Raw genomic sequence first — 55,988 nt, 5'->3', positions numbered from 1 at the left:
GACAAAAATACCGACAAGGTCGAGAATTTCAGACACGTTGGATGTTTTTACCGGATCGGCGGCATGGCCGCGGCATGGTAGTGCTCGGCCATGAGCACCCGCAGTTTCCGCGTGAACAGGAACAGCGCCGCCCCGGCCGCGATCGCCATGATCGCCAGCACCAGGTAGTACATCGGGTCGGACAGGTAACGGGTGAGCCGCCCCGTCTGGCCGCCGACCGCGTCGCCCACCGACACCGCGATGAACCAGATCCCCAGCATCTGCCCCTTGAACGCCTCCGGCGCCAGCTTCGTCGTCACCGACAGCCCGACCGGGCTCAGCGACAGCTCGCCGAACACCTGGATCAGGTAGACCAGCACCAGCCACCACACCGACACCCGCCCGCCGGTCGCCAGCCCGGCGGCGATCGCCATCACCACGAAGCTCAGCCCCACCATGACCAGCGCGAACCCGAACTTCTGCGGCGTGCTCACCCGCACCCCGAGCTTCACCCACAACGCCGCGAACACCGGCACGAAGATCATGATGAACAGCGGGTTGAACGACTGCGTCGTCGCCGCCTGGATCGGCACCCCGAACAGCTCCAGCCGGGTGTGGTCGGCGGCGAAGAACAGCAGCTTGCTCGGCGCCAGGTCGTAGATCATCCAGAAGATCGCCGCCGCCACGAACAGCCAGATGTAGGCCTTCATCCGGCTGCGCTCCTCGTCGGTGAGGCTGTGGCTGCCCAGCAGGATGTAGGCGAAGTAGACCACCGGCACGATCAGGATGACGATCGTGATCGCCAGCGCCAGGCGGTCGATGGTGAGCGTGCCCGTGGCCGCCCACGCGCCGAGCGCGACGGCGGTCACCGCCACGCCCGCCGCGGTCGCCCGGCCGAACCGGCGGCGCTCGGGCGGCGTCAGCCGCACGCCGGGACGCTCCCCGACGCCGCGCAGGTTCCGGCCGCCCCAGACGTACTGCAGCAGGCCGAGGGCCATGCCGACGGCGGCGGCGCTGAAGCCCAGGTGCCAGCGGTCGCCGTCGGCCAGCCAGCCGACGACGAGCGGCGCGAAGAAGGCGCCCAGGTTGATGCCCAGGTAGAACAGGGAGAAGCCGGCGTCGCGGCGGCCGTCCTCGTCCTCGCCGTACAGGCGGCCGACCATGACCGAGATGTTCGGCTTGAGCAGGCCCGTGCCGCTGATGATGAGCAGCAGCCCCAGCCAGACGAAGAACGACGTCGTCACCGGGATCGCCATGCTGATGTGGCCCAGCATGATGACGAACCCGCCCCAGAACACCGACCTGCGCGCCCCGAGCACGCGGTCGGCGATCCAGCCGCCGGGCAGCGCCACCAGGTAGATCAGCGCCCCGTAGACGCCGACCACCGCCTGCGCGGTCTCCTGCGACATGCCGAGGCCCTTGTGGGCGGGCGAGGCCGCCATGAACGTGGCCAGGATCGCCCGCAGGCCGTACCAGCTGAAGCGTTCCCACATCTCCGTGGAGAACAGGGTCGCCAGCCCCCAAGGATGCCCGAAGAAGGTCCTTCCGCCCTTGCTCATGCCCGTCCCCCCGAGACACGTACGGCACCTGAACGATCACTCTACGTGACCGGGCCGACTGTTTCCCGCGGGGGTCTTGCCGCTGCCCAGAGGGTGTGGTGCGATGCATGCCACCTGTGCAAGTGATTACTGACTGGAGGCGGGTGCCATGGCCGAAGTCCTCGACGTACGGGCCGACATCGAGCGGGAGATCGCCGGTCGCACCGTCTGCGAACAGCTCAGGCAGGTCGCCGCCGAGCACCCCGACGCACCCGCGTACTCCGACCCCGAGGGCTCCGGCGGCTGGACCACGGTGACCTACGGCCAGGCGCGGCGGCGCATCCTGGAGATCGCGGCCGCCTTCGCCGCGCTCGGCCTGGAGCGCGGCGAGTCCGTCGCGATCATGATGGTCAACCGCAGCGAGCACGTGCTGGCCGACCTCGGCGCCGTGCACGCCGGCGGCGTGGGCTGCACCGTCTACTCCACCTTCGCGCCCGACCAGATCGCGTTCGTGGCCGCCGACGTGGGCGCCCGCTTCGCCGTGCTGGGCGGCCCCGCCGAGCTGGCCCGCTGGCGGCCGGTGCTCGACCGGCTCGACGGCCTGCGCCGGATCATCATGCTCGACGGCGCCCCCGACGACGAGCGGTTCCTGTCCTGGGCCGACTTCCTCGACCTGGGCCGCGCCCGCCTGGCCGAGGACGAGGCCGCCGTCGAGGCCCGCGCCCGCGAGGTGGCCGCCGGCGACGTCGTCACCGTGCTCTACACCTCGGGCACCACCGGCATGCCCAAGGGCGTGCCGCTCACCCACACCAACGTCTTCTACGAGGCCGCCGCCACCGACCGCATCACCTCGCTGCCGACGCACGGCACCCAGATCTCCTACCTCACCTACGCCCACATCGCCGAGCGCATCCTCAGCCTCTACCTCCCGCTGGTCAAGATCTCGCACGTGCACTTCTGCACCGACCTGGCCAACCTCGGCGCCACGCTCGGCCAGGTCAGGCCGATGATGTTCTTCGGCGTGCCGCGCGTGTGGGAGAAGATGATGGCCCGGCTGCTGGCCGTGCTCGCCACCCAGCCGCCCGAGCAGCAGGCCGCCGTACGCGAGGCCATGGCGGCCGGCGCCGCCTACGTCGAGGCCGGCCAGTACGGCGGCATGATCACCCCCGAGATCCAGGCCGCCTACGACAAGGCCGACGCGGCCCTGCTGTCCGTCGTCCGCGGCATGATCGGCTTCGACCGCGCCGAGTGGACCGCGACCGGCGCCGCCCCCCTGCCCGCCGAGGTCCAGCACTTCTACGCCGGCCTCGGCCTCAAGGTCATCGACGTCTACGGCATGACCGAGACCACCGGCGCCTTCACCGGCAACAGCCCCACCTGCTACCGCCTGGGCACCGTCGGCAGGGCCGAGCCCGGCGTCGAGGTCCGCATCGCCGAGGACGGCGAGATCCTCACCCGCAGCCCGCTCAACACCGGCGGCTACCTCAACCGCCCCGAGGCCACCGCCGAGCTGCTCGACGACGACGGCTGGCTGCACACCGGCGACATCGGCACGGTCGACGACGACGGCTTCTACCGCGTCGTCGACCGCAAGAAGGAGCTCATCATCACCGCCGGCGGCGAGAACGTCTCGCCCGCCGAGATCGAGAACCACCTCAAGGAGCACCTGCTCATCGGCCAGGCCCTGGCCTACGGCGACAACCGGCCGCACCCGGTGGCCGTCCTGACCCTCGACGGCGAGACCGCGCCGGGCTGGGCGCAGGCCCGCGGCATCGCCTTCACCTCCCTGGCCGAGCTGGCCGAGCACCCCGACGTCCTGAAGGAGGTCGCCGCCGCCGTCGAGGCCGCCAACGCCAGGCTGGCCAGGGTGCAGCAGGTCAAGCGGTGGGCGCTGCTCGGCACCGAGTGGACCGCCGAGACCGAGGAGCTCACGCCGAGCCTGAAGCTGAAGCGGCGCGTCATCCACGCCAAGTACGCCGACGTCATCGAGTCCCTCTACGGCGAGGCGGGCTGACCCGCGGCCCCGGCGGCCCTGTCGGCTTTGCCATAAGGGGTGCGTGTCGCGGTCCTGGTCATGACCGGGCGGTTCCTAGCGTCTCGCTCATGACCAGAAGCCTCCTTCTCGTCTCGCTCGCGGCGGGGTCGCTCACGGCGCCCGTGCCTGCGTATCCCGCCGCGACCGAGCTCGCCATCCGCGCCATCACCGTACGGCCCGCGAACCCGGTCGTGGGGGCCCACGACTCGGTGAGCCTGGTGATCGACGTGATCGCGCGGGGCGCGCGCGGCAAGAACGGCGTCACCGTCAAGGTCGAGCCCGGCGCCCCGCCCGGCCCGCTGCTGTCGGCCAAGCCCCCGGTGGAGGACGCCTCCGACCTCCCGCCCGCCGCCGAACCCGGCCTCCAGCCGCCGGTCGTTTCCTGGCCCGAGTCGTCCTCCTCGCCCTCGGGGCCCGGGTCGTCGTCGGCGCCCGCCGAACCCGCCGAATCCGCCGGGTCCGCAGAGCCAGCCGGGTCCGCAGAGTCAGCCGGGCCCGCGGGGCCGTCCGGATCGTCGGCGTCGCCGGCCGGCCCGGCCGCCGCCGCGCCGGGGAGCGCGTACGCGAACCCGGCCTCCGGCGGCCCGGTCGAGGGGCTGCGGGCCCTGATGCCGCTGCCCCTGACGGTCGCCGCCGAGCCCGGCATCGACCTGCAGAAGACCCCCTCCACCGGCGCGCCGCCGCCCCGGCTGGTGTGGCGCCAGGGGGCGGTTCCGCCGGCCCGGATGGCGGCCGACTGGCAGACCTGGCGTTTCCTGCCCGACAAGAAGCTGAACCGCTTCTACCCGACCGGCACCTGGACGATCAGCGCCACCGCCAGGGACGCCGACGGCGCCACGGTCACCGAATACGCCTCCTTCGAGCTCAGGAGGGCGACCAGGCTGTCGTCCGTCCGGGTGGAGAGGTCGCCGAAGTCCGCCGGGGGTGTGCGCCTGCGCGGCTCGCTGACCAGGATCGACCCGCGCGGCTTCACCGACTTCGGGCCGTACGCCAAACAGCGGCTGCGCCTCCAGTGGCGTGGGGAGGGCTCGCCGGCCTGGGAGGACGTGGCCGAGACGACGACCGACGCGGCCGGGGCCTTCGTGCAGACGGTGCCGCCCAGGAGAGGCGGCCTGTGGCGCGTGCACTTCCCAGGAAACCCCCACTATGCGCCATACACCACTAAACCCCGACAAATCGCCAGTTAGCGTAATAAAACACGCGCAAAAAGCTGCCGGGGTATTTGTCGTTATCCAATTGTGATGTGTCGTATCGCAACTTTTCTTTACCCTTCAGCGTCATTAGGCGTTGACGTGTCCCGTCCCTGGGGCGCGTCCGAGACGGGGAAGGATTTGTTTTTGATGATGCGACGTCTAGCCGCCGGACTGGCCGCGGCAGCCCTGGGCGCCACGATGGTGGCCACGGCCGCCGCGCCCGCCCTGGCGGACCCGGACCCCGATCCCGACTTCGCGGGCGGGAGCACGAGCCTCCAGCTCGACGTCAACCCCGAGCCGGCGCGGCGCGGCAGGGCCCTCGACATCCAGGGCAAGCTGTCGGTGTCCTGCGACGAGGACTACATCAGCGGGTTCGTCGCGGTGCACCACGCCGACTACTGCAAGGACAGCGAGCGCTGGCACCGTCTGGCGTGGAAGCGGGTCGTGATCCTCTTCCAGGCCGACGGCAGCGGCGAGTGGGACTACGTCGAGACGGTGCGGACGAACCGGGACGGTTCCTTCCGCACCAGCGAGCGGGCCTACACCTCGGGCACCTGGCGTGCCGTCTTCGAGGGCTCCAGGTACCTGGCCCCCTCCGAGGGCAAGGACTGGGTGAAGGTCTACGGCGGCCGCCGCCACTAGCGACACCAGGCGCAAGCCGCCACTGGCGACACCAGGCGGAAGCCCGGCCTCGCGGCCGGGCTTCCGGCATGTCCGGGGTGGTTCCCAGGCCCGCCGTCGCCGGGCGGCGGGGAGCTGCGGACGGCGCGTGCCCTGGCGGCGCCAGTTCAGTAACCCACGGCGACCTGAACCCGGTGGTGCCGCGGGTCCTCGATCTCCGCCACCACCGCCGCCGCCAGATCGGCGTAGGAGAACACCGGCCCGCCCTCCTCGGCAGCCATGACCTGGTCCCCGCCGAACCGGTGCCGTCCGCTGCGCTCCGCCCGGTCGTCCAGCACCACCGGCGGCGGCGCGATCACCACCCAGTCCAGCGCCCCGCCCTCCTCGCGGAACACCTCCAGCTCGGCGGCGTGCCCGAGGGAGAACGTCCGGGCGTCCTCGGGGAAGCCGGGGGTGTCCACCAGCCGCGTGCCCGGCGCGACCTCCAGCAGGGTGCCGATGCCCACCGCCACCAGCCGGGGCACGCCCGCCGCGGCCAGCCCGCCGGTCAGCGCCCGCGCCGCCGCCGTGTAGAACTCCGCGGACGGCACGTCCAGCCGGACACTCGCCTGCACCGCCACGTCGTGCCCCGCCGCGACCGCCGCCACGCTCTCCCGGTCGGTCACGTCACCGGCGACCACGCGCACGCCGTCGCCGGACGGCCCCGCGTACCGGGCCGGGTCGCGGACCACGGCCGTCACCTCGTGCCCGCGCTCCAACGCCTGCCCGACCACCCGCGCGCCGGTCCGTCCACCGCCGCCGAAAACCACGATCCTGCTCATCGTCCACCATTCCGTCCAGCGGCCGGCACACCCGGCCGCCCGGCAGACGGTAGACGCCCGACGGTCACTTCCCGCAACGATAGTGAGCCTGCGCCGCCTAGCATGGACGCCATGGCCGAACCCCTTGACCCCGACATGTTCGCCGCCTGTACCCACGTCGCCCCCGTCCGCGTCGGCGACAAGTGGACCGCCAAGATCATCCGCTGTCTGGAGCAGGGCCCGAGACGCTTCACCGAGCTGCAGGTCCCGCTGCGCGGCATCACCCCGAAGGTCCTCACCGCGTCCCTGCGCGCCATGGAACGCGACGGCCTGCTCACCCGCACGGCCTACCCCGAGATCCCGCCCCGCGTCGAGTACGCGCTGACCCCCCTCGGCCGCAGCCTGCTCGCGCCCATGGCGGCCGGCTGCGAGTGGTCCAGGCGGCACCTGTCGGAGCTCATCGACGCCCGCGAGTCCTGGCACGCCGCCCACCCCTGACGGCCCCCGCGGAATCGATCACCGGCGCGGCGCGTTGCCCGCCAGGGACGGGCGGGCGGTTTTGAGCGCCGCGCGACACCCGTCGTAGTCTGGCTCTCTGGCGAAACGGACAGGAGGTGACGCCCCATGTTGCGAGACTCGTTCGGACGGGTGGCCACGGATCTGCGGGTGTCCCTCACGGACAAGTGCAATCTGCGCTGCACGTACTGCATGCCGCCCGAAGGGCTCGACTGGCTGCCCAACGCCCAGCTGCTGACGGCCGACGAGATCGTCCGGCTGGTGCGCGTCGGCGTCGAGCGGCTGGGCATCACCGAGGTGCGCTACACCGGCGGCGAGCCGCTGCTGCGGCGCGAGCTGGTCGACATCGTCGCCCGCACCACCGCCCTCGGCCCGCGTCCCCAGGTGCTGCTGACCACCAACGGCATCGGCCTGGCCCGCCTGGCCGAGCCGCTGGCGAAGGCCGGCCTCGACCGGGTCAACGTCTCCCTCGACACGCTCGACCCGGCCACGTTCAAGCGGCTCGCCCACCGCGACCGGCACGCCGACGTCATCGCCGGGATGGCCGCCGCCGACGCGGCGGGCCTGCGCCCGGTCAAGGTCAACGCGGTGCTCATGCGCGGCGTCAACGACCACGAGGCCGTGCCGCTGCTGCGCTTCTGCCTGGAGCGCGGCTACGAGCTGCGCTTCATCGAGCAGATGCCGCTCGACGCCCAGCACGGCTGGACCCGCGAAGGCATGATCACCGCCGACGAGATCCTCGAACGCCTCTCGGCCGCCTTCGACCTGACGCCCGACGACACGGAGCAGCGCGGCAGCGCCCCGGCCGAGCGGTTCCTGGTCGACGGCGGCCCGGCCCGGGTCGGCGTGATCGGCTCGGTGACGCGCCCGTTCTGCGGCGCCTGCGACCGCGTCCGGCTCACCGCCGACGGCCAGGTGCGCAACTGCCTGTTCGCCACCGAGGAGTCCGACCTCAAGACCGCCATGCGCGCCGGCGCCTCCGACGACGACCTGGCCGCCCGCTGGGTCGCCGCGGTCGCCCGCAAGCGCGCCGGGCACGGCATCGACGACCCGTCCTTCCTCCAGCCGTCCAGGCCGATGTCGGCCATCGGCGGCTGACGTGCCCTTCGACCCCCTCGCCCCCCTCGACTTCTTCGACGCGGTCGTCCTGGCCGGGGGAGCGGCCCGCCGGCTGGGCGGCGCGGACAAGCCCGGCCTGGCCGTCGGCGGGCGTCCGCTGGTCGAGCGGGTGGTCGCGGCGGCGTCCGGCGCGCGCCGCACAGTCGTCGTCGGGCCGCGCCGGGAGCTGCCCGGGGTCGTGTTCACCCGGGAGGACCCGCCGGGCGGCGGGCCCGTCCCCGCGCTGGCCGCCGGGCTGCGCGAGGTCGACGCGCCGTGGCTGGTGCTGCTCGCGGGCGACCTGCCGTTCCTGACGGCCGCGCACGTGCGGGAGCTGCTGGCGGCGGCCCGTCCCGGCGCGGGGGCGGTCATGGTCGACGACGACGGCCGCGAGCAGTGGCTCGTCGGCGCCTGGCCGGTTGCGGAGCTGCGGGCGGCGCTCGCCGCCTACACCGGGCGTTCCCTCAAGGGCCTGCTGGGCCCCCTGACCGGAACGCGGCTGGCCTCGCCGGGCCGGCCGTGGTTCGACTGCGACACGATGGACGACCTGAAGGAGGCTCGCATGAACGTACTCGCCGAGTGGACGGCGCTGGTGTGCAAGGAGCTGGGCGTCGACCCCGCCCGGGTGGACCGCGACCTGGTCCTCGACCTGACCAAGGAGGTCGCCCACGGGGTGGCCAGGCCCGCCGCGCCGCTCACCGCCTACCTGCTCGGGCTGGCCCAGGGCGCGGGAAGCGCCCCCGAGGACGCCGTCGCCAGACTGATCACATTGGCGAAGAACTGGGAGCAGGCGACCACCGAGACGCTGACTGACGGCTGACACTCGAACGAACTCTTGAAGTCAAGCCGACCGCTTCCTCCAGATTTCCTGTGAATTGCGAGGAGGAGGCCGGTGTAAACGATTTCGGGAAAGCGGTCCTATCGGACTCCGGCCGGCGCGGGGGACTGATCGTCCAATGCAAAGGGCTGGCCAGGAAAAGGGCGACGCCGGGTGGTTACGGGGGCAAACCACCCGGCGTCGCTTCATCGGCGTTCCGACGGGGGCCCGGAACGCCGGCACCAGCACTCCGACGGGGGACCGGAGCGCTTGCCTAAAGCGTACACCTACAACCCATGGGATGCGTCAAGACTTAGTCACGACCCGATCTCGCGTCGATGCAGCGGTATCTCGGTTTGGTTAGCCTCGGGGGACTGAAAGTCGGGCGGCGGCGCGCCCTCGCTGCGCTCATTGGCCCCGATTACGGCAATGTATGGCAAAAACACTGCCCCGGCGATGAACAGCAGCCGGTAGGGCCACGGCACCGGCACCACGACCGCCAGGATCAGGCAGATCGTCCGGATGCCCATCTTGATCAGGTAGGCGACCTCACGCTTGCGGATGTCGGCCGTCAGCGAGGGTCTGGCGTCGGTGACCTGGTGGACGTCCGGCTTCTTGCGCCACCCCTTCATACCTTCCACGGTAGACCTCGTACGGGCAGGGCGCGACGGCGCGGCCGGGCGATGAGGAGGGTCATGCGATCATGGCCTTCGAGTAAGGAGGATGGGGAGATGACGGATCGAACGTATCGGGTCACTGAGATAGTCGGCACGTCGGGGGAGAGCCTTGACCAGGCCATCCGCAACGGCCTCCAGCGGGCCTCGCAGACCCTGCGCCACCTGGACTGGTTCGAGGTCACCGAGATCCGCGGCCACCTCGACGGCGGCGAGATCGCGCACTACCAGGTGGGCATGAAGGTGGGCTTCCGCCTGGAGGACTCCTGACCGTCCCCGGACGGCCCGGGGCCGGCGCCCCGGCCCGCTGACAGCCGTCCCGGCCCCGGCCCGCCCTCCGGCCCGCTGGGAGCCTCACGGACGGCCGCCGGCACGACGACGCCCGCCGCCCCGCTCGATTCGCGGGACGGCGGGCGCGTACGGCCGTGATGGACGGCCGTGATGGACGGCCGTGATGCGGGCGAGGGTCAGCTCGCCTGGCTGACCGTCGACATGTTGAAGTCCGGCACCCGCACCGGCGGCATCACCGTGCGCTGGAAGTAGTCATTCCACTCGCGGGGCAGCGTGCGCTCGGCCGCCCCCACCTCCGTGACGCGCCCGAGCAGGTCGACCGGGCTCTCGTTGAACCGGAAGTTGTTCACCTCGCCGACGACCTCGCCGTGCTCCACCAGGTAGACGCCGTCGCGGGTGAGGCCCGTGACCAGCAGCGTCTGCGGATCGACCGCCCGGATGTACCACAGGCAGGTGACGAGCAGCCCGCGCCGGGTGGAGGCGATCATCTCCTCCAGCGAACGGGCGCCCTCCGCCGGGCCGGACATGACCAGGTTGTCGATGCCGGGCGTCACCGGCAGCCCGCTCAGCTCGGCCGAGTAGCGGGTCTGGAGCAGCGACTCCAGCCGGCCGTCCCGGATCCAGTCGGTCGGGCCCAGCGGCAGGCCGTTGTCGAACACCGAGGCGTCGCGGCTGGAGGCGTGCGCGGTGACGAACGGCGCGCACGAGATGCCCGCGGCCCGTGGATCGCTGGACAGCGTGATCGGCAGCGTGGCGAGCTGCTCGCCCACCCGCGTGCCGCCGCCCGGCCCGGAGAACACCGAGCGGCCGTCGAGCGCGTCCCTGGCGCCCGCCGACCAGTACAGGTAGATCATCAGGTCGGCCACCGCGCTCGGCGGCAGCAGCGTCTCGTAGCGGCCCGCGGGCAGGTCGACCCGGTTCTTGGCCCACTCCAGGCGCTGGGCCAGCGAGGCGTCGAGCGCGGCCACGTCGACGTCGGCGAAGTCCTCGGTGAACACGCCGGTCCAGGCCGACCGCTTCAGGTCGCCGGACTTGGCGTTGAGCTCCAGGCGGCCGGTCGGCTGGTCGTGCCGCAGCCGCACGCCGGTGGAGGTGCCGAGGAAGGTCGAGGTGAGGGAGTGCTCGGCGAAGCCGTAGAGCTTCCTGTCGCCGGACTCGGCGGCCGAGAACGCCTCGCCCAGCGCGGGCGCGAACCGCTCGAACACCCCGATGTCGGTCGGCCGCACCTCGTCGTCCCAGCCGGGGGCGGCCGGGCCGCCCTCGACCAGCGGGCGGGCGTCCTCGGCCGGCCGGGCCTCGCGGGCCGCCCGGTCGGCCGCCGCGACCACGTCGGGCAGCTGGTCGGCGCGCACGGCCGAGCGCGAGACCACGCCCACGCCCTGCCCGGCCACCGAGATCACGGTCAGCCGGGACGACCGGGCCACGCCGTTGGTGGTCAGCGTGTTGCCCGCGAAGCGCAGGTTGGCCGTGGAGCCCTCGTCCACCAGCACCACGCAGCCGTCGTTCGCGGAGAGCTCCAGAGCCCTCTCCACCATCTCCTGCGGAGTAGTCACTTGCCGCCCTCCTGCACCGTGTTGAGCACGCGCACGCCCCTGAACAGCGCCGACGGGCATCCGTGGCTGACCGGCGCGACCTGCCCCGGCTGGCCCTTGCCGCAGTTGAAGGCGCCGCCCAGCACGTACGTGCCCGGCCCGCCGACGCCGTCCATCGACTGCCAGAAATCGGTCGTGGTGGCCTGGTAGGCGAAGTCTCTGACCTGCCCGGCCAGCTTCCCGTGCGAGATCCGGTACGCCCGCTGCCCGGTGAACTGGAAGTTGTAGCGCTGCATGTCGATCGACCAGCTCTTGTCGCCCACGATGTACAGGCCGCGCTCCACGCCCGCGATCAGCTCCTCGGTGGAGGGCCCGCCGGGCGCGGCGGCCAGCGACACGTTCGCCATGCGCTGGATCGGCATGTGGCCGGGGGAGTCGGCGAAGGCGCACCCGTTGGAGCGCCCGAACCCCTTCATCAGCGCCATCCGCCGGTCGAGCTGGTAGCCCACCAGCACGCCGTCCTTGACGATGTCGAAGCTCTGCCCGCGCACGCCCTCGTCGTCGTAGCCGACCGTGGCCAGGCCGTGGGTGACCGTGCGGTCGCCGGTGACGTTCATCAGCGGCGAGCCGTAGACCAGCTCGCCGAGCTGGTCGAAGGTGGCGAAGCTGGTGCCGGCGTAGGCGGCCTCGTAGCCCAGCGCGCGGTCGAGCTCGGTGGCGTGGCCGATCGACTCGTGGATCGTCAGCCACAGGTTGGACGGGTCGATCACCAGGTCGTAGTCGCCCGCCTCGACCGAGGGCGCGGCCAGCTTCTCGGCCAGCAGCTCGGGCAGCCGGCCCAGCTCGGCCGGCCAGTCCCAGCCCGTGCCGGTCAGGTACTCGTAGCCGCGGCCGACCGGCGGCGCGATGGTCGACATGTCGTCGAAGCCGCCCTCGTGCGCCTTCATCGCGTTGAGCGACGGATGCACCCGCACGCGCTGCTGCGTGGTCACGGTGCCCGCGGTGTCGGCGTAGAACTTCTGCTCCTTGACCTGCAGGAGCCGCGCCGAGACGTGGTCGGCGCCCTTGAGCAGCCCGGCCGACCAGTCGGCCAGCAGCCCCACCTTGTCGGCGGAGGGCACCTCGAACGGGTCGACGTCGTAGTCGGAGACCCACACCGCGTCGGCGTGCACCGGCTCGGGCGCCAGCTCGATGGGCTCCCGGTTGACCGGCGCGCTCACCTCGGCCACCCGCACCGCCTGCTCGGCCACGGCCGCGGCGGCCTGCGGGGTCAGGTGGATGCCGGCCGCGAACCCCCATGTGCCACCCTTGACGACACGGACCGCGTAACCGAGGTCGTCGGCGTCGAGCGCGCCTTCGAGGCGGGCGTCGTACAGGCGCAGCGTCTCGGCCCTGACGCGTTCGAGCCGGAAGTCGGCGTGCTCGGCGCCGAGGTCGCGGGCGCGTTGCAGGGCCGCGTCCGCGAGCTGCCGCAGCGGCAGTTCCAGGAAGTCGGGATCGATCTGGCGCATGTCCACGATCCTAACCCTGTGATCTTGTACCACCCGGACAAGCGGATACCCGCAAGTAAGAGATAGCGTCAGATGCCATGGCACGCTCTGTACTCGTCACCGGAGGCAATCGCGGCATCGGCCTCGCGATCGCCCGTGAACTCGCCGCGGCCGGCGACGCCGTCGCGGTCACCTACCGATCGGGGGAGCCGCCGGAGGGTCTGTTCGGCGTCCGCTGCGACGTCACCAGCACGGCCGAGGTCGAGGCCGCCTTCGACAAGGTCGAGGCCGAGCAGGGGCCGGTCGAGGTCCTCGTCTCCAACGCGGGCATCACCCAGGACACCCTGCTGGCGATGATGAAGGAGGAGACCTTCACCGACGTCATCGACGCCAACCTGACCGGGGCCTACCGCGTGGCCAAGCGCGCCATCAGGCCCATGATGAAGATGAAGCGCGGCCGCATCATCCTGATCTCCTCCGTGGTCGGCCTGTCCGGTCAGGCGGGCCAGGCCAACTACGCCGCCTCCAAGGCCGGCCTGGTCGGCTTCGCCCGCTCCCTGGCCCGCGAGTACGGCTCGCGCAACATCACCGTCAACGTGGTCGCGCCCGGCTTCGTGGCCACCGACATGACGGCCGGCCTCGACCAGGAGGCCATCGTCAAGAACATCCCGCTCGGGCGGCAGGCCGCCCCCGCGGAGATCGCGCGCGTCGTCCGCTTCCTGGCCGGCGACGACGCCTCGTACATCACCGGGGCCGTGATCCCGGTCGACGGCGGACTCGGAATGGGGCACTGACGTGGGAATTCTCGAAGGCAAGCGGATCCTCGTGACCGGCGTGCTCACCGACGCCTCCATCGCCTTCTCGGTGGCCAAGCTGGCCCAGGAGGAGGGCGCCACGGTGGTGCTCACCGGGTTCGGCCGGCTGAGCCTGGTCGAGCGCATCGCCAAGCGGCTGCCCCAGACCCCGCCGGTGCTGGAGCTCGACGTCCAGGACACCGACCAGCTCGACACGCTGGCCGCCCGCGTGGGCGAGCACGTCGACGGGCTCGACGGCGTCGTGCACTCCATCGGGTTCGCGCCGCAGAGCGCCCTCGGCGGCAACTTCCTCAACACGCCGTGGGAGGACGTCGCCACCGCCCTGCAGGTCTCCACGTACTCGTTCAAGTCGCTGGCCGTGGCCTGCCTGCCGCTGATGAAGGAGGGCGGCGCGGTCGTCGGCCTCGACTTCGACGCCTCCAAGGCCTGGCCGGTCTACGACTGGATGGGCGTGGCCAAGGCCGGCCTCGAGTCGTGCAGCCGCTACCTCGCCCGCGACCTGGGCAAGCACAACATCCGGGTCAACCTGGTCTCGGCCGGGCCGCTGCGCACGATGGCCGCCAAGTCGATCCCGGGCTTCAAGGAGTTCGAGGAGAGCTGGCCGGAGCGCTCGCCGCTGGGCTGGGACCTCACCGACACCGTCCCGGCCGCCAAGGCGTGCGTGGCGCTCATGTCCGACTGGTTCCCCGCCACCACCGGCGAGATCGTGCACGTCGACGGCGGCGCGCACGCCATCGGCGGCTGAGTGCGCCTCACGCCAGGCGGTGCCTGCCGCTGCCCGCCGGGGCCGGCTCGAACGGGATCGACTCGCTCGGCTCGGCCCGGTGCCGCCGCTGCTGCACGATCCGGGTGGCCAGCACCGCCGACCCCAGCAGCACGATCGTCAGCACGGTGCCCAGCACGTCGTGAGCCGGCGGGCTGGGCCGCACCACCCGCTGGTCGCGCAGCGGCACGGCCAGCTCGCGCCCGAACGGGTTGGGCCACAGCAGCTCCACCCGCGAGTCGTCGGGATCGGCGGTCGGCTCCTCGGCGGTGACCGGCCGCTCGTCGTCCAGCGTGTACGGCGTGGGCCGCGGCTGCGCGGAGGGCGGCGTGGGCGGCTGGGTCGGCAGCGGCGCGGTGGCCTCGTCGGTCTCGCGCTCGCGCGGCCGGTCGCCCCGGCGGTGCCCAGCCTCGGTCTCGGGCCCGGTGTCGGTCTCGATCCCGGTCGAGGCCGTCGGGGTGGATCGGGGTGTCAGCGACCGGAGCACGCCCTGGTCGCCGCAGGCCAGCACCGGCAGGCACACGTCCTTCAGCGTCTCGGGCACCAGGTCGGGGTGGCTGGGGCTGGGGGAGGGGCGGTCCGATCGGGACGGTTTACCGGGCCTGCCGGTCGGCACGGCGTCGCCGACGGTGCCGAGCACCTCGCCGGTGGTCTTGTCGACGCCCTTGGTCACCGGGTCGGCCTTGCCGCCGGTCACGTCGTCGACCGTGCCCGTGAGCGCGCCGACGACGTCGCACAGCGTGTCGGTGACCCCCGAGAGCAGGCCCCCCTCGCCCGGGCAGCCCTGGACGGCGGCGGAAGCGGCCGGCGCCCCCACCGGGATCGCCCCCAGCGCCACCGCGAGCACTCCGGCCGAGATCGCGGTCCTGCTCCCCATCCGTCCCCTCCTGTATCGCTTCAGGAGGAAATCCTTATGGACAAGGCCCGTCAGACGCAGGCTTTTTCCCGGTAAAGTTGCGATTCGGTATCGACTAGTGATACGCGAGTTGCACTCTCGTTCGTCGTCAGTCGAGCGAGGACACGTCATCGAGCGCCTCCCGGATCTCGATCGGGAGCACGACGTCCTCGGCCGACAGTATCCCTTTGAGCTGCGTGTGGGTGCGGGCGCCGACGATCGCCGAGGCCACCCCCGGCTGGTCGCGCACCCATGACAGCGCCACCGCCAGCGGCGAGACGCCGAGCCCGTCGGCGGCGGTGGTGACCGACTCGACCACGCTGCGGCCGCGCTCGTCGAGATAGGGCCGGACGAAGTCGGCGAAGTGCGGCGTCGCGGCGCGGGAGTCGGCCGGGATGCCGGTGCGGTACTTGCCGGTCAGCACCCCCCGGCCGAGCGGCGACCAGGCCAGCACGCCGACGTCGAGGTGGGCGGCGGCGGGCAGCAGCTCGCGCTCGGGCTCGCGGGCCAGCAACGAGTACTCGACCTGGGCCGAGGTGATCGGGATGCGGCCGGGGACCGACTTCTGGGTGACCGCGGCGGCGGCGAGCTGCCAGCCCGCGTAGTCGCACACGCCGGCGTAGACGGCCCGGCCGGAGGAGACGATCGCGTCGAGGGCGGCCAGGGTCTCCTCCAGCGGCACCTCGGCGTCGTAGGTGTGCAGCTGCCACAGGTCGACGTAGTCGAGGCCGAGCCGGTTGAGCGACTCGTCGACGGCGGCGATCAGGTGGCGCCTGGAGGCGTCGCGCGGCCGGCGGCCGGTCGGGGTGACCACGGCCTTGGTGGAGATCACCAGCTCCGAGCGCGGCACGGAGTCGCGCAGCATGCGGCCGAGCAGCCGCTCGGAGTCGCCGCCGGTGTAGACGTCGGCGGTGTCGACGAGGGTGCCGCCCGCGTCGAGGAACGAACGGAGCTGGGCGGCCGCCTCCTCCGGGTCGGTGTCACGGCCCCAGGTCATCGTGCCGAGCCCCAGCCGGGACACCGACAGGCCGCTGCGGCCGACATAGCGCTGCTCCATGATCCCGCCAGGTTACCAAGAACGGGCCCGCCCGCCAGTCCGCCGCTCCAATGTCCTGCCTGGTGAGGAGCGTGGCGGCGGGTGGATGCGAAGTTTTCTCGCAGGTGCGTGAAACATGGTGATCCGCGCCTGCGACACTTGCTGGTGTGACCACCCTTCTGCTGGCCCGCCACGGGCTGACCGACCTCACCGGGCCGGTGCTGGCCGGGCGCACCCCGGGGGTGCACCTGAGCGAGGCCGGGCGGGCGCAGGCCGAGGCGCTGGCCGGCCGCATCGCCGGGGTCCGGCTCGACGCCGTCGTCTCCAGCCCGCTCGAACGCTGCCGGGAGACCGCCGAGGCCGTCGCCAAGGGCCGCGGGGCGGACGTGCTCGTCGACGAGCGGCTGATCGAGTGCGGCTACGGCACCTGGACGGGCCGCCCGCTCAAGGAGCTCGCGCAGGAGCCGCTCTGGCAGACCGTGCAGGCGCATCCCAGTGCGGTGACATTTCCGGAAGGGGAGTCGCTGGCCGATATGCAACATCGGGCGGTCGCCGCGGTCCGGGAGTGGAATCGACGCCTCGGGTTGAAGGGTGTCTACCTGGCGTGCACCCACGGAGACGTCATCAAGGCAATCGTGGCGGACGCTCTGGGGCTGCACCTCGATCATTTTCAGCGGATAACAGCCGATCCTGCGGCCCTCACCGTGATTCGCTATGCCCCCTTGCGTCCCTTTGTTCTCAGGATTAACGATATGGGGGAATTGCGGTTGCCCGAGGATTCGGAGGAGAAAGACGGGGGAGAAAACATCACCGGGAGCGATGCCGCCGTCGGCGGTGGACCCGGGACCACGTAAGGTCAGGCTATGCCGGTCTTCGACTACGACCCACCGGAGAGGTTCGTCGCCGGCGCCCTGGGGCAGCCGGGCGCGCGGGTCTTTTTTCTGCAGGCCAGGGCCGAGGGCAGACTGACCACCGTGGCGCTGGAGAAGCTGCAGGTGGCTGCGCTCGCGGGCAGGCTCGACGAGCTGCTCGACGAGGTTCTGCGGCTGAGCGGGGGCACCGCGCACGTGCCCGCGCTGGCTCCGGCCGACCTGGCCGACGACGGCCCCCTCGACGTGCCGGTCGCGGAGGACTTCCGAGTCGGCACCATGGCGCTGGCCTGGGACGACGACAAGTCCCAGGTGGTGATCGAGGCCCAGGAGGTCATCGACGAGGAGGACCTCGACGGCCCCGACCCCGCCGTGCTGCGGGTGCGGATCAGCGCCGGCGCCGCACGGGCCTTCACCCGCAGGGCGCTCCAGATCGTGGCGGCGGGCCGGCCTCCCTGTCCCCTGTGCGGGCAGCCGCTCGACGCCGAAGGCCATGTCTGCGTCCGACTCAACGGCTACCGCGGGGGTGAGGCGGCTTCATGACCGCTCCTGAGAGCGAACCGGCCGTCAAGCCACCACAGGGGCCGATCATGCAGGAGGAGGAGGCGCTCACGCTGCTGCGCGACGGGCGCCTGGAGGTGGCCGGCCGCCTGGTCGAGGCCACCAACATGACCCTCTACTGCTCGATCAAGCTGGGCGGCCGCAGCGCCGCCTGCGTCTACAAGCCCGTGCGCGGCGAGCGCCCCCTGTGGGACTTCCCCGACGGCACCCTCGCCGCCCGCGAGGTGGCCGCCTACGAGGTCTCCCAGGCGACCGGCTGGCGCATCGTGCCGCCGACCGTCTACCGCGAGGGCCCGTTCGGGCCCGGCATGTGCCAGCTGTGGATCGACACCGAGCGCGAGATCGACCTGATGCGGCTGGTCAAGAGCCGCAACCCGGTGGTGCGCCGGATGGCGGTGTTCGACGCGGTGGTCAACAACGCCGACCGCAAGGGCGGTCACCTGCTGCCGCTGCCCACCGGGCACGTCTACGGCGTCGACCACGGCGTCTGCTTCTCGGTCGAGGACAAACTGCGTACCGTGCTGTGGCAGTGGCGGGGCAAGCCGCTGGCGCGGGAGGCGGTGGCGGTGCTGGCCAAGCTGGAGCGCGATCTGGAGTCGGGCTCGCTGGGGCGGCGGCTGCGCGAGCTGCTCACGCTGGCCGAGGTGGAGGCCACCTGGCGGCGGGTCAGGCGGCTGCTGGACACCGGCGTGCATCCGTACCCGTCGGAAGGGTGGCCGGCCGTTCCCTGGCCCCCCATCTGAGAACTGGCGCGGGTTTTATACCCTTTGCCGCATGTGCACGCTGATCGTGAGAACCGGGGAGCCGCTGACCCTCATGGGCGTGCGGGACGAGCTCACCGACCGCCCCTGGGAGGCGCCCGGGGAGCACTGGCCCGAGCATCCCGGGGTGATCGGCGGCCGTGACCTCAAGGGCGGCGGCACCTGGATGGCCGTCTCCCCGTCCGCCTGCCGCGCCGCCGCCCTCCTCAACGGCCACGGCAGGCAGGCCCCCGAGACCACCCGGGTCTCCCGCGGCGACCTGGCCCTGCTCGCGGTCTCCACGGGCGGCGTCCCGGACGTCGACCTGACCCGCTACGACCCCTTCCACCTCGTGCTCGCCGACCTGTCCCAGGTGCGGCTGTTCAGCTGGGACGGCGACCGCCTCACCGCCTCCGCCCTGCCCGAGGGCACCAGCATGGTCGTCAACACCGGCCTCGACCCGGACGCCGGCCGCGTACGGGCCCACCTGCCGCGCTTCGCGAGCGCGCCCGACTGGGCCGAGCTGATCACCGGCGCGCACTCCGACCGGCCGGACGCCCTCCTGGTGCGCAACACGCTGCCCGACGGCCGCGTCTACGCCTCGCTGTCGGTGATGCGGGTCACCCTGGGCCAGGACGACACCGCCTACGAGTTCACGGACCTTACGGCACGGATAGGCTCAAAGGCATGAGATCGTGGTCTGCCCAGAACATCCCCAAGCTCCCAGGTGAGAGCATTCCGCTGCGTCTCTACGACACGACGACGAGGCAGGTGCGGCAGACCGATCCCGGCCCCACCGCCCGGATGTACGTCTGCGGCATCACCCCCTACGACGCCACCCACCTCGGCCACGCCAACACCTACCACGCCTTCGACCTGGTGGGCCGGATGTGGCGGGACGCCGGGCACGAGGTCCACTACACCCAGAACGCCACCGACGTGGACGACCCGCTGCTGGAGCGGGCCGCCCAGACCGGCATCGACTGGCAGGAACTGGCCGAGCGCGAGATCGAGCTGTTCCGCACCGACATGGAGGCCCTGCGCATCCTGCCGCCGCGCGAGTACGTCGGCGTCACCGAGGTCGTGGGCCACGTCGCCGACCTGATCACCGAGCTGGCCGCCAAGGGCTGCACCTACGACCTCGACGGCGACGTCTACTTCAAGGTGGCCGACGCCCCCAAGTTCGGCCAGGTGTCCGGCTACGACGAGGCCGAGATGCTGGCCCTGTCCGCCGAGCGCGGCGGCGACCCCGACCGGCCGGGCAAGCGGCACCCGCTCGACTGGCTGCTGTGGCGGGCCGAGCGGCCCGGCGAGCCGGCCTGGGAGAGCAGCCTGGGCCGGGGGCGTCCCGGCTGGCACATCGAGTGCACCGCGATCGCGCTGCGCAACCTGGGCCCCGGCTACGACGTGGCGGGCGGCGGCTCCGACCTGATCTTCCCGCACCACGAGTGCGGCGCCTCCGAGGGGCACGCGGCCACGGGGGAGTGGCCGTTCGCCAAGTTCTACACGCACGCGGGCATGGTGGCGCTCGACGGCGAGAAGATGTCGAAGTCCAGGGGCAACCTGGTGTTCGTCAGCCGGCTGCGGCAGCAGCACGACCCGATGGCCGTGCGGCTCGTCCTGCTGGCCCACCACTACCGGGAGGACTGGGAGTACACGCCCGGCCAGCTCGCCGCCGCCGAGCGCCGGCTCGCGCTGTGGCGCTCGGCCGTCGCCCTGCAGGGCGCGCCGCGCGCGGAGGAACTGCTGGCCACGGTCCGCGAGCGGATGGCCGACGACCTCGACTCGCCGGGCGCGCTGGCCGCGATCGACGCCTGGGCCGAGCGGGCGCTGGCCGAGGGCGGGCCGCAGCAGCCCGGCCTGGTCAAGGACCTGACCGACGCCCTGCTCGGCATCGCCCTCTGACGAACCGCCTTCCGCACGACCTCCTTCCGTACGACCTCCTTCCGTACGACCTCCTTCCGTACGACCGCCGCCCGCTCACGCCGGGCCGCGCGCACCGGCCGGGCACGGTCGTGGGCCGGGGCTTTCGCGCCCGGCCCACGACTTCCCGTGGAGTCGCCGATCCCTCGGCGTTCTCCGTCACACACGCAGCTCCTCGAACCTGTCGTTCGCGGCGAGCTCCGCGGTGAACCACTCGATCGTGCGCCGCAGCCCCTCCTTGGCGGGCACCTCCGCCCGCCAGCCCAGCCGCTCGGCGGCCAGGGTGGTGTCGGGCCGGCGCACCTTCGGATCGTCGGCGGGGCGGTCGATGAACTCGATCTCCGAGGCCGAACCGGTCAGGTCGCGGATGAGGCCGGCCAGCTCCAGCATGGTCAGCTCGTCCGGGTTGCCGATGTTGACCGGGCCGGTGAAGTCGCTGCGGGCCATGGCCAGGATGCCCGAGACGGTGTCGTCCACGTAGCAGATCGACCTGGTCTGGGAGCCGTCGCCGGTGATGGTCAGCGGCTCGCCCTTCAGCGACTGGCGGATGAAGGTCGGGATCGCCCGGCCGTCGAACGGGCGCATGCGCGGGCCGTAGGTGTTGAAGATGCGCACTATCCCGGTGTCGGTGCCGCGCGAGTGCCGGTAGGCGGTGGTCAGCGACTCGGCGAAGCGTTTGGCCTCGTCGTACACGCTGCGCGGGCCGACCGGGTTGACGTTCCCCCAGTACGTCTCCTTCTGCGGGTGCTCCAGCGGGTCGCCGTACACCTCGCTGGTGGACGCCAAGACGAACCGGGCGCCCTTCTCCCTGGCCAGCCCGAGCGCGTGCAGGGTGCCCACGCTGCCCACCCGCAACGTCTCGATCGGGTAGCGCAGGTAGTCGGCCGGCGAGGCGGCCGAGGCGAAGTGCAGCACCAGGTCCACCCGGCCCGGGACGTGCACGTACCCGGTCAGGTCGCTCTCGATGAGCCGGAAGGCCGGGTTGTCCAGCAGGTGCTCGACGTTGCGCGGGCCGCCGGTCAGGAAACTGTCCATGCAGATGACCTCGGCGCCCTCCTCCAGCAGGCGTTCGCACAGGTAGGAACCGAGGAAGCCGGCTCCGCCGGTGACCAGAGCCCTCATGACGTGACCTCCAGAGCTGCGTCGACCACTTCCGACACCTCGATCCTGAGCAGGCCGGGATCGGGGCGCAGGCCGTGCGGGTCGCCCTTGCGACCGGCCCACAGGGCCACGTGCCGCCAGCCGGGCGGCGGCCCCCACTCCGACGGCGGCACCGGGCCGAACAGCACCACCGACGGCACGCAGAACGCCGTCGCCAGGTGCGCGACCCCGGTGTCGCCGCAGACCACCAGCCGGGCCCGGCTGACCAGGTCGATCAGGTCGGCCAGCCGGGTACGGCCGGCCAGCATGCGCTCCGGCGGCAGCCCGGCCAGCTCGGCGACCTTGCTGGCGATCGGCACCTCTTCGGCGTTGCCGGTGACGACCACGTCGTCCAGCGCCGCCGCGACCTCGGCGAACCGCTCGGGCGGCCAGCGCCGCGCCGGGTAGGCGGCCCCCGGATGCACGATCACCGGGCCCGTCCGGTCGGAGATGCCGAGCGTCAGGTCCTCCGGGTCGGCGGGGATGCCGTGCCACTCCAGCAGGCCGCACCAGCGCCGCACCTCGTGCACGCCGTCCTGCCACGCCGGGCCGACGCCGAAGCTGATCAGCCGCCCCGGGTCGGTGGCCCGCAGCGCCTCGATGCTCTGCGGCCCCTTGCCGTGCAGGTTGACCGCGATGTCGGGCCGCCGGAACGGCACCGGGCCCGGCCCGGACACGTCCACCTGGGCGTCCACCGCGCCGATCAGCGGCAGCAGGGCCTCCAGGGACTTCGGCGCGGCCAGCGTGATCCGGTGCCCGGGAAACGACTGCCGCAGCGCCCGCAGCGCGGGGACGGCCGTGAGCAGGTCGCCCAGGCCGAGCCCGCGCAACGCCAGCAGTTCTAGGGCCATGACGTCTCCGTGGAGGGGCAGACGACCAGCTCTCTGACCTCGCACCCGGCCGGCTGCCGGAGCGCGAACACGACGGTCTGGGCGACGTGGGCCGGGTCGTTCAGCCCCGCCTCCGGGCCCGGCTTGTACTGCTCGGGACGCCCGTCGAAGAAGCTCGTCCGCATGCCGCCCGGGATCAGCAGGGTCACCCCCACCTCGCCGCGCAGCTCGACCGCCAGCCCCCTGGTGAAGCCGACGACGCCGAACTTCGAGGCCGAGTACGCCGAGGCGTCGCTCAGCGGGCGCAGCCCGAGCGTCGAGGCGCAGGTCACCACCTTGCCGCGGGTGCGCTTCAGGTACGGCAGCGCCGCCCGGACGACGGCGGCCGTGCCGAGCAGGTTGACCTGGATCACCCGCTCCCAGTCGTCGGCGGGCACGTCCTCCAGGCGTCCGCAGGCGTCGATGCCGGCCGCGGTCACCACGCCGTCCAGGCCGCCGGCCCGCTCGGCGAGCTCGTGCACGGCCCGTTCGGCCTGCCCGCGGTCGGCCAGGTCGGCCGTGACGTGGTCGAAGCGCTGGTCCGGCTCGCGCACGTCCACGACGAGCGCCCGCCAGCCCTCCTTCTCGACCGCTTCGGCGGTGGCCAGGCCGAGACCGGAGGCGCCCCCGGTGATCAAAATATTCACTGGATCTCCCTGATCAGATTGCTGGTCGAACGTCCCGGCAGCGTGCTGAGCGCGACGAACTCGGCGCCGAGCCGCTCCAGGACCTCTGACTCGGGCAGGACTTCCCCCTCGTAGTCCCCGCCCTTCACCCACACGTCGGGCCGCAGCAGCTCGATGGACTCGGCCGGGGTGTCCTCCTCGAACACCAGGACCGCGTCCACGCAGCTCAGCGCCCGCAGCACCTCGACCCGGTCACGCGCGTCGACGACGGGCCTGGACGGCCCCTTCAGCCTGCGCACCGAGTCGTCGGAGTTGACGCAGACGACGAGAGCGTCGCCCAGCGCCCTGGCCCGCCGCAGGAGGCTCACGTGCCCCGCGTGCAACAGGTCGAAACAGCCGCCGGTGGCGATCAGCCGGCCGCCCTGCGCGCGGGTGAGCCTGGCCACCTCCAGCGCGGTGCGCGGCCGGTCGCCGAGCCGCTGTTCCTGGGTCCTGACGGTGGCGGCCCCGCCGCGCTCGACGAAGCGCGAGGCCTCGCCGACGCCGATGGTGACCGCCTCCTCGACGTCCGCGCCGTCCCGCAGCGCGAGCGCCGCGGCGCCGGCGAGCCGGTCGCCCGCGCCGCACGCGTCCTGCCCGGCCGCCGTCACCGGCGGCGGCACCCGCGTCAGCGGGCCGCCCTGGACGGCCAGCGTGGCGCCGTTGCCGCCGGTGGTGACCGCCACGGCTGCCGCGCGCAGTTCCCGCACCAGGCGGCGGGCCGCGTGGTCGGGGCCGCGGTAACCGTCCGGGCACAACATCCGGGCCTCCGCCTCGCTCGGCGTCACCAGCGTGCAGCCCGGCATGGGCGGCCCGCCTCGGGGGTGCGGGTCCCACACGACCGGTACGCGGGCCCCGCGCAGCAACTCCCGGGCCAGGCCGGCCACGCCCCTGCCGTAGTCGGAGACCAGCACGGCGCCGGCGCGGGCCAGCACGGCCGTGATCTCCTCGGGGATCTCGCCGGGCGGGTCGGACCGGGCGACGCCGTCGCCGCTGTCGAGCCGGAGCATGGTCTGGCCCCTCGACCTGACCCTGGTCTTGCGCACGGTCCCGCCGTTCAGCGGCAGGCGTACCAGCTCGACCTCCTCCGACAGCAGCGCGCACAGGCGGTGACCGTCGGTGTCGTCGCCGATCGCGGTGATCAGCACCACCTCCGCGCCGTCCCGCGCGGCCAGCAGCGCGGCCAGCCCGGCGCCGCCCGGACGGGCGCGCTCGGCCGCGATGTCGACCACCGGGACCGGCGCGTCCGGGCACAGCCGCTCGCTGTCGCCCTCGACGTCCACGTCGAGCAGTGTGTCGCCGATGACGACGAGGGGGCCCATCAGACGGCCTCCTCTATGGCGTCGCAGAGCAGGTGGATCATGGCGAGGTGCACCTCCTGGACGGTGGCCGTCTCCTGCGCGGGCACGGCCACCGCCTCGTCGCACAGGTCGGCCAGCGGGTTCGGCGCGGGCCCGGTCAGCGCCCAGGCGACGACGCCGACCTCCTGCGCCGCCCTGGCCGCGGCCAGCACGTTCGGACTGCCGCCGCTGGTCGACAGGCACATCAGCACGTCACCGGGACGGCCGTGCGCCCGCACCTGGCGGGCGTAGACCTCCTCGTGGCCGAAGTCGTTGGCGATCGCGGTCATCGAGGAGCTGTCGCCGTGCAGCGGGATCGCCGCGTACGGGGGCCGGTCGTCCCTGAAGCGGCCCACCAGCTCGGCCGTCAGGTGCTGGGCCTCGGCCGCCGACCCGCCGTTGCCGCAGGCCAGCAGCCGGCCGCCGGCCGACAGCACGCCGGCCAGCTTGCCGCCCCAGGCGCGGATGGTGACCGCGTGGTCGTCGACCTTCTCCAGCGTGGTCCAGAGCTTTTCCAGATGTCTGTCCATGATCAACCCCCCAGAGCGGCCAGGCGGCAGAGCTTGCCGTCGATGACCTGCGTGTACACCGCCTCGGTCTGCTCGGCGATGCGGGACCAGCCGTACCGCTCGCTGGCCCGCCGCGCTCCCGCGGCGCCCAGCGCCGCGCGCCTGCCCGGGTCGGCGAGCACGTCGCGCAGCGCCCTGGCCAGCGCCCGCGGGCGGCGCGGCGGGACCAGCACGCCGCAGCCCGCGACCGTGTCCAGGTGGCCGCCGACCGCCGAGGCCACGACGGGCACGCCGCAGGCCATCGCCTCGATCGGGACCATCCCGAACGGCTCGTACCAGGGCACGGTGACCACGACGTCGGCCGAGCGCATCAACGCCGGCACGTGCGTGCGCGGGACGCTGCCGATCAGGTGCACCCGGTCCTGGAGCCCGTAGGCGAGGGCCAGGTCGCGCAGCCGCGCGGTCTCCTCCTCGTCGTCCGGGCCGCCGCCGGCGATCACCAGGTCGGCGTCCGGGAGCTGGCGCAGCGCGGCGATCAAGGTGTCCACGCCCTTGCGCGGCACCATCCGGCCGATGCTGAGCACCACCTTGGCGCCCGCGCGCGGCGCGACCGGCCCCTGCGGGCGGAACGCCGTCAGGTCCACCCCGCAGGGCACCACCGTGACGCGCCGCTCGGGCACGCCCATCGCGCACAGCTCGCTCACCTCGTCGCTGCAGGTGGCCAGCACCGCGTCGGCGCGCATGCCGATCTCGCGCTCGGTGTCGATCCGGTGCGCCGGGCTGGTGTCGGCCTCGCCCTGCCAGCGCCGCTTCACGGTCCCGAGCGCGTGGAAGGTCTGCACCACCGGCACGCCCCTGGCGGCCCGCAGGGCCGCCTGGCCGCTCATCCAGAAGTGCGCGTGGGCCACGTCCGGCGGGTCGGCCGCCCAGCGGTCGGCCAGGCGTTCGGTGAACTCCGGCATGTACGGCGGCAGCTCGTCCTTCGGCACGACCGCGGCCGGGCCCGCCGTGACGTACTCGACCGTGACGCCGGGCGCCATGGTCACCGCGTCGGGCTGCGACCGCGCCGAGCGTCTGGTGTGGACGACGACCGTGTGCCCGCGCTCGGCCAGTGCGACGGCCAGGTGCGCGACGTAGACGTTCTGCCCGCCCGCGTCCACGCCACCGATCGCCGCCAGCGGATCGGCGTGTTCGGAGATGAGATCGACCTTCACTGCGTCAGCTCCCTCACTGCCTTGACCACCTGCTCACTTGTCACCAGGGACAGGCACGGGTGCCCGGCCACCGGACAGGTGCGCGCCCTGCTTCCCGAGCAGGGCGCCTGCTGGTCGCCGAGCAGCACCGTGGGTACGCCGTACGGGGCCCATCGAGCGGCGGGGACGACAGGGGCGAACAGGCTCACGACCGGCGTGCCGACCGCCGCGGCCAGGTGCGCCGGACCGGTGTTGCCGGCCACCAGCACACTGGCGCCTTCGATCACGGCGGCCAGCTCGGCGAGCGTGGTCCTGCCCCCGAGGTCGACTGCCGCGTCGCAGGCCACGTAGGCGGTGAGGTCACGTTCCTTGCCGGTCACGACGACCCGGTGCCCGTCGTCCACCAGCTCCCTGACGGCCTGCCGATGCCTGTCGGCCGGCCACGTTCTGGCGGGGGCTGACGTCCCTGGATGCACCACGACGTACGAGCGTTCATCGGCAGCGCCGCCGACGCCTAGGAGATGCCCGCTTTCCCGGCCGATATCCGGCAAGGGCCGCCGAACAGCCAGTTTGCCGTCGTCGCCGGGTGGCAGATCGAACCCGGCCGCCCGCGCGACGGCCAGCATGCGCTCGGCCTCGGGCACGTCGATCGTCTCGTCCACGACGTGCCGGACGTCCAGGAGCGAGCCGGGGTAGTCGTTGCTGATCGCGCAGACGCGCCGCACGCCGGCCATCCGCAGCAGCAGGGCCAGCGGCAGCGCCGACTGGTGGAAGGAGGTCAGGATCAGCGCCTCGTCCACGCCCTTGACCCGGGCGATCAGGTCGGCGACCTGGGCGTTGGACACGGCGGCGGGGGAGTGGTCGATCCACGGCGCCCGCCACTCGATCACCCGGTCCACGCCGGGCAGCAGCTCGGCGGCGGCCCGGCCGTTGGGACCGGCCAGGAAGACCAGCTCGTCGGCGAGCGTGCGCACGGCCCGGGTGGCGGGCCCGGCCAGCAGGACGTCTCCGGCGTCGTCGAGCCGCGCCACCAGGACGCGCCCCCGGCCGCCGCCGTGCTCCCCGGCCGCCTGGCACACCGCCGCCTCCAGCGTGCCGGCCGCCGCAGTGGTCTGCGCCGTGCTCTCCGCTGTGGTGGGTTCCGCGGGCTTGCGGGCGGCGGCCCGTCCGGCCTTGCCGTGGCACTGTGTGGCCTTCGTACGGCCGCGGCCGCACCGATGCGCCGGATCGCGACGTCTCATCGCCGCCACCTCCATTCCCCCCGAAGCCGGTGCACACAGGCGACCGGCGGGATCACCACGCTGGTGACGGCCATGCGCCACACCTCGCGCGGGGTACGCGGCCCTGGGGCGATGCGCCGCCAGGCGAACTCGGCGGTCATCGCGGCCCACAGGGCGCCGGCGACCGCGGCCAGCACCGGCAACGCCCGCCACCGGTCGAGCCGCTTGACGGAGCGGCCGTGGGGCCGCCTCCCGGCCCGTACGCCCGCGCGCCCTCTCCCGGACGGGCGGGCCACGGTGGCGGCCAGGCCGAGGGCGGCGGCGGTGAGCGCGGCGGCCGAGGTGGCGGCGTGGCGGCGCAGCCGGCCGCCCGAGCCGCCGATGGCCTGACGCCAGCCCGGCCCGTGCAGGCGCCGCATCAGCGCGTCGTCGGCGTTGCCGCGCTGGAAGCGCACGCTCGCCCAGAACCCGTCCTGGCGCACCGGGTGCGTGGTCACCCGCTCGCCCGCGACCAGCCGGTGGCCCGCCCGCGTCACCCGCAGCGCGATGTCGGCGTCCTCCCGGTAGGCCCGGGGGAAACGTTCGTCGAACCCGCCGGTCTGCTCCAGCACCGAACGCCGGTAGGCCATGTCGGCCGTCACCCACAACGCGTCCGAGAGCCCCAGCGTGTGCCGCTCGGCGTCGGTGGGCCGCCGGCCGGCCGGTCGCGGCACCTCGATCCGGCCCTGGCTGCCGCCCACGTCGTCGGGCAGGTCCACCAGGTCCTTCCAGACCGCCTCGGCCCACCCGGGCGCCGGGATCACGTCGTCGTCGAGGAACACCACCCAGGGCGTCCCGGCGGCCCGCCAGCCGGCGTTGCGCGCCGCGGCCGGGCCGCGGCCGCCCGAGCGCACGACCCGCACGTGATCGGGCAGCTCCAGCGCGGCGGCGTCCGCCGGCCGGTCGTCCACCACGATCACCGGCAGCGTCCGGCCCACCGCCGCCAGCGTCTCCCGCAGCGTGGCGCGGCCGATGGTCGGGATCACGACGGTGATCACGACGCGAACACCTCCCCGCGCCGCACCAGGTACGGGCCCAGCGCCAGCACGTCAACCGGCGAGGAGCCGAAGCACTCCAGCGCGTCCCGCGGGTCGTCGACCATCGGCCGGCCCGCGGTGTTCAGGCTCGTGTTGACCACCACCGGCAGCCCCGTGCGCGCCTCGAACTCGGTCAGCACCCGCGCCATCAGCGGGTCGTCGGCCGGCGAGATCGTCTGGATGCGCGCGGTGCCGTCCACGTGCACCACCGCCGGGATGCGGTCCCGCCACGGCTCGCGCACGTCGTGCACGAACAGCATGTACGGCGAGGGCACCGGCCCCCGCCCGAAGATCTCCGGCGCCCTGGACTCCAGGACCATGGGCGCGATCGGCCGGAACTGCTCCCGGCCCTTGACGTCGTTGAGCCGCTCGGTGTTGCCCGCGTGCCCCGGATGGGCCAGCAGCGACCGGCGGCCGAGCGCCCGCGGCCCGTACTCGGAGCGGCCCTGGAACCAGGCCACGATCCGGTCGGCGGCCAGTTCGGCGGCCACCGCCGCGCCCAGGTCGGCCGGCCGCGTGTACGGCACCCGCGCCACGTCCAGCCAGGCGCCCAGCTCCTCGTCGGTGAACCCGCGCCCGAGCGCCGCGCCCGGCATGGGACCGGCCGGCTCGCCATAGGTCTGCGCCAGGTGCAGCGCGCCGCCCAGCGCCGTGCCGGAGTCGCCGGCGGCCGGCTGGGCCCACACCTCCTCGAACGGACCCTCGTCCAGCAGCCGGGTGTTGGCCACGCAGTTCAGCGCCACCCCGCCGGCCAGCGCGAGCCGCCGTTCGCCGGTGCGCTCGTGCAGCCAGCGGGCCAGCTCCAGCAGCACCTCCTCCAGCCGGGCCTGCACGCTGGCGGCCAGGTCGGCGTGGTCGGAGGTCCACGGCTCGCCCATGGCCAGGGCCTTGACGTAGACGTTCCAGTCGACCGGCTCGACGCGGAAACCGCCGTCGCCGGTGGTGTAGATGATCTCGCGCAGCGACTCCAGGTGGCGCGGCCGGCCGTAGGAGGCCATGGCCATGACCTTGTACTCGTCGCTGGAGCGCAGGAAGCCCAGGTGCTGGGTGACGTCCTCGTACATCAGGCCGAGCGAGTGCGGCAGCTCCTGGGCGGCCAGCACCTCCAGCTCGCCGTCGCGGTAGCGGCCGGCCAGGTGCGAGACGTTCTCGCCGCGCCCGTCGCACACCAGCACCGCGCAGTCGCGCCAGGGGGAGGCCAGGCCGGCCGAGGCGGCGTGCGCCACGTGGTGCGGCACGTACGTGACCTGCCCGGCGTCCAGGCCCGGCAGCGCGGTCGCCAGGAAGGCGGGCGCCCGGACGGCGTACTTCGTGCGCAGGTCCTCCCAGTCGCCCTCCGGCCGCTGGACGACCAGCGCCGGGTCGTAGGAGTAGGCCACGGCGTCCAGGTCCTCGGGGGACAGGCCCGCCTCGTGCAGGCACCAGGCGGCGGCCTGCTCGGGCAGCTCCCACGCGGAGAACGCCAGCGGCCGTTTGCCGTGCTTGCGGCGGCTGAAGCGCTCCTCCTCCGCCGCGGCCACGATCCTCCCGTCGACGACCAGGGCCGCGGCCGGGTCGTGGAAGATCGCGTTGATGCCGAGAAACTTCATCGTTTCCTCCCCCGCAGATGTCGAGAACCGCTACCGAGAGAAGCGGCTCTCAAACCTGGGGCTACCTCAGGAGATGCGAAAACGGGCGTAACCGCCTGGGGTTGGTCGCTCTCCGTAGTTGTTTGCCGGGTGACGGCCCGGGTAGCTGCCGGACCGGCGACGGAGGTGAAAGGTGTTCGAAAAGCGACGTCCCGGGGCCGTCCTCTTCGACCGGGACGGAACCCTGATCAAAGACGTGCCGTACAACGGCGACCCGCGCCTCGTCGAGCCCATGCCGGGAGCGGTCGAGGCGCTCGGCAGGCTCCGCCGGGCCGACGTGCCCGTCGCGGTGGTCACCAACCAGTCCGGCGTGGCCAAGGGCCTGCTCTCGCCGGACGAGATGGACCAGGTGAACGCCAGGGTGGAGGAACTGCTCGGGCCGTTCGACGCCTGGGCCATCTGCGTGCACGACGACGCCGACGGCTGCACCTGCCGCAAACCGGCGCCGGGGCTGGTGATCAGGGCGGCCGCCGTCCTCGACGTCAGCCCGCGCGACTGCGTGGTGGTCGGCGACATCGGCCGCGACATGGAGGCGGCCAGGGCCGCCGGGGCCCGGGGCATCCTCGTGCCGACCGGGCAGACGCTGGAGGAGGAGATCGAGCAGGCGGCCGAGGTCGCCGACGATCTCACCGACGTCGTCGACCGGGTGCTCAGCGCGCCCGAGGTGCCCGTGGCGGCGGCCTCGTCCGCGCCCTGGGCCCGGGCCATGGGCTGGAGCCGCTGGTGAGGATCCTCATCTGGCACGTCCACGGGGCGTGGACCAGCGCCTTCGTCAGCGGCGGCCACGACTACGTGCTGCCGCTCGTCCCCGGCCGCGGTCCCGACGGCAGGGGGCGCGCCGCCACCTACGACTGGCCGGACAACGTCCGCGAGGTGGCCTACGACCGGCTCCGCGACGAGCCGATCGACGTGGTCGTCTACCAGCGGCCGCACGAGATCGACCTGGCCCGCGAATGGCTCGGCCGCGCGGTGCCCGGCGTGTACGTCGAGCACAACACCCCGGCCGGCGACGTCCCCCGCACGAGGCATCCGCTGTCCGGCCAGAGTGACATCACGATCGTCCATGTGACCCACTTCAACGAGCTGTTCTGGGACAACGGCCGGGCGCACACCCGCGTGATCGAGCACGGCGTCCCCGACCCCGGCCACCTGTACACCGGCGAGCTGGCCAGGGCCGGCGTCGTGGTCAACGAGCCGGTACGCCGTACCAGGGTCGCCGGCACCGACCTGCTGCCGCGCTTCGCCGAGCGCGTCCCGCTGGACGTGTTCGGCATGAAGGTGGACGGCCTGCCGTACGGCACCTACGAGGACCTCGCGCAGCACGTCATGCACGCCGCCCTGGCCCGCAGACGCGCCTACCTGCACCCCTACCGCTGGACGTCGCTGGGCCTGGCCCTCATCGAGGCCATGACCCTCGGCCTGCCCGTCGTGGCGCTGGCCACGACCGAGGCCGTCGAGGCGGTGCCGCCGGAGGCCGGGGTGATCTCCACCAGGGTGGACGTGCTGGCCGACGCCCTGCACGCCTTCGTCACCGACCCCGAGCGGGCCGCCCAGGCCGGCAAGGCCGCGCGGGCCGCCGCCCTGGCCCGCTACGGCCTGCCCAGATTCCTGCGCGACTGGGACCGGCTGCTGGCCGAGATCTGAGCCGGGATCCTGTCCGCGATCCGAGCCGCGATCCGAGCCGCGATCCGGGCTGCGGTCCGAGCCGGAATTCGAGCCGGAATTCGAGCCGGGATCTGACAGGTATGACGCCGGAAGGCATGGGTAGGCGCGATGGGCATGATGATGCTCAACTGGTCACGCAGGGCAGCCTGCCTGGAACTGGACCCCGAACTGTTCTTCCCGATCTCGCTCGAAGGCCCCGGCCGCTCGCAGGTCGAGAAGGCCAAGACCATCTGCGGCCGGTGCCCCGTGCGCCGGCCCTGCCTGCAGTACGCGCTGGACACCCGTCAGGCGCACGGCGTGTGGGGCGGCACCGACCCCGAACAGCGGCGTGAGCTCAGCGCGCCGGCAGTGCCTCGGCAAGAAAGCGTTCCCGCTCCTCAGCTTCGAGGTGGTCGCTGAACAGCACCCCGTCGAGATGATCGGCCTCGTGTTGCAGCACCCTCGCCAGCACGCCCAGCGCCCGTAGCGTCACCGGCTTGCCGAACATGTCGCGGCCGCGCGCCGTGACCATGTAGGAGCGTTCCAGCGGACGCCACAGGCCCGGCGCCGACAGGCACGCCTCGTCGGCGGTGATCCGCCGCTCCGACAGCTCCAGCCGCGGGTTGACCAGATGACCGGAACGGCCGTCGTAGGAGTAGACGAGCACCCGCACCGGCTCGCCGATCTGCGGGGCCGACAGGCCCGCCCGGCCCGTCCCCGCCCGCAGGGTGAGCGTCAGCGACTTCACCAGGCGCCGCAGCTCCCGGTCGAAGTCGTGCACCGGCTCCGCCACCACGCGGAGCACCGGATCGTCGAACACACGAATAGGGACCGTCACCCGCAACTCCCCGAAACGCCGCGATCATCATGCGGAACGGTTCCCGTCGCCGGATCCCCTCAACCCTGAAGGCCGTGCCTTGTAGCACAGCGGTAACAGCGGAGACCCAAGGGTGAAATCAGCCGAAAGCAGGATCGGAGGGTGATCTCACTTGCGTCGCCCGCGCCTGTGACGCCCGGCCGAGCGCTCGGGGCCCGGCCGGGCCCCACCCGCCCGGAGGCACCGGCATGACCGCCCCTCCCGAAGGACCCCCCATGACGGCCCCCGTCTTCATCCAAGGGTCTCCCGAGACGGCGCCCGACGCGCTGGCCGGGTTCACCATCGGGGTGACCGCCACGCGGCGGCGGGAGGAGTTCGCCGCGCTGCTGGCGCGGCGCGGCGCGCGCGTCGTCAGCGCCCCCGCCATCCGCCTGGTTCCCCTGGCAGAGGACGCCGACCTGCTCGCCGCCACCCGGCACACCCTCCAGGCCCCCCTGGACGACGTGGTCGTCACCACCGGCGTCGGCTTCCGCGGCTGGATGGCCGCCGCCGAGGGCTGGGGCCTGTCCGCCGACCTCGGCGACCACCTCGGCAGGGCCCGCCTGCTCACCCGCGGCCCCAAGGCCAGGGGAGCCGTACGGGCCGCCGGGCTGACCGACCACTGGACGCCCGTCACCGAGTCCTGCGACGAGGTCAAGGAGTACCTGCTCGCCCAGGACCTGCGCGGCCGGCGCATCGCGGTCCAGCAGCACGGCGAGCCGCTCACCGCCTTCGTGGCGGCCCTGCGCGCGGCCGGGGCCGAGGTGATCGAGATCCCGGTCTACCGGTGGCTGCCCTGGCGCGACGGCTCGCCTCTGCGCCGCCTGATCAGCCAGGCCGTCTCCGGCGCGGTGGACGCGGTGGCCTTCACCAGCGCGCCCGCCGTCCACGCCATGCTCGGCGCGGCCCGCTCCGACGGGCTGGAGGACGCCCTGCTGGCCGCGTTCGGCGGGTCCGTCGTGGCCGCCTGCGTCGGTCCCGTGACGGCCGAGCCGCTGACCTCGCGCGGCGTACGCGTCCTGCAGCCCGACCGTTCCCGCCTCGGCGCCCTGGCCCGCGCCCTGGCCAGGCACCTGCCCGAGCACGGCGTCACCCGGCTGGTCGCGGGCGGGCACCGGCTGGAGGTGCGCGGCCACGCCGTCGTCGTGGACGGCGACCTGCGCCCGCTGCCGCCCGCGCCTATGGCGGTGCTCAAACGCCTGGCCGACAAGCCTGGGCACGTGGTCTCCCGCGCCGACCTGCGTACGGTCCTGCCGGGCAGCCCGGCCCGCGACTCGGCCGAGCACGCGGTGGAGATGGCCGTCACCCGGCTGCGCCGAGCCCTGGGGCCGGCCGGCATCGTCGAGACGGTCGTCAAACGCGGCTACCGCCTGGCCTGCCCCCACGACCCCACCCCATGACCTCCGACCAGCCCACCCACCGCATAACTCCCGACCAGCCCGCCCACCCCATGACCCTCGACGAGCCCACTCACCTCATGTCCCGTCTGGTAAGTGCGCCGGCTCAGGTGGGGGCGTCCCGTCTGGTGGGGGCGCCCGTCCAGGTGGGTGGCTCCCCGCTGGTAGGGGCGTCCGGGCTGGAGGGCGGGACGCTGCCAACGCTAGTGCTGGCCGCGCACGGTACGCGGAGTGCGTCGGGGGAGCGGGCCTTGGCGGCACTCGCCCGCTCGGTCCGCAGTGCGCGCCCCGGGCGCCGGGTCGAGCCGAGTTTTCTGGAGATCAGCCCGCCGCTGCTCGCCGACGTGCTGCCCGCCGTGCCGGGGCCGGTGGTGGTCGTGCCGTTGCTGCTGGCCGGGGGCTACCACGTGCACGTCGACCTGCCCGAGGTGGTCGCCGCCCACCGTCCGGACGCGCTGGTGGCCGGCCCGCTGGGGCCGCACGACCTGCTGACCTCGGCGCTCGTCCGGACGCTGGCCCAGGCGGGGCTGCGCGCCGACGACACGGTGATCCTGGGCGCGGCGGGCTCGTCCGACCCCGCGGGGCTCGCCGACGTCCGGGCCGCGGCCCGGCGGCTCTCGGTACGCCTGTCGCGGCCGGTCACGGCGGCCTTCGCCGCCTCGGGGACGCCGTCGCTGCCCGACGCGGTGGACCAGGCGCGCAGGACGTCCCGTGGCCGCGTGGCGGTGGCCTCGTACGTGCTGGCCCCCGGCTTCTTCCACGACCGGCTGGCCGCCTCGGGCGCCGACCTGGTCACCGCCCCGCTCGCCCCGGACCCCGCCGTGACCACCCTGATCTGGCACCGCTACGACCAGTCCCTCGCACACCGCCACTCGCACCCGGCCCCCACCGCCCGGCCGTAGCCCCCGACCTGCTCAGGGAGGAGGCCACCGGATGGGGAACCGTGCCACGGGACCGCTCCGGGAACCGGCCTGTCGGAGCGTGACGGCCTGAGGTGGGATGGACCCCGACACCTGGCCGTCGGGTGTGGCAGCGGGGATGGGCCCGGGAGTCGACCGCCGGGTGGAAGGGAGCCTCGGGATCAGCTGTCGGTGTCGCGGTCGCGGCGGCGCAGGTAGCGTTCGAACTCGGCGGCGATCGCGTCGCCGCTCGCCTCCGGCAGCTCGGCCGCGTCCTTGCGCTCCTCCAGCTCCTTGACGTATTCGGCCACCTCGCTGTCCTGCGAGGCCAGCTCGTCGACGCCGCGTTCCCAGGCGCGCGCCTCCTCGTCGAGGTCGCCGAGCGGCATCGGGATCTCCAGCACGTCCTCCATGCGGCGCAGCAGCGCGAGGGTCGCCTTCGGGTTGGGCGGCTGGGCGACGTAGTGGGGCACCGAGGCCCATAGCGAGATGGCGTCGAGCCCGGCCTCGCCGAAGGCGTGCTGGAGCACGCCGACGATGCCGGTGGGGCCCTCGTAGCGGCTGAGCTCCAGGTTGGTGGAACGGGCCAGCGCCTCGTCGGTGGCCCCGCCCAGGATCGGCACCGGACGGGTGTGCGGGGAGTCGTTGAGCAGCGCGCCCAGCATGACCGCCAGCTCGACGCCCAGCTCGCGGCAGACCTGGATGATGTCGGCGCAGAACGAGCGCCAGCGCATGTTGGGCTCGATGCCGCGCAGCAGCACGACGTCGCGCTCGCTGCCCGGCGGACGGGCGTGGAACAGCCGCGTCGTCGGCCACACGATGGACCGGGTCAGCCCGTCGCCCATCTCCACCACGGGACGGGTGACCTGGAAGTCGTAGTAGTCGTCGGGGTCGAGCGCGATCAGCGGCTCGGCCTTCCAGGACGACTCGAGATGGGCGATCACACCGCTGGAAGCCTCGCCCGCGTCGTTCCACCCCTCGAACGCGGCAATGAGCACCGGGTCGACGAGCTCGGGGAGCCCTTCGAGCTCGATCACGTGTCGCCTCCTCTCTCCCTCATCGCGCTAAGCCTATGCGGTAAGCAGGCGTCGGCGTCACCGATCTCCCCGCGAACGCTCCGAGCCACCGGCCCACCCCTTTCGCCCAGCCCACCACGCGACTATCCCCCGTCCCACCGCGCTCACCCCTCCCTTTCGTTCGCCCCTAGCGGATCACCCCGAAAGGGGGCGGACCGCCCACCGGGACGACGCCGGGAGAGCCGGACGGGCCCACCGGTATTGGACGCCGCGTCAATTGACAGGCGGAAGAATAAGCGGTCGGGACTCAGCCGATAAGCTCTACGGCATGAGCATCTCCCCGTCCTTCCGAGAAGTGTTGTCCCAGCGCGTGATCGTGGCCGACGGGGCTATGGGCACGATGCTCCAGGCGCAGGACCCGACGCTCGACGACTTCGAGGGGCACGAGGGCTGCAACGAGGTCCTCAACGTCACCCGTCCCGACATCGTCCAGGGCGTGCACGACGCGTACTTCGCCGTCGGCGTCGACTGCGTCGAGACCAACACCTTCGGCGCCAACCTGGCCGCCCTCGGCGAGTACGACATCGGCGAGCGCGTCTTCGAGTACTCCGAGGCCGGCGCCCGCATCGCCCGCGAGCGGGCCGACCACTGGTCCACGCCCGAGCAGCCGCGCTTCGTCCTCGGCTCGATGGGTCCCGGCACCAAGCTGCCGACGCTGGGCCACCTGCCCTACCGCAGCCTGCGCGACGCCTACCGCGACAACGCGGCCGGTCTGATCGCGGGCGGCGCCGACGCGCTCATCATCGAGACCTGCCAGGACCTGCTCCAGGTCAAGGCCGCCGTCATCGGCGCCAAGCGGGCCGTCGAGGCAGCCGGCCGGGACGTCCCGATCATCGCCCAGGTGACGATCGAGACCAACGGCGCGATGCTGCTCGGCTCGGAGATCGGCGCCGCGCTCACCGCGATCGAGCCGCTCGGCGTCGACATCGTCGGGCTCAACTGCGCGACCGGCCCGGCCGAGATGAGCGAGCACCTGCGCTACCTCGCCCGCCACTCCCGGCTCAAGCTGTCCTGCATGCCCAACGCCGGCCTGCCGGTGCTCACCTCCGACGGCGCGTACTACCCGCTGTCGGCGCAGGAGCTGGCCGACGCGCACGAGACCTTCGCCCGCGACTACGGCCTGTCGCTGGTCGGCGGCTGCTGCGGCACCACCCCCGAGCACCTGCGCCAGGTGGTCGAGCGGGTGCGTGGCAAGGAGCCGGTCGCGCGCCGCCCCCACCCCGAGCCCGGCGCCTCCTCCCTCTACCAGACGGTCCCCTTCCGCCAGGACACCTCCTACCTGGCCATCGGCGAGCGCTGCAACACCAACGGCTCCAAGGCCTTCCGCGAGGCGATGCTGGAGGGCCGCTGGGACGACTGCGTGGAGACCGCCCGTGACCAGGCCCGCGACGGCGCCCACATGCTCGACCTGTGCGTCGACTACGTCGGCCGCGACGGCGTGGCCGACATGAAGGAGCTGGCCTTCCGCTTCGCCACCGCCTCCACGCTGCCGATCATGCTCGACTCCACCGAGCCCGCCGTGCTCCAGGCGGGTCTGGAGATGCTCGGCGGCCGGGCGGCCGTCAACTCCGTCAACTACGAGGACGGCGACGGCCCCGACTCCCGCTTCCAGAAGATCATGCGCCTGGTGCGCGAGCACGGCGCGGCCGTCGTCGCGCTGACCATCGACGAGGAGGGCCAGGCCCGCACCGCCGACTGGAAGGTGCGCGTGGCCACCCGCCTCATCGAGGACCTGACCGGCAACTGGGGCATGCGCGTCGAGGACATCATCGTCGACTGCCTGACCTTCCCCATCGCGACGGGCCAGGAGGAGACCAGGCGCGACGGCCTGGAGACCATCGAGGCCATCCGCGAGCTCAAGCGCCGCTACCCGGGCGTGCAGACCACGCTGGGGCTGTCCAACATCAGCTTCGGCCTCAACCCGGCCGCCCGCATGGTGCTCAACTCGGTGTTCCTCAACGAGTGCGTCAACGCCGGCCTCGACTCCGCCATCGTGCACGCCTCCAAGATCCTGCCGATGGCCCGCATCCCCGACGAGCAGCGTCAGGTGGCGCTCGACATGGTCTACGACCGCCGCCGCGAGGGCTACGACCCGCTGCAGCGCTTCATGGACCTGTTCGAGGGCGTCGACGCCGCGGCCATGCGCGCCGGCAAGGCCGAGGAGCTGGCCGCGCTGCCGCTGTGGGAGCGGCTCAAGCGGCGCATCATCGACGGCGAGCGCAAGGGCCTGGAGGCCGACCTCGACGACGCGCTCACCCAGCGGCCCGCGCTGGAGATCATCAACGAGGTGCTGCTCGACGGCATGAAGACGGTCGGCGAGCTGTTCGGCTCCGGCCAGATGCAGCTGCCGTTCGTGTTGCAGTCGGCCGAGGTGATGAAGGCCGCCGTGGCCTACCTGGAGCCGCACATGGACCGCGTCGAGGGCGAGACCAAGGGCCGCATCGTGCTGGCCACGGTCAAGGGCGACGTGCACGACATCGGCAAGAACCTGGTGGACATCATCCTGTCCAACAACGGCTACCAGGTGGTCAACCTCGGCATCAAGCAGCCGGTCTCGGCCATCCTGGAGGCCGCCGACGAGCAGAAGGCCGACGTGATCGGCATGTCCGGGCTGCTGGTGAAGTCGACGGTCATCATGAAGGAGAACCTGGAGGAGATGAACTCCAGGGGCCTGTCGGAGAAGTACCCGGTGCTGCTCGGCGGCGCCGCGCTCACCCGCGCCTACGTCGAGCAGGACCTCGCCGAGCTGTTCGAGGGCGAGGTGCGCTACGCCCGCGACGCGTTCGAGGGGCTGCGGCTGATGGACTCGTTCATGGCCGTCAAGCGCGGCGTCGAGGGCGCCACGCTGCCGCCGCTGCGCGAGCGGCGGGTCAAGACCGGCGCGGTGCTGCAGCGCACCCCGGTCGAGGAGCTGCCGGCCCGCTCCGACGTGGCCGCCGACAACCCGGTGCCCACGCCGCCCTTCCACGGCGACCGCGTGGTCAAGGGCATCTCGCTGAACGAGTACGCGGCCTTCCTCGACGAGCGCGCCCTGTTCCTGGGCCAGTGGGGCCTCAAGCCCACCAGGGGCGGCGACGGGCCCGGCTACGAGGAGCTGGTCGAGACCGAGGGCCGGCCCAGGCTGCGCATGTGGCTGGAGCGCATGCAGACCGAGGGCCTGCTGGAGGCGGCCGTCGTCTACGGCTACTTCCCGTGCGTCAGCGACGGCGACTCGCTGATCATCCTGGGCGACGACGGCAACGAGCGCACCCGCTTCACCTTCCCGCGCCAGCGCCGCGACCGGCACCTGTGCCTGGCCGACTTCTTCCGCGGCAAGGACTCCGGCGAGGTCGACGTCGTCGGCTTCCAGGTGGCCACCATGGGGGCCAAGATCTCCCAGGCCACCGCCGAGCTGTTCGCCAAGGACGCCTACCGCGACTACCTCGAGCTGCACGGCCTGTCGGTGCAGCTCACCGAGGCGCTGGCCGAGTACTGGCACGCCCGGGTGCGCTCGGAGTGGGGCATCGGCGGCCAGGAGACCCTCGACGACATGCTCAAGGTCAACATCCAGGGCTGCCGCTACTCCTTCGGCTACCCGGCCTGCCCCAACCTGGAGGACCAGCAGCAGCTGTTCGAGCTGCTCGACCCGGGGCGCATCGGCGTCAGCCTGTCGGAGGAGTTCCAGCTCCACCCCGAGCAGGCCACCTCGGCGCTGGTCGCGCACCACCCCGAGGCCAAGTACTTCAACGTCTAGTTCGTCATCGGGGGAAAGCACGTGGAAGCGGTCTTCTTCGACATGGACGGCCTGCTCGTCGACAGCGAGAAGGTCTGGCTGGAGATCGAGACCAGGGTGATGGCCAGGCTCGGCGCCGAGTGGACGCCGCAGCACCAGGCCCACCTGGTCGGCGGGTCCATGGAGCGCACGCTCGACTACATGCTCGCCGTCTCCGGGGCCGACGTGCCGGCGCCGACGGTGCAGGAGTGGATGGTCTCCGGCATGGTCGAGCGCCTGGCCGAGGGCGTCGCCGTCATGCCGGGGGCCGCCGAGCTGCTGGAGGCGCTGCGCGACGAGGGGGTGCCGGTCGGCCTGGTCACCTCGTCGATGCGGGAGATCGCCGACGCCGTGCTGAAGGGCTTCGGCGAAGACCGCTTCGACCTCGTCGTCACCGCCGCCGACGTCGAGCGGACCAAGCCCGACCCCGAGCCCTACCTCAAGGCCGCCGGGCTGCTCGGCGTCGAGCCGGTGCGCTGCGTGGTGCTGGAGGACTCACCCAACGGCGTGGCGGCCGCCACGGCGGCCGGCTGCGCCGTCGTGGCCGTGCCCAACCTGCTGCCCGTCGAGCCGGCCCCCGGCCGTCTGGTGGTCTCCTCGCTGGCCGACGTCGGCGTCGCCGATCTGCGCACGCTGATCCCCTAGGGGGCGTCTGGTCCTCGCGGAGGAGGGGCCCCCGTCGTTTCGCGTGCCAGGATGGAAGGCGTAGTCGAGACGAGGGGCGGCCTTAATGTTCAATCAGATCGCCTGGTTGCCGCTGTGCGCCGGGGTGACGGCGGTGGGGCTGGTGCTGAGCTTCCTGGCCTTCAGGCGCCGGGGAGCGGCCGCGGGGATGCGGCTGGCGGCCTGGTCCCTGCTGCCGGTGGCGGCCTACCTGACCGGCGCGCTCAGCGCGCTGTGGACGATCGGGGCGACCGCGGTGGGGTTCGTCACCGGGCTGGTGCTCAACCCGATGGTGTGGGCCGGTGTGGCCGTGGCGGGCCTGGCCGCCGTGCTGTTCGTGGTGTCCGGGGTGATGCGCGGCCGCAGGCTGTCCGTGGGGCGCAAGAAGAAGGCCGCTCCCGAGCCGGGCGGGAAGCCGCCGGTTCAGCCCGTAGCGAACAAGACCCAGCCGTCGGTGGCCCCGAAGACCGCCAAGAACGACGATGACTTCTCCGATATCGAAGCGCTTCTGAAGCGCCGCGGCATCAGCTGATTTCGGACGGAAACGGTCGTGGATCGGCACTGTCACAGTTCCGAGACCCAACCGGGACGGCCCGTAGACATTCACATCAAGATCGATACGAATAAGTTTCGCGTCAATCACAGTTGAGCCACATCGAGCGCTGAGGGACTGGTCATACCAGCTCAGGCCATAGATTCTGCCTCCTGGGGCCGCGACTCTGCGGACTCGCCTTGCACGGGCGCACTACCCTGACCGGGTCGCGCCGACACGGACGACGTCGTCTGGAATCCAGGGGGCCACTGGCATGACCGCACCGCTCGATCTTCCTGACTCGGCCGTCGAGGCCGGGCCGGAGACCGTTCTTGAGGGGGCGGAGTCTTCAGTCATCCGGGGGCGTTCCCTCGGGCAGATCGCCTGGATGCGCCTCAAGCGCGACCGCATCGCGATGACCGGCGGCATCGTCATCGTCCTGCTGATCCTCGTGGCGATCTTCGCGCCGCTGCTGGTGTCGTGGCTCGGTCACGACCCGGCCGAATGGCACCGGGAGAAGATCGACCCGGCGATCCAGGCTCCGATCGGCGCCTTCGGCGGCATGAGCTGGGACTTCCTGTTCGGTGTCGAGCCCACCACGGGCCGCGACCTGTTCAGCCGGATCCTGTACGGCGCCCGCATCTCGCTGCTGATCGCGTTCTTCGCGACGCTGCTGTGCGTGGTGATCGGCACCGTGCTCGGCATGATCGCCGGCTTCTTCGGCGGCTGGATCGACACCATCATCTCCCGCCTGATGGACATCTTCCTCGCCTTCCCGCTGCTGGTGTTCGCGCTGGCGCTGGCCGGCGTCATCCCCGACAAGGCGTTCGGCATGTCGGGCGACACCCTCAGGATCAGCCTGCTGGTGTTCATCATCGGCTTCTTCAACTGGCCCTACATCGGGCGCATCATCCGGGGCCAGACGCTCTCCCTGCGCGAGCGGGAGTTCGTCGACGCCTCCAGAAGCCTGGGCGCGCGCAACCACACGATCCTGTTCAAGGAGATCCTGCCCAACCTGCTCGCGCCGATCCTCGTGTACTCGACGCTGCTGATCCCGTCGAACATCCTGTTCGAGGCCGCACTCTCCTTCCTCGGCGTGGGCGTGCGGCCGCCGACCCCCACGTGGGGAGGCATGCTGGCTGAGGCGGTCCACAACTACGACGTGGCGCCCAACTTCATGATCTTCCCCGGCCTCGCGATCTTCATCACCGTGCTGGCGTTCAACCTGCTCGGTGACGGCCTCAGGGACGCCTTCGATCCCAAGGCCCGATAAGGCCTCGTGAGTAGTTATCCGCAAGTTCTCTCAACTCCTAGATTCAAGGGGTGTGTCAGGTCGATGAAGATGAGATCTAAGGCGTCGGCGATCGCGGTGACCGCCGCTCTCGCCGTGGTCGTCTCCGCGTGCGGCGGCGGCGGTGGCAGCAAGAACACCAGCGGCTCGGGCAGCGACGACAAGCCGTCCAGCAAGTACAACGCGGGTGTGACGGCGGTCATCAACCCGTCGGACAAGGTCGGCGGCACCCTCCACATGGGCATGCCCGGCGACTTCGACTCGGTGGACCCGGGCGACATGTACTACGGCTACGCCTGGAACTTCGCCCGCCTCTACACGCGCGCGCTCACCATGTTCAAGCCGGTCCCCGGCGAGGAGGGCCTGCAGCTCGTCGGCGACCTCGCCGAGGGCCTGGGCACGCCGAGCGACGGCGGCAAGACGTGGACGTACAAGCTGCGCAAGGGCGTCAAGTTCGAGGACGGCACCCCCGTGACCTCGAAGGACGTCAAGTACGGCGTGGCGCGCTCGCTGGACAAGGACATCCTGCCCAGCGGCCCGACGTACTTCAACGACTGGCTCGACGTCGGCAGCTACACCGGCCCGTACAAGATGAAGGGCAAGCTCGACGACTTCAAGGCGATCGAGACCCCCGACGACCAGACGATCGTCTTCCACCTGAAGAAGGCGTACGGCGGTTTCGACTACTTCGCCATGCTCCCGCAGACGGCCCCCGTGCCCGAGGCCAAGGACACCGGCTCGAAGTACAAGGAGCACCCGGTCGCGACCGGCCCGTACATGTTCAAGTCGCACGAGCTCACCAAGCGCATCGAGCTCGTCAAGAACCCGAACTGGGACGCGGCGACCGACCCCAACCGCAAGCAGCTCAACGACTCGATCGAGGTGCTGCTCGGCCAGAACGAGGACGACCTCGACCAGCGTCTGCTCTCCGGCAAGATCGACGTCAAGGTCAACAGCACCGGTGTCGCGGCCAACGCCCGCAAGACCGTGCTGACCGACGACAAGGTCAAGCAGTACGCCGACTCGGCCCCGATCGACCGCACCTGGTTCACCAACATCAACGGTGACGTGCCGCCGTTCGACAACATCCACTGCCGCAAGGCCGTGCTGTACGCGACGGACCGCTCGGCCATCCAGGGCGCCTACGGCGGCCCGGACGCCGGTGGCGACGTGGCCCTCAGCCTCATGCCGGCCAAGATGACCGGCTACGAGAAGATCGACCCCTACGGCGTCGAGGCCAACCCGACCGGTGACATCGCCAAGGCCAAGGAAGAACTGGCGGCCTGCGGCCAGCCCAACGGCTTCAGCACCACCATCTCCTTCCGCAACGAGCGCTCGGCCGAGAAGCAGACCGCCGAGTCGCTGCAGCAGTCGCTCGGCCGCGTGGGCATCAAGCTGGAGCTCAAGGGCTTCCCGCAGGGTGACTACTTCAAGCTGTACGCCGGCAAGCCCGACTTCGCCAAGAAGAACAACCTGGGCCTCATGGTCTACGGCTGGGGCGCCGACTACCCCGAGGGCTTCGGCTTCTTCCAGCAGATCGTCGACAGCCGGGTCATCCGTCCCGCCGGTAACACCAACCTCGGCGTGAAGGACCCCAAGATCGACGAGCTGATCGACCAGGCCGCGGGCGAGACCGACGCGACCAAGCGCAACAGCATCTGGGCCGCCGTCGACAAGCAGGTCATGGAGTCGGCCTACATCCTTCCCTACGTCTGGGCGCACGGCCTGTTCTACCGTCCGCCGCAGCTGAAGAACGTCTTCGTCTCCCAGAACTGGGGCATGTACGAGTTCCTCACGCTGAGCACCCAGTAGCAACGGCGCTAACTGCCGGAACGTCACGTACCGAAAGCAGGTGAAGGCTTCGGCGGCCGGGCTCACAAGGCCCGGCCGCCATGGCCGAGATCAGTGTTCACATACATTCTCAGACGGTTGATAGCGGCCGTCATGCTGCTCTTCGTGGTGAGCATCGCGACGTTCGCCATCTTCTTCCTCGTGCCTCGGCTCGCTGGGATGTCCGCTGACGACCTGGCCTCCCGGTACGTGGGCAAGGCGGCCAACGCCGAGGTGATCCACGACACGGCTGTGCGCCTCGGCTTCTACGACCCGATCCTGGTCCAGTACGGACGTTTCGTGCAGGGCATCTTCGTCGGCGTCGACCGCAACTACGGCCCCGGCATCGAGCACTGCCCGGCGCCCTGCTTCGGCTACAGCTACGTCAGCCAGAACCCGGTCCTGCCCGACCTGCTCAACCGCCTGCCGATCACCTTGTCGCTGGCGCTGGGCGCGGCCGTGGTGTGGGTCATCTTCGGCGTGGCCACCGGCGTGTTGTCGGCGCTGCGCCGCGGCAGCTTCTTCGACCGCCTGTCCATGGGCATCGCCCTGGCCGGCGTCTCGCTGCCGATCTTCTTCACCGGCATCGTCTCCCTGGCCATCTTCCGCGACCAGCTCGGCCTGGTCGGCGACGTGGCCGACTGGGTGCCGATCAGCGAAGACCCGCTCACCTGGGCCAACAACCTCATGCTGCCCTGGGTGACGCTCGCCTTCCTGTACGCCGCCGGCTACGCCCGCCTCACCCGCGCGGGCATGCTGGAGACCATGTCGGAGGACTACATCCGCACGGCCAGGGCCAAGGGCCTGCCCGAGCGGAAGGTGGTGGTCAAACACGGGTTGCGGGCCACGCTCACCCCCGTGGTCACCATGTTCGGTCTCGACCTGGGGCTGCTGCTCGGCGGCGCCGTCCTGACCGAGAGCACCTTCTCGCTGCCCGGCATCGGCAAGTACGCCGTCGACGCCATCAGCAACAACGACCTTCCCCAGGTGATGGGCGTCACGATCGTCGCGGCGGCCTTCATCATCCTGGCCAACCTGATCGTCGACCTGCTCTACGCGGTCGTTGACCCGAGAGTGAGGCTGGCGTGAGTCCCTTTCTCGACGTCAAGGACCTGAAGATCCACTTCCCGACCGACGACGGCCTGGTCAGGTCCGTCGACGGGCTGACCTTCAGCCTCGAACGCGGCAAGACCCTCGGCATCGTCGGCGAGTCCGGCTCGGGCAAGTCGGTGACCAGCCTCGGCATCCTCGGCCTGCACAAGGGCAAGGGCGCCAACGTCTCGGGCGAGATCTGGCTCGACGGCGAGGAGCTCGTGGGCGCCTCGCAGGAGCACGTGCGCGGGCTGCGCGGCAAGAAGATGGCGATGATCTTCCAGGATCCGCTGTCGGCCATGCACCCCTTCTACACGGTCGGCGACCAGATCGTCGAGGCGTACCGGATCCACCACAAGGTCACCAAGGCCGTCGCCAAGAAGCACGCCGTGGACATGCTGGGCCGCGTGGGCATCCCCGAGCCGCAGCGCCGCGTCGACTCCTACCCGCACGAGTTCTCCGGCGGCATGCGCCAGCGCGCGATGATCGCCATGGCGCTGTCGTGCGACCCCGAACTGCTCATCGCCGACGAGCCGACCACCGCGCTCGACGTGACCGTGCAGGCCCAGATCCTCGACCTCATGGTCGACCTGCAGCGCGAGTTCAACTCCGCGCTGATCATCATCACCCACGACCTGGGCGTGGTGGCCGAGCTGTCCGACGACATCCTGGTCATGTACGGCGGCAAGTGCATCGAGTACGGCACCGCCGACGACATCTTCTACCGTCCCGAGCACCCCTACACATGGGGTCTACTGGGATCGATGCCCCGCCTCGACCGGGAGCCCACCGAACGGCTGCTGCCGATCAAGGGCTCGCCGCCGTCCCTGATCAACGTGCCTCCGGGCTGCGCCTTCCACCCCCGCTGTCCCTACGCCGAGCGCACCGGGGGCAAGTCCAGCGGTGAGGTGCCCGGCCTGATCGAGACCGAGGGCGGCCACCTGGTGCGCTGCCACATGAGCAGGACGGAGCGGCGGGAGCTGTGGGAGAACGAGATCAAGCCAGTGCTGGAGAGCCAGTGAGCGAGACGGTGACCGCGAACGAGCCGCTTCTTTCCGTCCAGGGGCTGGAGAAGCACTTCCCGGTGACGAAGGGCCTGCTCAAGCGGCAGGTCGGCGCCGTCAAGGCGGTCGACGGGGTCAGCTTCGACGTCTACAAGGGCGAGACGCTCGGCCTGGTGGGGGAGTCCGGCTGCGGCAAGTCCACCACCGGCCGCCTGGTCACCAGGCTCCTTGAGCCGACCGGCGGCAAGGTCGTCTTCGAGGGCCAGGACATCACGCACATGGGGCAGGGCAGGCTCAGGCCGCTCCGCCGCGACATGCAGATGATCTTCCAGGACCCGTTCTCGTCGCTGAACCCCCGCCACACCGTCGGCACCATCGTCGGCGCGCCGTTCCGCATCCAGGGCGTGCAGACCGAGAACGGCGTCAAGAAGGCGGTCCAGGACATCCTCGCCCTGGTCGGGCTCAACCCCGAGCACTACAACCGCTACCCGCACGAGTTCTCCGGCGGTCAGCGGCAGCGCATCGGCATCGCCCGCACGCTCGCGCTCAAGCCCAAGCTCATCATCGCCGACGAGCCGGTCTCGGCGCTCGACGTGTCCATCCAGGCCCAGGTCGTCAACCTGCTGGAGGACCTGCAGAACGAGCTCGACCTGACCTACGTCGTGATCGCCCACGACCTGTCGGTGGTGCGCCACATCAGCGACCGGGTCGCGGTCATGTACCTGGGCAAGATCGTCGAGATCGCCGACCGCAAGAGCCTCTACAGCTCGCCGATGCACCCCTACACCAACGCCCTGCTGTCGGCCGTGCCCGTGCCCGACCCCAAGGCGCGCAAGGAACGCGAGCGCATCCGGCTCACCGGCGACGTGCCGAGCCCGCTCAACCCGCCGCCGGCCTGCCGCTTCCACACCCGCTGCTGGAAGGCGCAGGAGATCTGCAAGACGGTCGAGCCTCCGCTGGAGGAGCTGGCCGGCGGCCACCGCGTGGCCTGCCACTTCCCGGAGAACGCGCCCGCCGCCGCGACCGCCGCGGCGACCCAGGCCTGAACCGAGCCTGATCGGGCCTGAACGCGGGCCTGACCTTGCGGCCGCCGCCCTCCTGCCGGGGCGGCGGCCTCAGGACATCGCGCCGGGCGTGATCAGCCCGGTCTCGTACGCCAGCACCACGGCCTGCACCCGGTCGCGCAGCCCCAGCTTGGTCAGCACGTTGCCCACGTGCGTCTTGACCGTCGTCTCGCTCACCACGAGCTTGGCCGCGATCTCCGCGTTGGACATGCCCTTGGCGATCAGCCGCAGCACCTCCAGCTCCCGCTCGGTCAGCCGGTCGAGACGGGCCGGCGTGGCCTGCTCGTAGGCCGAGGGCAGCCGCTTGGAGAACCGGTCGAGCAGCCGCCTGGTCACGCTCGGCGCCACGATCGCGTCGCCCGCCGCCACCACCCGGATCGCCTGCACCAGCTCGTCGGGCGGCACGTCCTTCAGCAGGAAGCCCGACGCCCCCGACCGCAGCGCCTCCACGATGTACTCGTCGAGGTCGAACGTGGTCAGCACCAGCACCTTCGGCACGTGCGCGGTGGGCGCGGCCTCCCGCACGATCCGGCGGGTCGCCTCGATGCCGTCGACGCCCGGCATGCGGATGTCCATGAGCACCACGTCCGGCAGCAGCGCCCTGGTCTGCTCCATCGCGCCGTTGCCGTCGCCGGCCTGGCCGACCACCGTGATGTCGGACTCGGCCTCCAAGATCAGGCGGAATCCCGTGCGCAGCAGCGGCTGGTCGTCCACCAGCAGCACTCTGATCGTCATTGGCCGTCCTTCAACGGGAACCTCGCCCGCACCTCGAAACCGCCCCCCGGTCGCGGACCGATGTTCAGAATTCCACCATAGAGTGCGACCCGCTCGCGAATGCCGACCAGGCCGTGGCCCGGCCGGTCGGCCGCCGGCGCCGTGCCCCGGCCGTCGTCCTCGACGCGTACGTCAAGGCCCGAGGGGTCGTGGGAGACGGTGACCACCGCCTCGGCCCCGGCCCCCGCGTGCCGCAGGCTGTTCGTCAGCCCCTCCTGGACCAGCCGGTAGGCGGCCAGGTCGACCCCGGCGGGCAGCGGCCGCGGCTCGCCCTCCACCTGCAGCCGCGTGGGCAGCCCCGCCTCGCGCATCTGCTCCACCAGCCCCGGCAGGTCGCCCACGCCGGGCTGCGGCCCCAGCTCGGCCCGCGCGTCGGTACGCAGCACGCCCACGATGTTGCGCATCTCGGACATGGCCAGCCGCCCGGTGTTCTCGATCGCCGACAGCGCCTCCCGCGCCAGGTCGGGATCGGCGGCCAGCACCCGCCGCGCCGCGGCCGCCTGCACCGTCATCACGCTCACGTGGTGGGCCACCACGTCGTGCAGCTCACGGGCGATGCGCGAGCGCTCCTCGGCCCGCGCGGCCCGCGTGTCGGCCGCGTGGGCCCGCTCCAGCCTGGCCGCCCGGTCGCGCAGCTCCTCCAGGTACGCCCGCCGCAGCCGCAGGCTCCTGCCCGCCCCCCAGACCGCCAGCAACACCAGGACCGCCACCACGTGCCCGCTCACGCCCGGCGGCGTGACCGGGCCCGCCAGCGCCCCCACCGCGTACGTCAGCAGCGAGACCAGCAGCCCGCCCAGCGCCACCGCCAGCCCCCGGTTGGAGGCCACCGAGTACACCAGCACCAGGCTGGACACCCCCGACGCGCCGGTGCCGTAACCCAGCGCGGTCAGCGCCGTCTCGGGGATCAGGCCCGCGCACAGCGCCGCCAGCGGCCAGCGCCTGCGCACCGCGATGGGCGCGGCGGCCAGCACCAGCAGCGACGCCCCGAGCCCGTCGGGCGCGCGCATGCTCACCGTCGTCAGCTCCGCCGGCTCCAGGCGCTCGGGCCCGTAGAGGAGGAAGAGCGTCACCGAGGCCGCGGCCACCACCACGGCCAGGACCGTGTCGTGGAACAGGGGTCGGTCGATCCGCACCGCTTCACTGTAGGCCCAGGTGAGAGCCTTGAACTCCTCCCTCCGGAGGATAAGGGGCGGCCTGTCGGAGGGCTACAGCTCGTCGGTGGCCGCGCGCCGGTTGCTGCGCACCGTGTCGCCCGGCTGGCGGTCGGGCACCGGCGGCGGGGTGCCGCCGAACTCCGGGCACAACGCCTGGTGGTCGCACCAGTCGCACAGCTTGCTGCGGCGCGCCCGCCACTCGCCGGTCTCCAGCGCCCGCTCGATCGCCGTCCACAGCGCCATCACCTTGCGCTCGGTGGCCAGCAGGTCGGCCTCGTCGGGGGCGTAACGCAGCACCTCGCCGCGCCCGCCCAGGTAGACCAGCTGCAGCAGCCGGGGCACCTGCCCGCGCAGCCGCCACAGCACCAGCGCGTAGAACTTCATCTGGAACAGCGCCTTGGCCTCGAAGTCGGGGCCAGGCGCGCTGCCCGTCTTGTAGTCGACCACCCGGACCTCGCCGGTGGGCGCCACGTCGAGCCGGTCGACGTAGCCCCGCAGCATCAGGCCGCCCTCCAGCACCGCCTGCACGTAGAGCTCGCGCTCGGCCGGCTCCAGCCGGGTCGGGTCCTCCAGCGTGAAGTAGCGCTCCAGCATCGCCCGCGCCTGCGCCAGCCACTCGGCCTGCTCGGCGTCGTCGGCGAACATCCGCGCGTACTGCTCGTCCTCCTGCAGCAGCCGCTGCCACTGGGGCTCCAGCAGCTCCAGCGCCGCCTGCACCGACCGGCGCGGCGCCGGCAGGTCGTAGAGCCGCTCCAGCACGGCGTGCACCACGGTGCCGCGCACGGCCGCGGGGGAGGGTTTCTCGGGCAGCTGGTCGATGACCCGGAACCGGTAGAGCAGGGGACAGGTCATGAAATCGCCTGCCCGGGACGGGGAGAGAGCTCCGATGATCACCGGTTCGGTCAACGTCATGCACCGCACTCTAGGTCAAGAGCCCGACAGAATAACCCTCGCCGGGACGAGGATCACGTGATCCGGCGCGTAGCATCGAGGCAGCAACAGCACGTAATGGACGTACGAGGAGTGCGGTGAGCGAGCAGAGCCCGCGTCAGGAGTTCCCCGGCCTTCGGATGGGGCGGCCCTTCGGCATCCCGGTGTACGTCTCCTGGACGTGGTTCATCGTCGCTGCCTTCATCACCGTCATGTTCGGCCCCCGCATGCGCGACATGCTGCCCGAGCTGGACAACACCGTCGCCTACGCGGTGGCCTTCGTCTTCGCCGTGCTGCTCTACGTCTCGGTGCTGCTGCACGAGCTGGCCCACAGCGTGCTGGCCAAGGCGTTCGGCCTGCCGGTGCGCCGGATCACCCTCTACTTCCTCGGCGGCGTGTCGGAGATCGAGAAGGAGCCGCCCACGCCGGGCAAGGAGTTCCTGGTCGCCGCCGCCGGGCCGGCCCTGTCGCTGGGCCTGGCCGGGCTCGGCCTGCTCGCCGACACGTACGTGATCAACGACGGCGGCATCGCCGAGGTGCTCATCTGGCAGCTGTGGGTGGCCAACCTCATCGTCGGCGTGTTCAACCTGCTGCCCGGCCTGCCGCTCGACGGCGGCCGGATGCTGCGCGCGGGCGTGTGGAAGCTGACCAGGAACCCCGGCTCCGGCACGGTCGTGGCCGCCTGGGGCGGGCGCGTGCTGGCCGTGCTGCTGGTCGTCCTGCCGTTCGCGACGTCGATGACGAGCGGGCAGGAGTTCGACCCCGTCGAACTGCTGTGGCCGGTGGTGCTGGCCTCCTTCATCTGGATGGGCGCCACCCAGTCGCTGCGCGTGGCCCGCATCCGCGCCCGCATCCCGCAGGTCAACGCGCGCGCGCTGGCCCGCAGGGCGATCCCGGTGGCGGCCGAGACGCCGCTGGCCGAGGCGCTGCGGCAGGCCGCCGAGCAGCGGGCCGGCGCCATGGTGGTGGTCGACCACGACGGACGGCCGGTCGCCATCGTCAACGAGGCCGCCGTCCAGGCCACCCCCGAGCACCGGCGCCCGTGGGTCGACGTGGGCTCGCTGGCCAAGGCGCTCGAACCGACCATGGTGCTGGCCGCCGACCTGACCGGCGAGCCGCTCATCGACGCCATGCGCTCGGCTCCCGCGGGGGAGTACCTGCTGGTGGAGCACGGCGGCGACATCTACGGCGTGCTCGCCACCGCCGACGTCAACCGCGTCTTCACCGGGGTCTGACATGCCCGGCGCGTTTGCGGCTAAGGTCTTGTCCGGCCACTTCCCGTAGCCCGGCGATTTCGATGCCAGGACGGCAGGCCGATAGTCTTCTGTTTGGCCGAACTTGCACAGTTGACGGGTTGGTCGTGGTCCACCGGTTCATCGAATCGAGACGCCTGGGCCGCGACACGGCGCCGTCGTCTGGGTATGCGTATGGCTGGTGGCCGGCACGGCAGTGCGGGTGCCGTAATATCGCCGGCTTCCGGGGAGGAGAGTTGAGTGACCGAGCGCAGCGAGGGCACCGATGAGCGCAGCACGGTCGTCATGGGGGAGGGCGCATGAGCGGCCAGGGCTTCGGAGTGGTGCGTCCCCTTCCCGGCGACGGGCTGGTCGCCTACATCGGCGGCCTGCTGCTGGTGTGCGACGCGGGCGAGGCGGCCGCCGACGGCCTGATCGAGGCGCTGCGCGAGACGGCGGCCTCCGGCGGCGACGGCCGGGCGCTGGCCCGCCGCGCGGCGCAGGTGCTGGCCGCCAACATGGCGGGCGACCCGGCCACGTGCGCGGTCGCCGGTCCCGTGGGCGGTGGCGTGGCCGTGCTGGTCAGCGGTTCGGCCTCGGCCTCGGTCAGCACCTCCGGCGGCGAGACGCGCCTGGCCGGCAGCGACTCCCTCACCTGGGCCGACCGGCTGATCAGCGGCCCGGTCGAGCGCGTCGAGCTCACCTTGCCCGGCGCCGGCAGTGCGCATCCCGCGGTCGGCTTCGAGGGGGGCGTCGTCCACGGCGGCGGCCTGATCGGCGACCTCACCGACCAGCCGTCGCACGTCCGTCCCCAGGGGCAGGCGGCCGACCGGTCCAGGCCGCTCACCAGCGAGATGCCCAACACGGCCCTGCACATGGAGCCCGACCTGGCCCCGCCTCCCGAGCGGCCGGTCGAGCGGCCGGTGGAACGGCCCGTCGAACGGCCTCCCTACCCGCTGGCCGACCAGCCGCCGATCGTCCAGGGTCCGCCCTCGGGCGCGCAGGCCGGCGTCCCACACCCCGGCCCCCAGCCCGGTGCCCACTCCGGCCCGCCGTCGCTGGACCAGCCGCCCTTCGGCCAGGAGCAGGCCCCGTTCGGCCACGAGCAGCCGCCCTACCTCCCGCCCCAGGACCAGCCGCCCTTCCTGCCCGCGCAGGAGCAGCCCCACCCCGAGCCCCAGCAGCAGTTCCCGTCCTACGACGAGCTGCCGCCGTCCGGCAACGGCATGGCCGACCAGCCGCAGCAGCACATGGGCCCGCCCGATCACTTCGACCAGCCGGCACCGCCCGTGCTCGGCCCGCCGGAGCACTTCGACCACCCGGGGCCGCCGCCGCAGGAGCAGCAGGGCGACCACGGCGACCGCCCGCTGGTCTACGGGGTCGACTGCAAGAACGACCACTTCAACGACCCCAGGGTGCCCTACTGCGCCGTCTGCGGCATCGCCCTGGTGCAGCGGACGCTGGTGCCGTACAAGGGGCCGCGGCCCTCGCTCGGGGTGCTCATCCTCGACGACGGCACGGCGCTGCCGCTGGAGAGCGACTACCTGCTGGGCCGTGACCCCGAGCGCGCGCCCGAGGTGGCGGGCGGCTCGGCCAGGCCCGCCAAGGTCACCAGCCCCGACGGCTCGGTCTCGCGCCGCCACCTGCGGGTGGCCCTCGACGGCTGGGACGTCAACCTGGTCGACCTCGGCTCGGTCAACGGCACCCAGATCCAGCCGCCCGGCGACCCCAACTTCTACGACATCCCGCCGAACGAGCCGGTCACCATCGCCCCCGGCACGACGGTCCGGGTGGGCGTCTCCCGCACCCTCCGTTTCGAGGCCCATCGGGGCTGATCCCGGCATCCGTCCGCCCGCACCTCTTTCCCGGGGTGCGGGCGTTCGTGTTTCCGGAAAACGCCTTACGGAAATGCGTCGGGAAGGTCTGCTGTCGAATAGCTGAATGGGAATTGCCGGGGTCGGGGGAGTGGGCAAGTAAGGGTATTTCGCGGGTGCTGGGCGATATTTCGGGAAAAGTCAGGACCCTGTCTGCGGCCCTCTCGGAAAGAGAGATCCAGGCCGCCCCAAAGGGGCCGGCCGTGCGAACGGGCCGGCCGTCCCGAGGCGGCGGTGTGTCCCGAGGCGGCCGGGCGTCCCGAGTGGGCTGTTGGGGCGGAGGGTCAGGTGGGGCGGAGGGGGCGGACGCCGCGAAGCAGTCGCACGGCGGCCTCCAGTCCGCGGACCCCCTCCACCGCCCGTCCCGCCGCCGTCGCGTACCGGCTCAACAGGTGTTCGTCCCGCTCCTGGAAGCCGCGTCCTGCCACCCACACGAACGCGTGGTCGCGGACCTGCGCCGGCACCGGCACGGCCAGGAAGCCCGGCTCGCCCATCGTCTCGTCCCGCGCCAGCCGTAGCGCCCCCTCCGCGACGGCCAGCTCCTTCAGCACCCCCGACCCCGACAACCACCGCCGCACCCGCAGCGGGTCTCCCGGCGGCGCGTGGACGTGCAACGGACGGGCGTCCCGCCGCAGCACGTCCACGTGGACGAACCCGGCGTACGCGGTGCCCGCCACGGCCGCCGCGCCGCGCGCGAGCCGTTCGATCACGTCGGCGACCTCCAGGCAGGAGAACGCGGTGATGAGTTCACGCATGGCGATATCGACACGGTTGTTTGGCATCGCGGTGATTCCCTCGGTTGGAGGGGGAAGAGATCGCGCGGCCCGATCACGCGAAACTCCGAACGGTGCCCCGGAGTATCACCCTCGACGCGGCTCCTGACTAGCCCTCAACAGGAAATTGCGATTTTTCCGCATTTCGCAGGCAGAGCCGGTGGAGCGGTTCACGACGGGCGCAGCCGCACCCACTCCACGTCGTCCGCCCGCGTGCCGTCCGGCTTCGGGAACAGCTCCCGGTGCAGGCTCTCCCTGCTGAAACCGGCACGTTCCAGCACCGCGTGCGAGGCCGTGTTCTCCACGTCGGTGCCCGCCACCACCCGATGCAGGGCCGTGCGCGCGAACGCCCAGTCGACCAGCAGCCGCACCGCGCGGGTCATGAACCCCCTGCCGCGGAAATCCGGCACCAGCGAGTAGCCGATCATGGCCTGCCCGAGCACGGGGACGACCTGCATGAGCTGGAGGTGCCCGGCGAACGCGCCGGTGGCGGCGTCCCTGACCGCCAGCTCGATCCGCTGCCCGGTGACCCACCAGTAGCCGGTGCAGCGGCAGCGCTGCTCGTCCTCCTCCAGGGAGCCGGGCGGGGTCAGGGAGTAGGCGGTCACGCTCGGGTCGCACATCATCCGGTGGTACTCGGGTGCGTCCTCCACCGCGAGCGGCACGAGCCGCACCACGCCGTCGGTCAGCTCGCCGCCGTCGAAGAAGGGCAGGTACGGCTCCTCGGCCACCGCCGGCTCCCCGGCGATCCGGGCGAAGGACACCAGGTCGACCCACCGCCCGTCGCGCAGCCGCTTGGCCCTGCGCCGCCGGCCCTCCTCGCGGAACCCGGCCCTGAGCGCGACCCTGAGGCTGGCCACGTTCTCCACCTCGGCCTGCAGCTCCACCCGGTGCACGCCCTGGTCGGCCAGCCAGTCGGACACCGCCCTGGCGGCCCGGGCGGCCACGCCCCTGCCGCGCGCCCACGGCGCCACCACGTAGCCGATCTCGACCGTGCCCCAGCGGTCGGGCGGCTGCACCCCGATCGCGCCGCAGTAGCGGCCGTCCTCGGTGACGGCCCACTCCGCGCCGCCCGAGGCCCACTTGTCCTCGGCGAACTTCAGGTAGGCGCGGGCGTCCTCGACCCGGTACGGCGACGGCACCAGCGGCAGATGCCGGGCGGTGACGGGATCGTCCATCATGCGCGCGATCGCCTCGGCGTCGGGGTCGGCGGGCATTCGCAGGATCAGGGGGCCGGTGGAGATCACGTCGCGCGGGAGCATCCCCCATAGATACCGTGCGTCCGGAGGCGTGAGAAACCCATATAACCTTGCCGACATGGGTTTCCGCAGGCATGGGCCGTTCCAGGCAGGGGATCAGGTGCAGCTCACCGACCCCAAGAACAAGCGCCACACGATCACGCTCAAGCAGGACGGCGTCTTCCACACGCACAAGGGCGCCATCCCGCACAGCGAGCTGATCGGGCAGCCTGAAGGCTCCGTCGTGCGGTCCTCCGGCGGCACCGCCTACCTCGCCTTCCGCCACCTGCTCCAGGACTACACGCTGGCGATGCCGCGCGGCGCGGCCGTCATCTACCCCAAGGACGCCTCGATGATCGTCGGCATGGCCGACGTCTTCCCCGGCGCCCGGGTGATCGAGGCCGGCGTCGGCTCCGGCGCCCTGACCTGCTTCCTGCTGCGCGCCGTCGGCCCCGAGGGCCACGTCACCTCCTACGAGCGCCGCGAGGAGTTCTCCGAGGTGGCCCGCAAGAACGTGGAGAAGTTCTTCGGCGACCCGATGGAGGACAACTGGCGCCTGGTCGTCGGCGACCTGGTCTCCTCGATCGACGAGGCCGACGTCGACCGCGTCATCCTCGACATGCTCGCCCCCTGGGAGTGCGTCGACGCCGCCGCCAAGGCCCTCACGCCCGGCGGCGTCATCTGCTGCTATGTCGCCACCACCACCCAGATGTCCAAGACCGTGGAGGCCATTCGCGATCACGGGTGTTTCACCGAGCCTCATGCGTGGGAGACCCTGGTTCGCGACTGGCATGTCGAAGGGCTCGCGGTACGTCCCGATCATCGGATGATCGGCCACACCGGCTTCCTCGTCAGCGCCCGCCGCATGGCAGACGGAGTGACGCCGCCACCGCGACGCCGCCGACCGAAGGGAACCACCGAGGAACTATGACAATTTGGCCACGAGGGTGCGTTGGTGCGTGACACGGGAACAGATCGCCGTGTTCATATGCTGGGAGTATTAAACGCACCATTGGGAATTATTCACCGAATACTGCATGTCACTCGACGAACACTGCCCGGCCAGGTTACGGAGGGGCCCGAGATAG

General features: G+C 72.1%; 54 protein-coding genes (1 of these 54 cut by a window edge). 30 read left to right on the top strand and 24 right to left on the bottom strand.

Annotation, left to right across the window (positions count from 1 at the left end; translation table 11 throughout):
* Together AB0J76_RS41580 and AB0J76_RS41575 are read right to left on the bottom strand one after the other, a co-directional pair.
* Nucleotides 1-36, bottom strand: partial view of a trimeric intracellular cation channel family protein gene (locus AB0J76_RS41580; RefSeq protein WP_352327323.1) — the start only. Its footprint begins 579 nt before the window's first position; 36 of the gene's 615 nt are visible here — the first part of the coding sequence; it begins with the start codon at nt 34-36; its stop codon lies off the left edge, out of view.
* A gap of 11 nt (nt 37-47) precedes the next feature.
* On the bottom strand, nt 48-1,538 hold the full coding sequence (locus tag AB0J76_RS41575; protein WP_364392921.1) for an oligopeptide:H+ symporter: 1,491 nt from the start codon (nt 1,536-1,538) through the stop codon (nt 48-50).
* A 148-nt stretch (nt 1,539-1,686) separates the two neighbouring features.
* On the opposite strand from AB0J76_RS41575, the gene AB0J76_RS41570 reads away from it, so the two are divergent.
* The 3 genes from AB0J76_RS41570 (at nt 1,687) to AB0J76_RS41560 (ending at nt 5,387) form a co-directional block, all read left to right on the top strand.
* Nucleotides 1,687-3,531, top strand: coding sequence for an AMP-dependent synthetase/ligase (locus AB0J76_RS41570; protein WP_352330866.1), 1,845 nt, complete (start codon nt 1,687-1,689; stop codon nt 3,529-3,531).
* Between the two features lie 89 nt (nt 3,532-3,620).
* Complete coding sequence (locus tag AB0J76_RS41565; RefSeq protein ID WP_364392918.1) at nt 3,621-4,739, top strand: hypothetical protein; 1,119 nt, start codon at nt 3,621-3,623, stop codon at nt 4,737-4,739.
* Nucleotides 4,740-4,892: 153 nt separating this feature from the next.
* Nucleotides 4,893-5,387, top strand: coding sequence for a hypothetical protein (locus tag AB0J76_RS41560; protein WP_352331503.1), 495 nt, complete (start codon nt 4,893-4,895; stop codon nt 5,385-5,387).
* A gap of 146 nt (nt 5,388-5,533) precedes the next feature.
* On the opposite strand, the gene AB0J76_RS41555 is transcribed toward AB0J76_RS41560, so the two are convergent.
* Complete coding sequence (locus tag AB0J76_RS41555; protein ID WP_352330880.1) at nt 5,534-6,187, bottom strand: NAD(P)H-binding protein; 654 nt, start codon at nt 6,185-6,187, stop codon at nt 5,534-5,536.
* A 111-nt stretch (nt 6,188-6,298) separates the two neighbouring features.
* On the opposite strand from AB0J76_RS41555, the gene AB0J76_RS41550 reads away from it, so the two are divergent.
* From AB0J76_RS41550 to AB0J76_RS41540, 3 genes are all read left to right on the top strand, one after another.
* Entirely contained in the window at nt 6,299-6,664 is a 366-nt protein-coding gene (locus tag AB0J76_RS41550) for a helix-turn-helix domain-containing protein (protein ID WP_352330878.1), read from the top strand.
* A gap of 126 nt (nt 6,665-6,790) precedes the next feature.
* Complete coding sequence (gene moaA, locus AB0J76_RS41545; RefSeq protein ID WP_352330876.1) at nt 6,791-7,780, top strand: GTP 3',8-cyclase MoaA; 990 nt, start codon at nt 6,791-6,793, stop codon at nt 7,778-7,780.
* 1 nt (nt 7,781) lies between these two features.
* Nucleotides 7,782-8,600: an NTP transferase domain-containing protein gene (locus AB0J76_RS41540; RefSeq protein ID WP_364392914.1), complete on the top strand. Its 819-nt coding sequence runs from the start codon at nt 7,782-7,784 to the stop codon at nt 8,598-8,600.
* A 314-nt stretch (nt 8,601-8,914) separates the two neighbouring features.
* Here AB0J76_RS41540 and AB0J76_RS41535 read toward each other — a convergent pair whose 3' ends face one another.
* Complete coding sequence (locus AB0J76_RS41535; protein ID WP_352331545.1) at nt 8,915-9,229, bottom strand: DUF3099 domain-containing protein; 315 nt, start codon at nt 9,227-9,229, stop codon at nt 8,915-8,917.
* 99 nt (nt 9,230-9,328) lie between these two features.
* Here AB0J76_RS41535 and AB0J76_RS41530 point away from each other — a divergent pair, with 99 nt between their 5' ends.
* Nucleotides 9,329-9,541: a dodecin gene (locus tag AB0J76_RS41530; protein WP_125642491.1), complete on the top strand. Its 213-nt coding sequence runs from the start codon at nt 9,329-9,331 to the stop codon at nt 9,539-9,541.
* Between the two features lie 197 nt (nt 9,542-9,738).
* Here the strand turns inward: AB0J76_RS41530 and AB0J76_RS41525 are convergent, their stop codons facing one another.
* Together AB0J76_RS41525 and AB0J76_RS41520 are read right to left on the bottom strand one after the other, a co-directional pair.
* Nucleotides 9,739-11,097, bottom strand: coding sequence for a metallopeptidase TldD-related protein (locus AB0J76_RS41525; protein ID WP_352327884.1), 1,359 nt, complete (start codon nt 11,095-11,097; stop codon nt 9,739-9,741).
* A gap of 14 nt (nt 11,098-11,111) precedes the next feature.
* A complete protein-coding gene (locus tag AB0J76_RS41520; protein WP_352327883.1) occupies nt 11,112-12,605 on the bottom strand; it encodes a TldD/PmbA family protein in 1,494 nt (497 codons plus the stop codon).
* A gap of 77 nt (nt 12,606-12,682) precedes the next feature.
* On the opposite strand from AB0J76_RS41520, the gene AB0J76_RS41515 reads away from it, so the two are divergent.
* A complete protein-coding gene (locus AB0J76_RS41515; protein ID WP_352327882.1) occupies nt 12,683-13,378 on the top strand; it encodes a beta-ketoacyl-ACP reductase in 696 nt (231 codons plus the stop codon).
* Nucleotide 13,379: 1 nt separating this feature from the next.
* On the top strand, nt 13,380-14,144 hold the full coding sequence (gene fabI, locus AB0J76_RS41510; protein ID WP_352327881.1) for an enoyl-ACP reductase FabI: 765 nt from the start codon (nt 13,380-13,382) through the stop codon (nt 14,142-14,144).
* 7 nt (nt 14,145-14,151) lie between these two features.
* On the opposite strand, the gene AB0J76_RS41505 is transcribed toward fabI, so the two are convergent.
* Both AB0J76_RS41505 and AB0J76_RS41500 read right to left on the bottom strand, forming a co-directional pair.
* On the bottom strand, nt 14,152-15,039 hold the full coding sequence (locus tag AB0J76_RS41505; RefSeq protein ID WP_352327880.1) for a hypothetical protein: 888 nt from the start codon (nt 15,037-15,039) through the stop codon (nt 14,152-14,154).
* Between the two features lie 127 nt (nt 15,040-15,166).
* On the bottom strand, nt 15,167-16,114 hold the full coding sequence (locus AB0J76_RS41500; protein WP_352327879.1) for an aldo/keto reductase: 948 nt from the start codon (nt 16,112-16,114) through the stop codon (nt 15,167-15,169).
* Nucleotides 16,115-16,260: 146 nt separating this feature from the next.
* Between AB0J76_RS41500 and AB0J76_RS41495 the strand changes: the two genes are divergently transcribed.
* The 5 genes from AB0J76_RS41495 to mshC are packed head-to-tail and all read left to right on the top strand — an operon-like array spanning nt 16,261 to nt 20,168.
* Nucleotides 16,261-16,947, top strand: a complete 687-nt coding sequence (locus AB0J76_RS41495; RefSeq protein ID WP_352327878.1) for a histidine phosphatase family protein — start codon at nt 16,261-16,263, stop codon at nt 16,945-16,947.
* Between the two features lie 9 nt (nt 16,948-16,956).
* Nucleotides 16,957-17,505 carry a DUF3090 domain-containing protein gene (locus tag AB0J76_RS41490; RefSeq protein WP_352327877.1) on the top strand — a complete coding sequence of 183 codons (549 nt, stop codon included), beginning with the start codon at nt 16,957-16,959 and terminating at the stop codon, nt 17,503-17,505.
* Nucleotides 17,502-18,266 (top strand): SCO1664 family protein, encoded by a 765-nt coding sequence (locus AB0J76_RS41485; RefSeq protein WP_352327876.1) that lies wholly within the window; start codon nt 17,502-17,504, stop codon nt 18,264-18,266. Before AB0J76_RS41490 ends, AB0J76_RS41485 begins: the two co-directional genes overlap by 4 nt.
* A gap of 31 nt (nt 18,267-18,297) precedes the next feature.
* Nucleotides 18,298-18,954 (top strand): NRDE family protein, encoded by a 657-nt coding sequence (locus AB0J76_RS41480; RefSeq protein ID WP_352327875.1) that lies wholly within the window; start codon nt 18,298-18,300, stop codon nt 18,952-18,954.
* Nucleotides 18,951-20,168 (top strand): cysteine--1-D-myo-inosityl 2-amino-2-deoxy-alpha-D-glucopyranoside ligase, encoded by a 1,218-nt coding sequence (mshC, locus tag AB0J76_RS41475; protein ID WP_364392907.1) that lies wholly within the window; start codon nt 18,951-18,953, stop codon nt 20,166-20,168. The genes AB0J76_RS41480 and mshC overlap by 4 nt, the downstream gene beginning before the upstream one ends.
* 177 nt (nt 20,169-20,345) lie before the next feature.
* On the opposite strand, the gene AB0J76_RS41470 is transcribed toward mshC, so the two are convergent.
* Genes AB0J76_RS41470 through AB0J76_RS41430 form a run of 9 tightly spaced genes read right to left on the bottom strand, consistent with a single transcriptional unit; the run spans nt 20,346 to nt 29,787 of the window.
* A complete protein-coding gene (locus tag AB0J76_RS41470) occupies nt 20,346-21,308 on the bottom strand; it encodes a UDP-glucuronic acid decarboxylase family protein (RefSeq protein ID WP_364392904.1) in 963 nt (320 codons plus the stop codon).
* Entirely contained in the window at nt 21,305-22,177 is an 873-nt protein-coding gene (locus tag AB0J76_RS41465) for a glycosyltransferase family 9 protein (RefSeq protein ID WP_352325666.1), read from the bottom strand. The genes AB0J76_RS41470 and AB0J76_RS41465 overlap by 4 nt, the downstream gene beginning before the upstream one ends.
* Nucleotides 22,168-22,842, bottom strand: a complete 675-nt coding sequence (locus AB0J76_RS41460; protein ID WP_352325665.1) for an SDR family oxidoreductase — start codon at nt 22,840-22,842, stop codon at nt 22,168-22,170. Before AB0J76_RS41460 ends, AB0J76_RS41465 begins: the two co-directional genes overlap by 10 nt.
* The gene (locus AB0J76_RS41455; RefSeq protein WP_352325664.1) at nt 22,839-24,182 is read right to left on the bottom strand and encodes a PfkB family carbohydrate kinase; all 1,344 of its coding nucleotides are present in this window, start codon (nt 24,180-24,182) and stop codon (nt 22,839-22,841) included. The genes AB0J76_RS41460 and AB0J76_RS41455 overlap by 4 nt, the downstream gene beginning before the upstream one ends.
* Nucleotides 24,182-24,730: an SIS domain-containing protein gene (locus AB0J76_RS41450; protein ID WP_352325663.1), complete on the bottom strand. Its 549-nt coding sequence runs from the start codon at nt 24,728-24,730 to the stop codon at nt 24,182-24,184. The genes AB0J76_RS41455 and AB0J76_RS41450 overlap by 1 nt, the downstream gene beginning before the upstream one ends.
* 2 nt (nt 24,731-24,732) lie before the next feature.
* Nucleotides 24,733-25,923 carry a glycosyltransferase gene (locus AB0J76_RS41445; RefSeq protein ID WP_352325662.1) on the bottom strand — a complete coding sequence of 397 codons (1,191 nt, stop codon included), beginning with the start codon at nt 25,921-25,923 and terminating at the stop codon, nt 24,733-24,735.
* Entirely contained in the window at nt 25,920-27,143 is a 1,224-nt protein-coding gene (locus AB0J76_RS41440; protein WP_352325660.1) for a glycosyltransferase family 9 protein, read from the bottom strand. The genes AB0J76_RS41445 and AB0J76_RS41440 overlap by 4 nt, the downstream gene beginning before the upstream one ends.
* Nucleotides 27,140-28,159: a glycosyltransferase gene (locus tag AB0J76_RS41435; protein ID WP_352325659.1), complete on the bottom strand. Its 1,020-nt coding sequence runs from the start codon at nt 28,157-28,159 to the stop codon at nt 27,140-27,142. Before AB0J76_RS41435 ends, AB0J76_RS41440 begins: the two co-directional genes overlap by 4 nt.
* Nucleotides 28,156-29,787 carry a carbamoyltransferase C-terminal domain-containing protein gene (locus AB0J76_RS41430; RefSeq protein ID WP_352325658.1) on the bottom strand — a complete coding sequence of 544 codons (1,632 nt, stop codon included), beginning with the start codon at nt 29,785-29,787 and terminating at the stop codon, nt 28,156-28,158. Before AB0J76_RS41430 ends, AB0J76_RS41435 begins: the two co-directional genes overlap by 4 nt.
* 172 nt (nt 29,788-29,959) lie before the next feature.
* On the opposite strand from AB0J76_RS41430, the gene AB0J76_RS41425 reads away from it, so the two are divergent.
* From AB0J76_RS41425 to AB0J76_RS41415, 3 genes are all read left to right on the top strand, one after another.
* Nucleotides 29,960-30,553, top strand: a complete 594-nt coding sequence (locus tag AB0J76_RS41425; RefSeq protein ID WP_352325657.1) for an HAD-IIIA family hydrolase — start codon at nt 29,960-29,962, stop codon at nt 30,551-30,553.
* Nucleotides 30,550-31,470, top strand: a complete 921-nt coding sequence (locus AB0J76_RS41420; protein WP_352325656.1) for a glycosyltransferase — start codon at nt 30,550-30,552, stop codon at nt 31,468-31,470. Before AB0J76_RS41425 ends, AB0J76_RS41420 begins: the two co-directional genes overlap by 4 nt.
* A gap of 135 nt (nt 31,471-31,605) precedes the next feature.
* Nucleotides 31,606-31,890 (top strand): WhiB family transcriptional regulator, encoded by a 285-nt coding sequence (locus AB0J76_RS41415; RefSeq protein ID WP_352325670.1) that lies wholly within the window; start codon nt 31,606-31,608, stop codon nt 31,888-31,890.
* Here AB0J76_RS41415 and AB0J76_RS41410 read toward each other — a convergent pair.
* Nucleotides 31,826-32,308, bottom strand: a complete 483-nt coding sequence (locus AB0J76_RS41410) for a peptide deformylase (RefSeq protein ID WP_364392895.1) — start codon at nt 32,306-32,308, stop codon at nt 31,826-31,828. The two genes, AB0J76_RS41415 and AB0J76_RS41410, sit on opposite strands and share 65 nt — an antisense overlap.
* Nucleotides 32,309-32,562: 254 nt before the next feature.
* On the opposite strand from AB0J76_RS41410, the gene AB0J76_RS41405 reads away from it, so the two are divergent.
* Both AB0J76_RS41405 and AB0J76_RS41400 read left to right on the top strand, forming a co-directional pair.
* Nucleotides 32,563-33,726, top strand: a complete 1,164-nt coding sequence (locus AB0J76_RS41405) for a uroporphyrinogen-III synthase (protein ID WP_352325654.1) — start codon at nt 32,563-32,565, stop codon at nt 33,724-33,726.
* 143 nt (nt 33,727-33,869) lie between these two features.
* Complete coding sequence (locus AB0J76_RS41400; RefSeq protein WP_352325669.1) at nt 33,870-34,625, top strand: CbiX/SirB N-terminal domain-containing protein; 756 nt, start codon at nt 33,870-33,872, stop codon at nt 34,623-34,625.
* A 179-nt stretch (nt 34,626-34,804) separates the two neighbouring features.
* On the opposite strand, the gene AB0J76_RS41395 is transcribed toward AB0J76_RS41400, so the two are convergent.
* Nucleotides 34,805-35,659, bottom strand: coding sequence for a PAC2 family protein (locus tag AB0J76_RS41395; RefSeq protein ID WP_352325653.1), 855 nt, complete (start codon nt 35,657-35,659; stop codon nt 34,805-34,807).
* A 307-nt stretch (nt 35,660-35,966) separates the two neighbouring features.
* Between AB0J76_RS41395 and metH the strand changes: the two genes are divergently transcribed.
* The 8 genes from metH (at nt 35,967) to AB0J76_RS41355 (ending at nt 46,907) form a co-directional block, all read left to right on the top strand.
* Nucleotides 35,967-39,431 (top strand): methionine synthase, encoded by a 3,465-nt coding sequence (metH, locus tag AB0J76_RS41390; RefSeq protein WP_352325652.1) that lies wholly within the window; start codon nt 35,967-35,969, stop codon nt 39,429-39,431.
* A 21-nt stretch (nt 39,432-39,452) separates the two neighbouring features.
* Nucleotides 39,453-40,094: an HAD family phosphatase gene (locus AB0J76_RS41385; RefSeq protein WP_364392890.1), complete on the top strand. Its 642-nt coding sequence runs from the start codon at nt 39,453-39,455 to the stop codon at nt 40,092-40,094.
* 85 nt (nt 40,095-40,179) lie between these two features.
* A complete protein-coding gene (locus AB0J76_RS41380; protein WP_352330504.1) occupies nt 40,180-40,644 on the top strand; it encodes a cellulose synthase in 465 nt (154 codons plus the stop codon).
* Between the two features lie 274 nt (nt 40,645-40,918).
* Nucleotides 40,919-41,917, top strand: a complete 999-nt coding sequence (locus tag AB0J76_RS41375) for an ABC transporter permease (protein WP_352330502.1) — start codon at nt 40,919-40,921, stop codon at nt 41,915-41,917.
* A 63-nt stretch (nt 41,918-41,980) separates the two neighbouring features.
* Nucleotides 41,981-43,747, top strand: a complete 1,767-nt coding sequence (locus AB0J76_RS41370; RefSeq protein WP_352330500.1) for an ABC transporter substrate-binding protein — start codon at nt 41,981-41,983, stop codon at nt 43,745-43,747.
* Between the two features lie 93 nt (nt 43,748-43,840).
* Entirely contained in the window at nt 43,841-44,854 is a 1,014-nt protein-coding gene (locus AB0J76_RS41365) for an ABC transporter permease (RefSeq protein ID WP_364392886.1), read from the top strand.
* A complete protein-coding gene (locus AB0J76_RS41360; protein WP_352326883.1) occupies nt 44,851-45,879 on the top strand; it encodes an ABC transporter ATP-binding protein in 1,029 nt (342 codons plus the stop codon). The genes AB0J76_RS41365 and AB0J76_RS41360 overlap by 4 nt, the downstream gene beginning before the upstream one ends.
* Entirely contained in the window at nt 45,876-46,907 is a 1,032-nt protein-coding gene (locus AB0J76_RS41355) for a dipeptide ABC transporter ATP-binding protein (protein WP_352326884.1), read from the top strand. The genes AB0J76_RS41360 and AB0J76_RS41355 overlap by 4 nt, the downstream gene beginning before the upstream one ends.
* A gap of 69 nt (nt 46,908-46,976) precedes the next feature.
* Here AB0J76_RS41355 and AB0J76_RS41350 read toward each other — a convergent pair whose 3' ends face one another.
* The 3 genes from AB0J76_RS41350 to AB0J76_RS41340 form a co-directional block, all read right to left on the bottom strand.
* Nucleotides 46,977-47,660 carry a response regulator transcription factor gene (locus AB0J76_RS41350; RefSeq protein WP_352326885.1) on the bottom strand — a complete coding sequence of 228 codons (684 nt, stop codon included), beginning with the start codon at nt 47,658-47,660 and terminating at the stop codon, nt 46,977-46,979.
* Nucleotides 47,657-48,832, bottom strand: a complete 1,176-nt coding sequence (locus AB0J76_RS41345; RefSeq protein ID WP_352326886.1) for a sensor histidine kinase — start codon at nt 48,830-48,832, stop codon at nt 47,657-47,659. The genes AB0J76_RS41350 and AB0J76_RS41345 overlap by 4 nt, the downstream gene beginning before the upstream one ends.
* A 72-nt stretch (nt 48,833-48,904) precedes the next feature.
* Nucleotides 48,905-49,765, bottom strand: a complete 861-nt coding sequence (locus AB0J76_RS41340) for a RecB family exonuclease (protein ID WP_352326887.1) — start codon at nt 49,763-49,765, stop codon at nt 48,905-48,907.
* Nucleotides 49,766-49,881: 116 nt separating this feature from the next.
* On the opposite strand from AB0J76_RS41340, the gene AB0J76_RS41335 reads away from it, so the two are divergent.
* The gene (locus tag AB0J76_RS41335; protein WP_352326888.1) at nt 49,882-51,018 is read left to right on the top strand and encodes a site-2 protease family protein; all 1,137 of its coding nucleotides are present in this window, start codon (nt 49,882-49,884) and stop codon (nt 51,016-51,018) included.
* Between the two features lie 317 nt (nt 51,019-51,335).
* Nucleotides 51,336-52,850 (top strand): FHA domain-containing protein, encoded by a 1,515-nt coding sequence (locus tag AB0J76_RS41330; protein ID WP_352326889.1) that lies wholly within the window; start codon nt 51,336-51,338, stop codon nt 52,848-52,850.
* 323 nt (nt 52,851-53,173) lie between these two features.
* Here the strand turns inward: AB0J76_RS41330 and AB0J76_RS41325 are convergent, their stop codons facing one another.
* Entirely contained in the window at nt 53,174-53,644 is a 471-nt protein-coding gene (locus tag AB0J76_RS41325) for a hypothetical protein (RefSeq protein WP_352326890.1), read from the bottom strand.
* A gap of 188 nt (nt 53,645-53,832) precedes the next feature.
* Nucleotides 53,833-54,924 carry a GNAT family N-acetyltransferase gene (locus AB0J76_RS41320; RefSeq protein ID WP_352326891.1) on the bottom strand — a complete coding sequence of 364 codons (1,092 nt, stop codon included), beginning with the start codon at nt 54,922-54,924 and terminating at the stop codon, nt 53,833-53,835.
* Between the two features lie 55 nt (nt 54,925-54,979).
* On the opposite strand from AB0J76_RS41320, the gene AB0J76_RS41315 reads away from it, so the two are divergent.
* A complete protein-coding gene (locus AB0J76_RS41315) occupies nt 54,980-55,831 on the top strand; it encodes a tRNA (adenine-N1)-methyltransferase (RefSeq protein ID WP_352326892.1) in 852 nt (283 codons plus the stop codon).
* Nucleotides 55,832-55,988 lie beyond the last annotated feature (157 nt).

The organism is Nonomuraea sp. NPDC049624 (genome assembly GCF_040675255.1).
Lineage (GTDB): Bacteria > Actinomycetota > Actinomycetes > Streptosporangiales > Streptosporangiaceae > Nonomuraea.
The sequence above is the reverse complement of the archived record's forward strand: the minus strand, read 5'-3'. Positions and strand labels throughout refer to the sequence as shown.

Excerpts from the sequence above, each read along its gene's own strand:
- AB0J76_RS41575 (WP_364392921.1), bottom strand. The coding sequence starts at position 1,538 with ATGAGCAAGGGCGGAAGGACCTTCTTCGGGCATCCTTGGGGGCTGGCG.
- AB0J76_RS41570 (WP_352330866.1), top strand. The coding sequence starts at position 1,687 with ATGGCCGAAGTCCTCGACGTACGGGCCGACATCGAGCGGGAGATCGCC.
- AB0J76_RS41565 (WP_364392918.1), top strand. The coding sequence starts at position 3,621 with ATGACCAGAAGCCTCCTTCTCGTCTCGCTCGCGGCGGGGTCGCTCACG.
- AB0J76_RS41560 (WP_352331503.1), top strand. The coding sequence starts at position 4,893 with ATGATGCGACGTCTAGCCGCCGGACTGGCCGCGGCAGCCCTGGGCGCC.
- AB0J76_RS41555 (WP_352330880.1), bottom strand. The coding sequence starts at position 6,187 with ATGAGCAGGATCGTGGTTTTCGGCGGCGGTGGACGGACCGGCGCGCGG.
- AB0J76_RS41550 (WP_352330878.1), top strand. The coding sequence starts at position 6,299 with ATGGCCGAACCCCTTGACCCCGACATGTTCGCCGCCTGTACCCACGTC.
- moaA (WP_352330876.1), top strand. The coding sequence starts at position 6,791 with ATGTTGCGAGACTCGTTCGGACGGGTGGCCACGGATCTGCGGGTGTCC.
- AB0J76_RS41535 (WP_352331545.1), bottom strand. The coding sequence starts at position 9,229 with ATGAAGGGGTGGCGCAAGAAGCCGGACGTCCACCAGGTCACCGACGCC.
- AB0J76_RS41530 (WP_125642491.1), top strand. The coding sequence starts at position 9,329 with ATGACGGATCGAACGTATCGGGTCACTGAGATAGTCGGCACGTCGGGG.
- AB0J76_RS41525 (WP_352327884.1), bottom strand. The coding sequence starts at position 11,097 with ATGGTGGAGAGGGCTCTGGAGCTCTCCGCGAACGACGGCTGCGTGGTG.
- AB0J76_RS41520 (WP_352327883.1), bottom strand. The coding sequence starts at position 12,605 with ATGCGCCAGATCGATCCCGACTTCCTGGAACTGCCGCTGCGGCAGCTC.
- AB0J76_RS41515 (WP_352327882.1), top strand. The coding sequence starts at position 12,683 with ATGGCACGCTCTGTACTCGTCACCGGAGGCAATCGCGGCATCGGCCTC.
- AB0J76_RS41505 (WP_352327880.1), bottom strand. The coding sequence starts at position 15,039 with ATGGGGAGCAGGACCGCGATCTCGGCCGGAGTGCTCGCGGTGGCGCTG.
- AB0J76_RS41500 (WP_352327879.1), bottom strand. The coding sequence starts at position 16,114 with ATGGAGCAGCGCTATGTCGGCCGCAGCGGCCTGTCGGTGTCCCGGCTG.
- AB0J76_RS41490 (WP_352327877.1), top strand. The coding sequence starts at position 16,957 with ATGCCGGTCTTCGACTACGACCCACCGGAGAGGTTCGTCGCCGGCGCC.
- AB0J76_RS41485 (WP_352327876.1), top strand. The coding sequence starts at position 17,502 with ATGACCGCTCCTGAGAGCGAACCGGCCGTCAAGCCACCACAGGGGCCG.
- AB0J76_RS41480 (WP_352327875.1), top strand. The coding sequence starts at position 18,298 with ATGTGCACGCTGATCGTGAGAACCGGGGAGCCGCTGACCCTCATGGGC.
- mshC (WP_364392907.1), top strand. The coding sequence starts at position 18,951 with ATGAGATCGTGGTCTGCCCAGAACATCCCCAAGCTCCCAGGTGAGAGC.
- AB0J76_RS41470 (WP_364392904.1), bottom strand. The coding sequence starts at position 21,308 with ATGAGGGCTCTGGTCACCGGCGGAGCCGGCTTCCTCGGTTCCTACCTG.
- AB0J76_RS41465 (WP_352325666.1), bottom strand. The coding sequence starts at position 22,177 with ATGGCCCTAGAACTGCTGGCGTTGCGCGGGCTCGGCCTGGGCGACCTG.
- AB0J76_RS41455 (WP_352325664.1), bottom strand. The coding sequence starts at position 24,182 with ATGGGCCCCCTCGTCGTCATCGGCGACACACTGCTCGACGTGGACGTC.
- AB0J76_RS41450 (WP_352325663.1), bottom strand. The coding sequence starts at position 24,730 with ATGGACAGACATCTGGAAAAGCTCTGGACCACGCTGGAGAAGGTCGAC.
- AB0J76_RS41440 (WP_352325660.1), bottom strand. The coding sequence starts at position 27,143 with ATGAGACGTCGCGATCCGGCGCATCGGTGCGGCCGCGGCCGTACGAAG.
- AB0J76_RS41430 (WP_352325658.1), bottom strand. The coding sequence starts at position 29,787 with ATGAAGTTTCTCGGCATCAACGCGATCTTCCACGACCCGGCCGCGGCC.
- AB0J76_RS41415 (WP_352325670.1), top strand. The coding sequence starts at position 31,606 with ATGATGATGCTCAACTGGTCACGCAGGGCAGCCTGCCTGGAACTGGAC.
- AB0J76_RS41405 (WP_352325654.1), top strand. The coding sequence starts at position 32,563 with ATGACGGCCCCCGTCTTCATCCAAGGGTCTCCCGAGACGGCGCCCGAC.
- metH (WP_352325652.1), top strand. The coding sequence starts at position 35,967 with ATGAGCATCTCCCCGTCCTTCCGAGAAGTGTTGTCCCAGCGCGTGATC.
- AB0J76_RS41380 (WP_352330504.1), top strand. The coding sequence starts at position 40,180 with ATGTTCAATCAGATCGCCTGGTTGCCGCTGTGCGCCGGGGTGACGGCG.
- AB0J76_RS41375 (WP_352330502.1), top strand. The coding sequence starts at position 40,919 with ATGACCGCACCGCTCGATCTTCCTGACTCGGCCGTCGAGGCCGGGCCG.
- AB0J76_RS41370 (WP_352330500.1), top strand. The coding sequence starts at position 41,981 with ATGAAGATGAGATCTAAGGCGTCGGCGATCGCGGTGACCGCCGCTCTC.
- AB0J76_RS41350 (WP_352326885.1), bottom strand. The coding sequence starts at position 47,660 with ATGACGATCAGAGTGCTGCTGGTGGACGACCAGCCGCTGCTGCGCACG.
- AB0J76_RS41340 (WP_352326887.1), bottom strand. The coding sequence starts at position 49,765 with ATGACGTTGACCGAACCGGTGATCATCGGAGCTCTCTCCCCGTCCCGG.
- AB0J76_RS41330 (WP_352326889.1), top strand. The coding sequence starts at position 51,336 with ATGAGCGGCCAGGGCTTCGGAGTGGTGCGTCCCCTTCCCGGCGACGGG.
- AB0J76_RS41325 (WP_352326890.1), bottom strand. The coding sequence starts at position 53,644 with ATGCGTGAACTCATCACCGCGTTCTCCTGCCTGGAGGTCGCCGACGTG.
- AB0J76_RS41320 (WP_352326891.1), bottom strand. The coding sequence starts at position 54,924 with ATGCTCCCGCGCGACGTGATCTCCACCGGCCCCCTGATCCTGCGAATG.
- AB0J76_RS41315 (WP_352326892.1), top strand. The coding sequence starts at position 54,980 with ATGGGTTTCCGCAGGCATGGGCCGTTCCAGGCAGGGGATCAGGTGCAG.